Source organism: Lelliottia sp. RD5 (genome assembly GCF_056032945.1).
On record NZ_JBVYHQ010000006.1, the window covers coordinates 173015 to 230685 of the forward strand.

Consider the following 57671-nt stretch of genomic DNA (forward strand, 5'->3'; position numbering starts at 1 on the left):
GAATTTGGTGGTCCGTGGATAGATGCATTATTCACTGGAACAATCGATCCCAACGCTCATCCCTTTTTTGCTGAGATCGCGCATCTGCGCGTTTCGGCCCATTGTCTGATTCGCCGCGACGGTGAAATCGTCCAGTATGTTCCTTTTGATAAGCGCGCCTGGCACGCCGGTGTGTCGTCATATCATGGACGCGAGCGGTGCAATGATTTTTCGATTGGTATTGAGCTGGAAGGCACCGATACCACGCCTTACACCGATGCGCAGTACCAGGCACTGTGTACGCTGACGCGAGAATTGATCGCGCGCTATCCGGCAATTTCCGACAACATCACTGGGCATAGCGATATCGCACCGGTGAGAAAAACCGATCCAGGACCGGCTTTTGACTGGTCCAGGTTTCGCGCCATGCTTACCGCTTCGTCAGACAAGGAGATGACATGACGTTGTTCACCATGCTGCTGGTGATGATCGCCGAACGGTTGTTCAAACTGGGCGAACACTGGCATTTGGATCACCGGATGGAAGTGCTGTTCCGTCGGATTAAGCACTTTTCAATGTTGCGCACGATCCTGATGACGGCTGTCGTCATGGGGGTGGTTTACCTGCTATTGCGCGCGCTTTATGGGCTATTTTTCAACGTTCCGCTTTTGGTGGTGTGGATCCTGCTCGGCGTGCTGTGTATCGGTGCGGGGAAAGTGCGCTTGCACTATCACGCCTACCTGAAAGCGGCTTCCCGTGATGACAGCCATGCGCGTGGCGCGATGGCGAGCGAGCTGACGCTGATCCATGGCGTACCGCCCGATTGCAACGAACGCGATTATTTACGCGAGCTGCAAAACGCTCTGCTGTGGATCAACTTCCGTTATTATCTGGCGCCGCTGTTCTGGTTTGTGGCGGGCGGGGCGTGGGGCCCAGTATTACTGATGGGCTATGCATTTTTACGCGCCTGGCAGACATGGCTTGCCCGCTACCTGACGCCGCATGAACGTTTGCAATCCGGTATCGACGGTATTCTTCATGTGCTGGACTGGCTGCCGGTGCGTCTGGTGGGGGTAGTGTATGCGTTGATCGGTCACGGAGAGAAAGCGCTTCCGGCGTGGTTTGCGTCCCTTGCCGATCGCCATACGTCGCAATATCAGGTGCTAACCCGCCTGGCGCAATTCTCACTCGCGCGCGAACCGCATACGGATAAAGTCGAGACCCCAAAAGCGGCGGTGTCGATGGCGAAGAAAACGTCATTTGTGATTGTGGTGCTGGTGGCACTGCTGACCATCTACGGTACGCTGGTTTAACCCAGCGTACCGCGTCAATTAAAGCGTATCGGCGGGCGGGATGCCAAAATCGGGCATTCCGTTTTCGTTCCAACATACCAATTTCAGACGGGTATGACGGTTGGGATCGTACAGCGGATCGCCTTCAATTTCAGTGTAATTTCTCGCGTGATACACCAGCACATCTTCGCCGTCTGGCGTCTGCGTGAAGCTGTTATGCCCCGGCCCGTACTGGCGATTTTCATAGCTGGTGGTGAATACGGGACGCGGCGCTTTGTGCCAGTTTTGCGGGTTTTTAGGATCGGCATTCATGTCTATCCACAGCAGCCCCATGCAGTAGTTCTCATCCGTCGCACTGGCGGAATAGCTGATAAACAGTTTGTTGTCGTGCACTAAAACCGCCGGCCCTTCGTTAACCCAAAATCCACGGCATTCCCAGTCATACTCCGGTTTACTCAGCATCACGGGATCGCCTTTCAGCGTCCAGGGATTTTCCATTTCGCATAGATACAGATTGGAATTACCCGAGATATCCGGGGCTTTTTGTGCCCACAGATACCAGCGTTTGCCGTGATGAACAAAGGTGGTGGCGTCGAGCGCAAAGGTATCAAACGGGGTTTTGATTTGTCCTTTCTCGACCCACTGTGCATTAAGCGGATCGCCGCCTGTACCTTCGAGTGCAAACATCCGGTGCTGGAACATACCCAACTTATCCAGCGCTTGCGTGTGCGTCGCAGCAAAATAGATGTACCACTTTCCATCAATGTGATGCAGTTCCGGAGCCCAAATGAGCTCACTCATCGGGCCGGTGTCCGGTTTGTGCCACACCGCAATTTCTTCTGCGCTGCGCAATCCTTCCAGCGAGTCGGCGCGGCGAAGGGCCAGCCTGTCGTATTCTGGTACCGAGGCAATGAAATAATATTGCCCCTCGTGATGCAAAATATACGGGTCGGCACGTTGTTCGATAAAGGGATTTGGCCAGTTACGCATGGGGCTTCCTTATTTTGTCTCAGCCGTTTTCAGTTCCTGATAGTCGCTCAGTTCGCGATAGTTGGTGCGACGCTTCTCAAGGTCTTCCTGAATTTGCTTCATCGTTTCACGGTCCACTTTCAACAGGCGTACCACACCCGCAGTGAGCAGATAGCCGACGCCCGGAATCACGGTAAAGAGTAATACGATTCCGTTGATTGCCTCGGCGCTTTGCGCTTTTGCACCGGCGTCATAGCCGTACCAGGAGAGCAGAAAGCCCACCATCGCACCGGCAATCGCCAGCCCCAACTTCAGGAAGAAAATGTTGCCGGAGAAGCTGATCCCGGTGATGCGTTTGCCGGTTTTCCACTCGCCGTAATCGTCCACATCCGCCATGAGCGACCAGTGCAGCGGGGAAGGGATCTGATGCAGAATGTTCAGCAGGAAGTAGAGCGCGACAATCGTCGTCGTGGCTTTGGGATCGAAGAAATAAAACGCGCAGGAGAAAATTGCGAGCGCGATGTTGGTCCAGAAGAACACTTTCAGTTTACACCAGCGGTCGGTCAGGACTTTCGCCAGCATGCTTCCGAGCATCATCCCGACGACACCCAGGCTGATAAACAGCGTCGCAAAGTGGGTACTTTGCCCCATAACCCAGGTGACGTAATACATTGTCGCCGCCATGCGGATAAAGCCCGGGCAGACGTTACACAATGTCAGCAGTAAGATGCGCACCCACTGATCGTTTTTCCACGCGTCTTTCAGATCGTTTTTCAGTTCGTCGTTGGTTTGAACCGCCGGGCGAATACGCTCCCGCACGGTCGCGAAGCTGAACAGGAACATACAGGTGCCGATAAGCGCCAGCACCGTCATCGCCATCTGGTAGCCCTTGGCTTTGTTATCCCCGCCGAAGTACTCCACCATCGGCAGCAAGGTTAACGACAGCAGCAGGGTGGCAATACCTACCATCACGAAGCGATAGGACTGGCACGCCACGCGCTCTTTAGGATCGTTGGTGATCACGCTGCCTAACGAGCAGTAAGGAATATTGATGGCGGTATAGGTGAGTGACAGCAGGAAATAAGTGACAAAAGCATAGATAACTTTGCTGTTGTACGTCCACTCTGGCGTCGTAAACATCAGCACACTGAACAGCGCGTAGGGGAAGGCAATCCATAGCAGCCATGGACGAAATCGGCCATATTTACTGCGGGTACGATCCGCAATCGCGCCCATGATCGGGTCAGTAATGGCATCGATGACGCGTACCGACAGCAGTAAAACGCCGACCAGTGCCGGTGCGAGTCCAAAGATATCCGTGTAAAAATAGTTAACAAACAACATGATGGCGCCGAAGATGATGTTGCATCCCGCGTCGCCCATCCCATAGCCGATCTTTTCTTTGACTGACAGTTTATTGTTATTCATCGACAGCTCTCCGAATTGCAGTATGGAGAGAATTATTTGCTGGCAAATGAATATTTGCGTAGCAAGATAAAGGCGGTGATATGGATGAAATCGCTGTGGGTGAGAATTTGTGAGGGAGGTAACACGCTCAGTGCCCGAGGCCGGGCACTGAGTCAGACGAGATTAATGGGCTTTAACAGTTTTCGCGTTTTTCTGTTTGAACAGGTAGCCAATACCCAGAATCACGACCCAAACCGGGATCAGATAAACGGAGATTGCCATACCCGGTGTTATCAGCATGATCACCAGCACCGCCGCCATAAACGCCAGGCAAACCCAGTTACCGATAGGATAGAACAGGGCTGGGAAGCGCGTTTTCACACCCTGCAATTGCTTAGCACGACGGAACTTGATGTGCGCGAGGCTTATCATCGCCCAGTTGATGACAAGCGCAGAGACAACCAGCGCCATCAGCAGACCGAACGCTGATTCCGGGGCCAGATAGTTAATCAGTACGCAAAGGGCGGTGACCACCGCTGAAACCAGAATGGTGTTCACCGGCACGCCACGCTTGTCCAGATTCAGCAGCGCTTTTGGTGCGTTACCCTGTTGAGCCAGACCAAACAGCATGCGGCTGTTGCAGTACACGCAGCTGTTATAAACGGACAGCGCTGCAGTCAGCACCACGACGTTCAGAGCGTTTGCCACGAAGGTGTCGCCCAGCTCATGGAAGATAAGCACAAACGGGCTGGTGTCAGCGGTTACGCGCGTCCATGGCAGTAAAGAGAGCAGAACGGCCAGCGAACCCACATAGAAAATCAGAATACGGTAGATAACCTGGTTGGTGGCTTTCGGGATGCTCTGCTCCGGGTTATCGGCTTCTGCGGCGGTGATACCCACCAGCTCAAGGCCGCCAAACGAGAACATAATGATCGCCATCATCATCACCAGACCGGTCATGCCGTGAGGCAGGAAACCGCCTTGCTCCCACAGGTTGCGTACGGTGGCTTGAGGGCCGCCGTTGCCGCTGAACAGTAACCAGCCGCCGAAGAGGATCATTGCTACCACGGCGATCACTTTGATAATCGCGAACCAGAACTCCATCTCACCGAACACTTTGACGTTGGTCAGGTTGATGGCGTTGATCAGCACAAAGAAGACTGCCGCGGAAGCCCAGGTTGGGATTTCCGGATACCAGAACTGAATATATTTCCCGACGGCGGTGAGTTCTGCCATCGCGACCAAAACGTACAGCACCCAATAGTTCCAGCCTGACGCGAAGCCGGCAAAGCCGCCCCAGTATTTATAGGCAAAGTGGCTGAAGGAGCCAGCTACCGGCTCTTCAACGACCATTTCGCCTAACTGACGCATGATTAAGAACGCGATAAAACCGGCGATAGCGTAGCCGAGAATAATGCCTGGGCCTGCTGACTGAATAACGGATGCGCTGCCCAGAAACAGGCCGGTGCCGATAGCGCCACCCAAAGCAATAAGCTGAATATGGCGGTTTTTAAGGCCGCGCTTCAGCTGATCGCCATGCTGTTGACCTTCCATTATGTGAAACCTCGTGTGTGGTTGTTATGTTCACGCTATGGCGTGTGTAATTATGAAATTCCATTTCATGTATTTATTTCGTTACGGTTCAAATGACCTAAAAAACGGAAGGCATCTTCCTTAAGCGTCAGAATAGTGGTAAGCGCTCGCGAATGCACCTGCTTTATAAAGGGTCGATGACGAGTTGAATAAAAAGAAAGCAATTGTAAGTTGCTGCCGGTAACCCCTTTTATCTGGGTATAGAATAAAAATGCTTCATTAGGGGGGTAAAAATTCATTATTTGTCATGGTGAATCGGTTCAAATGGCGTATTTCGCGTTTCATTAAAGTTAAAACTGCCTCTTTATGGGTAATCAATTCATTTGTGCAAAGTTACATTTCTGAAACGTTATTTCTGTAAGGTTGTTAAAATGTGCCGGGTTTACTGATTTCAATCAAAACCACGATGGACAGAAGGTGAATACTTTGTTACTTTACCGATACGAATATTAAATTGGTAAGACCAATTGACTCCGGGCAAAAAGGCGTAAGACAGGGAATATGGCCTACAGCAAAATTCGCCAACCAAAACTATCCGATGTGATTGAGCAGCAGCTGGAGTTTTTGATCCTCGAAGGGACTCTGCGCCCCGGTGAAAAACTCCCGCCTGAACGCGAACTGGCTAAACAGTTCGATGTTTCCCGTCCCTCTCTGCGTGAGGCGATTCAACGTCTCGAAGCCAAGGGCTTGCTGCTTCGTCGCCAGGGCGGCGGAACTTTTGTTCAAAACAGCCTGTGGCAGAGCTTCAGCGATCCGTTGGTAGAGCTTCTGTCTGACCACCCAGAATCCCAGTTTGACCTGCTTGAAACCCGTCACGCGCTTGAAGGTATCGCTGCTTATTACGCGGCACTGCGCAGCAATGATGAAGACCGTGAACGTATTCGCGAGCTTCATCAGGCCATTGAACGGGCACAAGAGTCAGGCGATCTCGACGCCGAGTCCGATGCCGTCGTCCAGTACCAAATTGCCGTCACCGAAGCGGCTCACAATGTGGTACTCCTCCATCTGCTACGCTGCATGGAGCCGATGCTGGCCCAGAATGTTCGACAAAATTTTGAATTGTTGTATGCCCGCCGGGAAATGCTTCCGCTGGTCAGCAACCATCGTACTCGTGTATTCGAGGCGATAATGGCCGGGGAACCGGAGCATGCGCGTGAAGCGTCGCACCGCCACCTGGCTTTCATTGAGGAAATCTTGCTGGACCGCAGCCGTGAACAATCGCGTCGCGAACGTTCACTGCGTCGCATACAGCAAAGAAAGGATTAAGCGCCTTTTTTAGAGCGCGGCAACTAAACGCAGAACCTGTCTTATTGTGCTTTTGTCGTTCGAAATAGTTTGAGTTGTATCGCAGCGGTGAGCAAATGCCGCCAACAAAGCGACAGCCTGAAAGATGAAGAACAGAAAGCCCAATGGGACAGGTTCCAGACAAATCAACGTATTAGATAGATAAGGAATACCCCCATGTCAGAACGTCTCCAAAATGACGTGGATCCGATCGAAACTCGCGACTGGCTACAAGCGATCGAATCGGTCATCCGTGAAGAAGGTGTTGAGCGTGCTCAGTATCTGATTAATGAGTTGCTTTCAGAAGCCCGCAAAGGCGGCGTGAAAGTAGCAGCAGGTGCAGGGGCTAGCAACTACGTAAACACGATTGCCGTTGAAGACGAACCGGAATACCCGGGCAATCTGGATCTGGAACGCCGTATCCGTTCTGCAATTCGCTGGAACGCGATCATGACCGTTCTGCGCGCATCCAAGAAAGACCTGGAACTGGGCGGCCACATGGCTTCCTTCCAGTCTTCTGCGACCGTTTATGAAGTGTGCTTTAACCACTTCTTCCGCGCACGCACCGAGAAAGACGGCGGCGACCTGGTGTACTTCCAGGGCCACATCTCTCCGGGCGTCTACGCACGTGCGTTCCTGGAAGGTCGTCTGACTGAAGAGCAGATGAACAACTTCCGTCAGGAAGTTCACGGTAAAGGTCTGTCCTCTTATCCGCACCCGAAACTGATGCCAGAATTCTGGCAGTTCCCGACCGTTTCTATGGGTCTGGGTCCAATCGGTGCGATCTACCAGGCTAAATTCCTGAAATATCTGGAACACCGTGGCCTGAAAGACACCTCTCAGCAGACCGTTTACGCCTTCCTGGGCGACGGCGAAATGGATGAGCCAGAATCTAAAGGTGCGATCACTATCGCAACCCGTGAGAAGCTGGACAACCTGTGCTTCATCATCAACTGTAACCTGCAGCGTCTGGATGGTCCGGTAACCGGCAACGGCAAGATCATCAACGAACTGGAAGGCATCTTCGCGGGTGCTGGCTGGAACGTGGTTAAAGTGATGTGGGGCGGTCGTTGGGATGAGCTGCTGCGTAAAGACACCAGCGGTAAACTGATGCAGCTGATGCAGGAAACTGTTGACGGCGATTATCAGACCTTCAAATCCAAAAACGGTGCCTACGTTCGTGAGCACTTCTTCGGTAAATATCCTGAAACCGCAGCGCTGGTTGCCGACTGGTCTGACGATCAGATCTGGGCACTGAACCGTGGTGGTCACGATCCGAAGAAAGTCTACGCAGCACTGAAAAACGCACAAGACACCAAAGGCAAAGCAACTGTTATCCTGGCGCATACCGTTAAAGGTTATGGCATGGGTGACACCGCCGAAGGTAAAAACATCGCGCACCAGGTGAAGAAAATGAACATGGACGGCGTTCGTTACGTCCGCGATCGTTTCAACGTGCCAGTGACCGATGAGCAGGTAGAAAACCTGTCTTACATCACCTTCCCGGAAGGCTCTGAAGAACACACCTATCTGCACGCACAGCGTCAGAAACTGAACGGCTACCTGCCGTCCCGTCAGGTGAACTTCACTGAGACTCTGGAACTGCCTGCTCTGGAAGATTTCTCCCAGCTGCTGGAAGAGCAGAACAAAGAGATCTCTACCACTATCGCTTTCGTTCGTGCCCTGAACGTGATGCTGAAAAACAAGTCGATCAAAGATCGTCTGGTTCCAATCATCGCCGATGAAGCGCGTACTTTCGGTATGGAAGGTCTGTTCCGTCAGATTGGTATTTACAGCCCGAACGGCCAGCAGTACACCCCGCAGGACCGTGAGCAGGTTGCATACTACAAAGAAGACGAGAAAGGTCAGATTCTGCAGGAAGGTATCAACGAGCTGGGCGCAGGCGCATCCTGGCTGGCTGCTGCAACATCTTACAGCACCAACAACCTGCCGATGATTCCGTTCTACATCTACTATTCTATGTTCGGTTTCCAGCGTATCGGTGACCTGTGCTGGCAGGCTGGCGACCAACAGGCTCGCGGCTTCCTGGTCGGTGGTACTTCCGGTCGTACGACACTGAACGGCGAAGGTCTGCAGCACGAAGATGGCCACAGCCACATTCAGTCTCTGACTATCCCGAACTGTATCTCTTATGACCCGTCTTACGCGTACGAAGTGGCAGTCATCATGCATGACGGTCTGGTTCGTATGTACGGTGAAGCGCAAGAGAACGTTTACTACTACATCACCACGCTGAACGAAAACTACCACATGCCGGCGATGCCGGAAGGTGCTGAGGAAGGTATCCGTAAAGGTATCTACAAACTCGAAACCGTTGCGGGTAGCAAAGGTAAAGTTCAGCTGTTGGGCTCCGGTTCTATCCTGCGTCACGTTCGTGAAGCAGCGCAGATCCTGGCGAACGACTACGGTGTCGGTTCCGACGTGTACAGCGTGACCTCCTTCACTGAACTGGCGCGTGATGGCCAGGATTGTGAGCGCTGGAACATGCTGCACCCACTGGAAACTCCGCGCGTTCCGTACATTGCTCAGGTGATGAACGACGCGCCGGCAGTGGCATCTACTGACTATATGAAACTGTTCGCCGAGCAGGTTCGTACTTACGTACCGGCTGATGATTACCGCGTACTGGGTACCGATGGCTTCGGTCGCTCCGACAGCCGTGAAAACCTGCGTCACCACTTCGAAGTTGATGCTTCTTATGTGGTGGTTGCAGCGCTGGGCGAACTGGCTAAACGTGGCGAAATCGATAAGAAAGTGGTTGCGGAAGCAATTACCAAATTCAACATCGATGCAGATAAAGTTAACCCGCGTCTGGCGTAAGAGGTAAAAGAATAATGGCTATCGAAATCAATGTACCGGACATCGGGGCTGATGAAGTTGAAATCACCGAGATCCTGGTCAAAGTAGGCGACAAAGTTGAAGCTGAACAGTCGCTGATCACCGTAGAAGGCGACAAAGCCTCTATGGAAGTCCCGTCTCCACAGGCTGGCATCGTTAAAGAGATCAAAGTCTCCGTTGGCGATAAAACCGAGACGGGCAAACTGATCATGATTTTCGATTCCGCCGACGGTGCAGCAGCTGCTGCACCTGCGCAGGAAGAGAAGAAAGAAGCGGCAGCTCCAGCTGCGGCACCAGCAGCCGCGGCTGCAAAAGAGGTTAACGTACCGGATATCGGCGGCGACGAAGTTGAAGTCACTGAGATCATGGTTAAAGTCGGCGACACCGTTGCGGCTGAACAGTCCCTGATTACTGTAGAAGGCGACAAAGCCTCTATGGAAGTTCCGGCGCCGTTCGCAGGCGTGGTCAAAGAGATCAAAATCAATACCGGCGACAAAGTGTCTACCGGTTCTCTGATTATGGTCTTCGAAGTCGCGGGTAGCGCACCTGCTGCGGCTCCGGCTAAAGCAGAAGCGGCCCCAGCTGCGGCTGCACCAGCGGCTTCTGGCGCGAAAGACGTTAACGTGCCGGATATCGGCGGTGACGAAGTTGAAGTGACTGAAGTGATGGTGAAAGTGGGCGACAAAGTTGCCGCTGAACAGTCACTGATCACCGTAGAAGGCGACAAAGCCTCTATGGAAGTCCCGGCTCCGTTCGCAGGTACCGTGAAAGAAATTAAAATCAGCGCTGGCGACAAAGTGTCTACCGGTTCTCTGATTATGGTCTTCGAAGTGGAAGGCGCTGCGCCTGCGGCGGCTCCGGCTGCTGCGCCAGCACCTGCTGCTGCACCGGCTCAGGCTGCTAAACCTGCTGCGGCCCCTGCTGCAAAAGCAGAAGGCAAATCTGAGTTCGCTGAAAACGACGCTTACGTTCACGCCACTCCGCTGATTCGCCGTCTGGCGCGCGAGTTCGGCGTAAACCTGGCGAAAGTGAAAGGCACTGGCCGTAAAGGTCGTATCCTGCGCGAAGACGTTCAGACTTACGTAAAAGACGCGGTGAAACGTGCTGAAGCTGCACCTGCTGCTGCATCCGGCGGCGGTCTGCCAGGCATGCTGCCATGGCCGAAGATCGACTACAGCAAGTTTGGCGAAATCGAAGAAGTTGAGCTGGGCCGTATCCAGAAAATCTCTGGCGCGAACCTGAGCCGTAACTGGGTAATGATCCCGCACGTTACGCACTTCGACAAAACCGATATCACCGATCTGGAAGCGTTCCGTAAACAGCAGAACGCAGAAGCTGAGAAGCGCCGTCTGGATGTGAAATTCACGCCAGTGGTCTTCATCATGAAAGCGGTTGCTGCGGCGCTTGAGCAGATGCCACGTTTCAACAGCTCTCTGTCTGAAGACGCGCAGCGTCTGACGCTGAAAAAATACATCAACATCGGTGTTGCGGTTGATACGCCAAATGGTCTGGTTGTTCCAGTCTTCAAAGACGTGAACAAGAAGAGCATTACTGAGCTGTCCCGTGAACTGACCGTGATTTCCAAGAAAGCGCGTGATGGTAAGCTGACTGCCGGCGAAATGCAGGGCGGTTGCTTCACTATCTCCAGCATCGGCGGCCTGGGTACAACCCACTTCGCACCGATCGTTAACGCGCCGGAAGTGGCAATCCTCGGGGTTTCCAAATCCGCGATGGAACCTGTGTGGAATGGTAAAGAGTTCGTGCCGCGTCTGATGATGCCAATCTCTCTTTCCTTCGACCACCGCGTGATCGATGGGGCTGATGGTGCGCGCTTTATCACCATCATCAACAACACCTTGAGCGACATTCGCCGCCTGGTGATGTAATCGAAAAGCCGGCCAATCGGCCGGCTTTTTGTCTTCTAATCTCATGAAGGTTGTGAGGTTACTGGCGAAAGCGATATTTCGTGAGCCGTTTGTTGTTTCAAAATTGTTAACAATTTTGTAAACTGCGGGCGGATAGAACGACCCGGTGGACGACGGGTATAAATTAAGAGGTCATGATGAGCACAGAAATCAAAACTCAGGTCGTGGTACTTGGGGCAGGCCCAGCAGGTTACTCCGCAGCATTCCGCGCAGCGGATTTAGGTCTGGAAACCGTCATCGTAGAACGTTACAGCACCCTTGGTGGTGTTTGTCTGAACGTCGGCTGTATCCCTTCAAAAGCGCTGCTGCACGTTGCAAAAGTTATCGAAGAAGCCAAAGCGCTGGCTGATCACGGTATCGTCTTCGGCGAGCCGAAAACCGATATCGACAAGATTCGTACCTGGAAAGAAAAAGTTATCACCCAACTGACCGGCGGTCTGGCTGGTATGGCGAAAGGCCGTAAAGTGAAAGTGGTTAACGGTCTGGGTAAATTCACCGGGGCAAACACCCTGGAAGTTGAAGGCGAAAACGGCAAAACCGTGATCAACTTTGACAACGCGATCATCGCGGCGGGTTCCCGTCCGATTGAACTGCCGTTCATTCCACATGAAGATCCACGCGTGTGGGATTCCACCGATGCGCTGGAGCTGAAATCCGTACCTAAGCGTTTGCTGGTTATGGGTGGCGGTATCATCGGTCTGGAAATGGCGACCGTTTATCACGCGCTGGGTTCAGAGATTGACGTGGTTGAAATGTTCGACCAGGTTATCCCGGCTGCGGACAAAGACATCGTTAAAGTCTTCACCAAACGCATCAGCAAGAAATTCAACCTGATGCTGGAAACCAAAGTGACTGCCGTTGAAGCAAAAGAAGACGGTATTTACGTTTCCATGGAAGGCAAAAAAGCCCCTGGCGAAGCGCAGCGTTACGACGCGGTGCTGGTTGCTATCGGCCGTGTGCCGAACGGTAAGAATCTCGATGCGGGCGCAGCGGGCGTAGAAGTTGACGACCGTGGCTTTATCCGTGTGGACAAACAGCTGCGCACCAACGTGCCGCACATCTTTGCAATCGGCGACATCGTCGGTCAGCCAATGCTGGCGCACAAAGGTGTTCACGAAGGCCACGTTGCCGCTGAAGTTATCGCGGGCATGAAGCACTACTTCGATCCGAAAGTGATCCCATCGATCGCGTACACCGAGCCAGAAGTTGCCTGGGTGGGTCTGACCGAGAAAGAAGCGAAAGAAAAAGGCATTAGCTACGAAACCGCCACCTTCCCGTGGGCTGCTTCTGGCCGTGCTATCGCTTCTGATTGCGCAGACGGCGTGACCAAACTGATCTTCGACAAAGAGACTCACCGTGTTATCGGCGGTGCAATTGTTGGCACCAACGGCGGCGAACTGCTAGGTGAAATCGGTCTGGCTATCGAAATGGGCTGTGACGCTGAAGACATCGCGCTGACCATCCACGCGCACCCGACTCTGCACGAGTCAGTGGGCCTGGCGGCTGAAGTGTTTGAAGGTAGCATCACCGACCTGCCGAACGCGAAAGCCAAGAAGAAATAATCTTCTTGCAGCGATGAAAACGCCTCTCCGGAGGCGTTTTTTTTTGCCTGAAAACTACCCGATTTAGTAGCTATTTCATTGATGTTTTTATTAAAAGTTTACCGTGATCTGCCGATAACTTTTTCACCATTGTGTGGCTAATGGCTGCGCGGTTATTAAGTTCTGGACTCTTTATTACACAAAAAGGAAAAAAAATGTCTTTGAAAAAAGTGGCTGTGATTGGTTTAGTCGCGGCAGCGCTGACGTTGACAGGGTGCGGCGCGATGACTACCGCTGTGAAAAAACGTAATCTGGAAGTGAAAACCCAGATGAGCGAGACCATCTGGCTTGAGCCGTCCAGTGAGAAAACTGTTTATATTCAGGTAAAAAATACCTCTGATAAAGACATGAGTAACCTGCAAACGCTGCTGGCTAACGATCTGAGCGCGAAAGGGTACAAAGTGACCAACTCCCCAGAAAGTGCTTACTACTGGGTTCAGGCAAACGTGCTTAAAGCGAATAAAATGGACCTGCGCGAGACTCAGGGCTACCTGAAAACCGGCTACGAAGGTGCTGCGGTCGGTGCTGCGCTGGGTGCAGGGATCACGGCCTACAACAGCAGTTCTTCCGGTGCTGCACTGGGTGTGGGTCTGGCCGCAGGTCTGATTGGCATGGCTGCAGATGCAATGGTTGAAGACGTGAACTATACCATGGTGACTGACCTGCAGATTTCTGAGCGTAGCAAAGCGAAGGTGACAACCGACAATATTGCCGCCCTGCGTCAAGGCACCTCTGGTGTGAAATTGCAGACCAGCTCTGAACAAGGCGATCGCGCGAAATATCAAACGCGTGTTGTTTCAAACGCGAACAAAGTGAACTTGAAGTTCGAAGAAGCGAAGCCGGTTCTGGAAGCTCAACTGGCGAAATCCGTCGCTAACATTCTGTAATCTCCGTTGCTGTTTGCCGGGACACCTTGGTTGACCCGGCAAACACAATTCCCCCCCGCGTTATCTAGGGTGTCACAAGCTGCCAGTTTTTAGCCTGAGGGTACACAACTGTCGCCTCTGCTCTTCGCTGCGTTTCCTCGCCCAGATTGGCCTGATAAACGTTGTCATCCTGGTTAATCACAAAACTCATCACCCCTGTCTGACCGTAGCTGACGGGCCAGGCGATCATCGCAAAACCGTTGTTTTTGTCAGGTAAAATGCGAAACCGATAGCCGTGATAGCCCGTGCCCGGCACCTGTGGGCTAAACGCCGGGCCAAGCGGGCTGGGGGCTTCGCCAGGGGCGGCAGGCCAGTAGAGGCCATCTTTCTTTCCTTCTGAACTGATGATTTTCTGTGCAAAGGTTTGGTTGAGCGCGTAATAGCTTTGCTGGGCATCAACGTAAGCGTGAAGCGCTTCGATAGCGGCCAGCTCGTTGCGACCAATCTCACGCGTCAGGATCTCATCGGCTGCCTTGCGCATATCAAACTGCCAGCCGGATGCCCCTTTCACGACGGGGATAGGCAATTGCCAGCTGCTCTCGCCCACCACCAGATGCGCGATATCGCCCGCAATGACCGTCGAGTGGCTCACCTTCCAGTCACGTACAAAACGGTCCACGGCGTCAGGGTCGACCCCTTCAGGCGGCAAGAAATTGCGCCAGTCATCCCCAAGCAAGTTCTTCATTTCGCCTTCATTTTGCTCGCTGATAGCTTTTGCCAATGCGTCGGTCGCCTGCTCGGGCGTGCTGAAGTGCTGTTGTGCGATCGCAAAAGTGGAAACCATCAACAGTATCATTCCACCGAGTATTTTCTTTTTCATGTCGATTCCCTTAGCGATGACGAAGTTCACGATGTTCAGTCCGGCCAGCAGGCATTTGTCTCGCCGGTTGATGGGGGCGAGAGGCCATTTGGCGGCTTTGCGATCCGCGCTGCTGTTGCGACTGCCAGTTCCCTGAGCGACTATCGTTTCCACTTAAGGCATTCGCGCGAGGTTGCGTGTTTCGCTGCTGGAGGGTTGGCGAAACACGTTTTTCCTGACGCTGAGAAGTTGTCTGACGATTCTCACGCTGCGCTTTATTGGCCGCTCTTTGCGTGGTCTGGGGTTTGGTGTTGTCGTACCCGCGATAATTATTGCGCTGTGAAATCTGTTTGAGCTGAGCGCTCGACGCCTGACGCTGCGCATCTTTTGTCGCAGGGCGCTGCGTTTGAGATAGCGTTTTGCCCGTCGATTTTTGTACCTGGGCCAGCGCCGCCTGCCGTTGGCTATCGCGATTTACTGGTTTTTGCTGTGTGCCGCTCAACCCTGTCGCCGTGTTGGTGGGATGAAAACGGTTATTGAGCGGGGTGGTCGGATAGGGCACACCGTCACGATAGGCCGGGTTATGCTGCCAGCTGCGATGGGCGTCTGTTAAACGATCCCCGCTGATTTTATTGAAGTTATCGACGTTGATATTGATGTTGTTATTGCCGTTACGGTTATAACCGCCGTTTCGGTCGTAATCGTTATCGTGGTGGTGATGATCCCAGTCATCGTCGTCATCCCAGTCGATATTGCTGAAAATCGCGTAGGTTGTTGCTACTCCCAGGCTGAAGCCCAGGCCTTTCACCAGGCTATCCGTAAATTGCTCACCGGGTGAGGGCGGCAGGTAGACCGGCGGATAGCTGGCGTTGGGCCAGGTCCCGTAGACCGTGGCGGGATTATACGTCGGGACGTACACCACCTGTGGATCGGCGGATTCGATCTTGATCACCGTGGGATTGGTTGCCGTCACGGTCGCGTTTGAAGTGGCATTGGCAGTCTGAGCAGGTTCCTTTTTCTTTTCGGTCGTCACCGTTTGCTGCGGCGTCGATTGCAGCGCACCTGTCTGCTGCGCCAGCAAACGTAAGCGTTGCACAGAATCCATCACGTCTTTGGGCTGTGCGAGGAATGCGTCGCCGAGATTCTGGACCCATGGCGGGTTTTCACCCATCAGCGACATCAGCTGTGGAAAGGCGACCAGCGATTTGACGCTCGGATCCCACGGTTGACCACTCACCGCCTGAATAGCCGCATCACCCTGCATTTTGGGATTATCCTGCGACCACTGTGCGGCCTGGATGACGTTCGCCGGATACGTGGATGCCATAAGGATTTGCGACAGCAGCGCGTCAGGATACAGCGCGATAGGGGCAGTCCACTGATCGATTTGCGCGGCGGTGTAGGTTGGTGCAACGACTGCTACGGGGGGCTGGGCCGCGGGTTGTGGCGCTGCGGGTGGCGTTGCTACTGACGGCGTGGATACGCTCTCCGGCGCGCGGCTTTTCACAAACATGACGCCGGACGCGGCTAACAGCCCGGCACTGCATAACAGCACAATCAGGTGTGGCTTAAAGGGCAACTTCATAGTGTGACTCCAGCGTAAGCAGTGTCGATTGGCGTTCTTGTTGCCGCGAGTATATTCACCCGTGTTTTTACGTTTTGACGAATCTTGGGAAACCACCCGAAGTGTACGGATAAAGAGTGTGAGCATTTATTACACAAATTATACGTGATAGCTAAACGGCGTTTGAATTTCAAAAGGCAAGTTTTACCTCTGAAAGTTGTCCTCTCTCCCCGCTATACCATCCTTAACGATTCAGCAAACTATTTAATGTTGCTTTTTTGTAAACACATTAACACTGTGCAGAAATCCTGCTATGCTGCCCGACGCGGTATCGGGCATTTACCCTACAAACTGCTGTCTCACAGGAGCGTGAAGATAAGCCTGGATACACAACGTGTATGCCGCATTATGATAATGAGAGCGAGGAGAACCGTCGTGCTAGAAGAATACCGTAAGCACGTAGCAGAACGTGCCGCCGAGGGAATTGTACCGAAACCTTTAGATGCAACCCAAATGGCCGCGCTCGTCGAGCTGCTGAAGAATCCGCCTGCGGGCGAAGAAGAATTCCTGTTAGATTTGCTGATCAACCGTGTACCGCCTGGCGTAGATGAAGCAGCCTACGTGAAAGCCGGTTTTCTTGCTGCGATTGCGAAAAGCGAAGCAACCTCCCCACTGGTCACCCCTGAAAAAGCGATTGAACTGCTCGGCACCATGCAGGGCGGCTATAACATTCATCCGCTGATTGACGCGCTGGAAAGTGAAACGCTGGCACCGATTGCCGCCAAAGCGCTTTCCCAAACGTTGCTGATGTTCGACAACTTCTACGACGTTGAAGAAAAAGCGAAAGCGGGTAACCGCTACGCAAAACAGGTTATGCAGTCATGGGCTGATGCTGAATGGTTCCTGAACCGTCCAGCGCTGGCAGAAAAAATGACCGTCACCGTATTCAAAGTGACTGGCGAAACGAACACTGATGATCTGTCTCCAGCACCGGATGCCTGGTCTCGCCCGGATATCCCTCTGCACGCCCTGGCAATGCTGAAAAATGCCCGCGAAGGGATTGTGCCGGATCAGCCTGGTGCGGTTGGGCCGATCACGCAAATTGAAGAGTTAGCCAAAAAAGGTTTCCCGCTGGCCTATGTCGGTGACGTCGTCGGAACCGGCTCTTCACGTAAATCTGCGACCAACTCCGTGCTGTGGTTCATGGGCGATGATATCCCTCATGTCCCGAACAAGCGCGGCGGCGGCCTGTGCCTCGGCGGCAAAATTGCCCCTATCTTCTTTAACACCATGGAAGATGCAGGCGCACTGCCAATCGAGGTAGACGTTAATAACCTGAACATGGGCGACGTGATTGACGTTTACCCGTTCAAAGGCGAAGTACGTAACCACGAAACCAACGAGCTGCTGGCAACGTTTGAACTGAAAACCGACGTTCTGGTCGATGAAGTTCGTGCAGGTGGTCGTATTCCGCTGATTATCGGCCGTGGCTTGACGACCAAAGCGCGCGAAGCCTTGGGTCTGCCGCACAGCGACATTTTCCGTCAGGCGAAAGACGTGGCGGAAAGCGATCGCGGCTATTCTCTGGCGCAAAAAATGGTGGGTCGCGCCTGTGGCGTGACGGGCGTGCGTCCTGGTGCTTACTGCGAGCCGAAGATGACGTCTGTGGGTTCTCAGGACACCACCGGCCCGATGACCCGTGATGAGCTGAAAGATCTGGCGTGCCTGGGCTTCTCTTCCGATCTGGTCATGCAGTCGTTCTGTCATACGGCTGCGTATCCAAAACCGGTCGATGTGACCACGCACCACACGCTGCCTGACTTCATCATGAACCGTGGCGGCGTCTCACTGCGCCCTGGCGATGGTGTTATCCACTCGTGGCTGAACCGTATGCTGCTGCCGGATACCGTCGGCACCGGCGGTGACTCCCATACCCGTTTCCCGATTGGCATCTCCTTCCCGGCGGGTTCTGGTCTGGTGGCGTTTGCGGCCGCAACGGGCGTGATGCCGTTGGATATGCCGGAATCCGTTCTGGTGCGCTTTAAAGGCAAAATGCAGCCGGGCATTACGCTGCGCGATCTGGTGCATGCGATCCCGCTGTATGCGATCAAACAGGGTCTGTTGACCGTTGAGAAGAAAGGCAAAATCAATATCTTCTCTGGCCGTATCCTTGAGATTGAAGGCCTGCCAGATCTGAAAGTGGAGCAGGCGTTCGAACTGACCGATGCTTCCGCTGAGCGTTCTGCTGCGGGCTGTACCATCAAGCTCAATCAGGAACCGATTATTGAGTATCTCACCTCAAATATCGTGCTGCTGAAGTGGATGATCGCAGAAGGCTACGGCGATCGTCGTACGCTGGAGCGTCGCGTCCAGGGCATGGAAAAATGGCTGGCGGATCCGCAGCTGCTCGAAGCCGATGCTGATGCAGAATATGCTGCAGTGATCGACATCGATCTGGCGGATATCAAAGAACCAATCCTGTGCGCACCAAACGATCCTGATGACGCGCGTCCGCTGTCTGCCGTGCAGGGCGAAAAGATCGACGAAGTGTTTATCGGTTCCTGCATGACCAACATCGGCCACTTCCGCGCTGCTGGCAAGCTGTTGGATACGCATAAAGGCCAGCTGCCAACGCGTCTGTGGGTGGCTCCGCCAACCCGTATGGATGCCGCACAGCTGACCGAAGAAGGTTACTACAGCGTGTTTGGTAAGAGCGGTGCGCGTATCGAAATCCCTGGCTGCTCTCTGTGTATGGGCAACCAGGCGCGTGTAGCTGACGGTGCGACGGTGGTTTCTACGTCGACCCGTAACTTCCCGAACCGTTTAGGGACGGGCGCGAACGTCTTCCTGGCCTCTGCGGAACTGGCGGCGGTTGCGGCGCTGATTGGCAAACTGCCAACGCCGGAAGAGTACCAAACCTTCGTGGCGCAGGTAGATAAGACGGCGGTGGATACCTACCGTTATCTGAACTTCGATAAGCTCTCTCAGTACACCGAGAAAGCGGACGGCGTGATTTTCCAGACGGCAGTATAAACAGCAAAACCGTCCCTTCGCAGACGGTTTAAATGTTTGAACCCTCTCCCATGAGAGAGGGCAGAGGTGAGGGCATCAGACCGCAACGTCGTGCTCTCACCTTTTTATTTTCATTCCTCCCGCGCGTTCCGCTTTTTTTCTTCCTCTCTGCTGCGATAATTACGCTATTGGCTTTGCAGAGGAAAATACAATGGATTACGAATTCTTACGCGATATCACCGGTGTGGTGAAAGTGCGTATGTCGATGGGCCACGAAGTGGTCGGGCACTGGTTTAACGAAGAGGTCAAAGAAAACCTCGCGTTGCTCGATGAAGTGGAACAAGCGGCACGCACGATAAAAGGCAGCGAACGGTCCTGGCAACGTATTGGACATGAATACACGTTATGGATGGACGGTGAAGAAGTCATGGTGCGCGCCAACCAGATGGAAATCTCGGGCGACGAAATGGAAGAGGGTATGAGCTATTACGATGAGGAGAGTTTCTCGCTGTGCGGCGTTGAGGACTTTTTACAGGTCGTGAAAGCCTACCGTGAGTTTATGCAACAGAAGTGATCCACCGGAGCATCCTTGCTCCTGGCGTGTTTTACACGGCCGGAATATTGCGGCCGTAGTAGATTTCGCGCATCTCTTTCCAGAGCAGGTCGGTGATGACCTTTCGCTCTTCTTCGCTTAAGTCTTCTGGCTGGGTATGGAACATGTAGTGCTTAAGGTCGAACTCCTTAAGCAACATCTTGGTGTGGAAGATATTTTCCTGATACACGTTCACGTCCATCATGTCGTACAGCCCCTTCATGTCCTCAGACATAAAGTTCTGAATCGAGTTAATTTCATGATCGATAAAATACTTCATGCCATTGATATCACGGGTAAAACCGCGCACGCGATAATCAATCGTCACGATATCGGATTCAAGCTGGTGGATAAGATAATTCAGCGCATTGAGTGGTGAAATCACGCCGCAGGTCGACACTTCGATATCGGCGCGGAAAGTGCACAGCCCGGCTTCCGGATGGCTCTCCGGATAGGTATGCACGCAGATGTGGCTTTTATCGAGATGGGCCACCACCGCTTCTGGCAGAGGACCTGGATGTTCGGTCGGATCGATAAGCTGTGGATCCACAGGCTCTTCGCTCACCAGAATCGTGACGCTCGCGCCCTGCGGCTCATAATCCTGACGCGCAATGTTCAGAATATTGGCTCCGATGATGGAGCAGGTTTCTGACAGAATTTCGGTCAGACGGTTGGCATTGTAGAGTTCATCGATATAGGCGATATAACCATCGCGCTCTTCTGCGGTTTTAACGTAGCAGATATCGTAAATACAAAAACTCAGGCTTTTCGTCAGATTGTTAAAGCCATGCAGTTTCAGTTTTTTCAATTTAGCTCACCTCCTTAGAGGACAGTGCGTCTTGCAAATATTGCGGCAAGGCGAACGCTGCCGTGTGGACGGCCGGATTGTAGTAACGGCATTTCAGGTGGGTCTGATGAAAGCGTGCAGCAATGATCTCGGTGGAGAGATGGCGTAAAACGTCGTTATCCGTCGCCCACGCGAAGGTCATAATCCCGCCGTAATAGGTAGGAATCGCAGCCTGATAGAAACTGACATCACCGAAGTAATGGCTCAGTTTACGATGGCTGTCGATCGCTTCGTCCTGTTGCAGGAAGCAGACGCCGTTCTGGGCAACGAAAATCCCGCCAGGGTTCAGGCAGCGTTTGCAGCCTTCGTAAAATGACGAAGTGAAGAGCGTGGCGCCAGGGCCAATCGGATCGGTGCAATCGGAGATGATCACGTCAAACGTTTGATCGGTCTGATTCACAAAGTTGACGCCGTCGTCGATCACCAGCGTAAAGCGCGGATCGTCATAGCTGCCTGCATTGTGACTGGGCAGGTACTGGCGGCAGAACGAGACGACACCCGCGTCGATTTCCACCATCGTGATCGTTTCGATAGATTTATGGCGAGACACTTCGCGCAGCATTGCGCCGTCGCCACCGCCGATAATCAGCACATGTTTTGCGTGTCCGTGCGCCAGTAACGGCACATGGGTCATCATTTCATGATAAATAAACTCATCACGTTCGGTCGTTTGCACTACGCCATCCAGCGCCATCACGCGGCCAAATGCAGCGTTCTCGAAAATGATCAAATCCTGATGATCGGTTTTCTCATGATAGAGCACGTTATCCACGGCAAAGTACTGACCAAACTGGTCATGCAGCGTTTCGTGCCACACTGTTTTATCGGTCATGAGCTGAACCCTCCTTTGTTAATATCTATTACACCCACGCAATATGGGCGCAACATCATAGCGAACAAGAACCGCGCAAGCACGGCCATTATTTCAACAAAGGGGCGTCGGGAAGATTATTTGACGTAGGCGAGCAGGCTGAGCGAATCGCGGGCCAGCGCTTTGCATTTTTTCGCGACAGGAATGCCAATGCCGCTTAAATCGCGGTAACTGTCTTCACCGAGCGCCTTCATGTCAAAGCTATCGTAGTTGCTGAGATCCCATTGATTCTGCTGGGCAAAAAAGACCAGTGCGCGACGAATCTGCCCATTGGGTAAATTCTGGTAACCGCAATCGTTTTTCAGGAAAACAAAAACCGCCGTTAAATCGGCCATATCTTCCGCTTCATTTTCACTTAGCGCATAACTGTTCGCACACATAGCCATCAGGCTGCCGAACAAAATTGTCCTGAAAAACGTCTTCATTGCTTCTACCACTGCATCACGGAAATTTAACGTTAGCATATTTGCGACCAGCGAGACGACCTTTATTATTGCCACTTTACTTGACCTTCCGGTTAGGGGAGGGTTTAAGCTCAAAATATCGCCTGCAGGAAAAAAGGAATGAACATGCAACGTCGTGATTTTTTGAAATATTCAGCTGTGTTGGGGGCTGCCAGCGCATTACCGCTCTGGAGTCGCGCTGCTTTTGCCGTCGACAGACCCGCATTACCGATCCCTGATTTATTGGTCGCAGATGCGCGCAGCCGCATTCAGCTCGTCGTTCAGTCAGGAAAATCTGCCTTTGGCCCCCATAACGCCACCACATGGGGATATAACGGCAATTTGCTTGGGCCTGCCCTTCAATTGCGCAGAGGCAAAGAGGTCACGGTTAATATTCATAACACGCTTGCCGAAGAGACGACGTTGCACTGGCATGGCCTTGAGGTTCCGGGCGACGTTGACGGTGGGCCGCAGGGCATTATCAAACCGGGCGGCCAGCGCACGGTGACGTTTACGCCTGACCAGCGCGCAGCGACCTGTTGGTTCCATCCGCATCAGCACGGTAAAACCGGCCATCAGGTGGCGATGGGGCTGGCGGGGCTGGTATTGATTGAGGATGACGAAAGCCGCTTGTTGCGCCTGCCAAAACAGTGGGGCATCGACGATGTGCCGGTCATCGTGCAGGACAAAAAATTCAGTGCTGACGGGCAAATCGATTATCAACTGGATGTGATGACGGCGGCGGTGGGCTGGTTTGGCGACACGCTTCTGACCAACGGCGCGATTTATCCGCAACACGCCGCCCCGAAAGGCTGGCTACGGCTGCGATTGCTTAACGGGTGTAACGCGCGTTCACTCAATTTTGCCACCAGCGATCGGCGTCCGATGTACGTGATAGCCAGCGATGGTGGGCTGTTGGCCGAGCCGGTGAAGGTCAGTGAACTGCCGATGCTGATGGGCGAGCGTTTTGAAGTGCTGGTGGATATCAGCGATGGCAAGCCGTTTGATCTCCTCACGCTGCCCGTAAGCCAGATGGGCATGGCCGTCGCACCGTTCGATAAACCGCATCCCGTTTTGCGCATTCAGCCACTGCTGATCACGGCTTCTGGCGAAATGCCAGACACGCTCGCCGCCATGCCTGCGCTGCCGTCCCTGGAGGGATTAACGCAGCGTAAACTCCAGCTCTCTATGGATCCGATGCTCGACATGATGGGCATGCAGGCGCTGATGAATAAATACGGCGACCAGGCGATGGCCGGGATGCAGCACGGACAAATGATGGGCCATATGAATATGGACCACGGCAAGATGGACCATGGGAAGATAGGCGGGATGAATCACGGCGATCATAAATTTGATTTCCACAACGCTAACCGCATTAACGGCAAGGCCTTTGATATGGATACGCCGATGTTTGCTGCCGCGAAAGGGCAGTATGAGCGCTGGGTGATATCGGGTGAAGGCGACATGATGCTGCATCCGTTCCACATTCACGGTACGCAGTTCCGCATTTTATCAGAGAACGGTAAAGCGCCAGCGGTCCATCGTACGGGCTGGAAAGATACGGTTCGCGTGGAAGGTGGCGTGAGTGAGGTACTGGTGAAATTCGAGCACGACGCGCCGAAGGAATTCGCCTATATGGCGCACTGCCATCTACTGGAGCATGAAGATACGGGAATGATGCTCGGGTTTACGGTGTAGACCCGCGTCGCCTGATGCCCTCACCCTGGCCCTCTCCCGCGGGAGAGGGAACAGACATTAAAAAAGGCAACCGAAGTTGCCTTTTTGCTTTTATTTCACATCGTCAGGCAGAGCGTACGCGACAATGTAGTCGCCCATCTTAGTACCAAACGAACCGTGACCGCCCGCAGAGATAACAACATACTGCTTGCCATCCACTTCATAGGTCATCGGCGTCGCTTGTCCACCCGCAGGCAGACGGCCTTGCCACAGTTTTTCACCGTTGCTCATGTTGTATGCACGCAGGTAGTTATCTGCGGTCGCCGCGATGAACAGGACGTTACCCGCGGTGGAAATCGGGCCACCCAGCATCGGCATACCCATATTGAACGGCACTGGAATCGGCATCGGGAACGGCATGCTGTCCTGTGGCGTACCAATACGTTTTTTCCACACAACCTGATTGGTTTTCAGATCCAGCGCGGAAATATAACCCCATGCAGGCTGTTTACACGGCAGGCCAAACGGTGACAGGAACGGGTTCAGCGTCACGCCAAACGGTACGCCGTACTGCGGCTGAATACCCGCTTCTGTACCGCTACCTTTCGCGTCTTTCGGCTGTTCCATCGGATTACCCGGACCGCGTGGGATCAGCTTAGAGACGAACGGCAACGCCATCGGGTTAGCGATCGCTACCTGACGGTTAGGATCAACTGAAATACCGCCCCATTCGAACATCCCCAGGTTCCCCGGGAACACTAGCGTGCCCTGCTCAGACGGCGGCGTGAAGATGCCTTCATAGCGCAGCTGATGGAACATCACGCGGCACACCAGCTGGTCGAACATGGTGGCGCCCCACATATCGGCACCAGTCAGGTCTTTCTTCGGACGGAAGCTCAGATCCGAGAAAGGCTGCGTTTTAGTGACGTAATCGCCTTTGGCTGCACCTTGCGGAACCGGTTTTTCCGGCGCCGGAACCACCAGTTTGCCGTTGGTACGGTCAAGCACAAAGATGTTGCCGGTTTTCGCCGGGGCATAAATCACCGGAACGGTTTTGCCGTTAACGGTGATATCTGCAAGCGTCGGCTGGGACGGCATATCCATATCCCACAGGTCGTGGTGTACGGTCTGATAGCTCCAGGCCAGTTTCCCGGTCGTTGCATTCAGCGCCACGATGGCGCTGGCGTAACGTTCCTGCTCTGGGGTACGGTTACCGCCCCAGATATCCGGGGTGGTCACACCCATCGGCAGATACACCAGGTCCAGCTTCGCGTCATACGCCGCAGGTGCCCAGGAGTTCGGCGAGTTGAAGGTGAACGTGTGTTCATCCGCCGGAATCGCGTTAGGATCTTTCGCGCCCGGATCGAAGGCCCACAGCAGTTTGCCCGTGTTAACGTCGAAACCACGGATCACACCGGACGTTTCGCGAGTCGAGAAGTTATCCGTGACCGAACCGGCGATCACAATCGTTTTATCGGTGATAATCGGCGGGGAGGTCGGTTCATACAGACCCGGCGTGGTATCCGGCATATTGGTCTGCAGATTCAGAATGCCTTTGTTGCCAAAGGTTTCGCACAGCTTGCCGGTTTCGGCGTTAATGGCGAACAGTCGGCCATCGTTGACCGGCAGCATGATGCGACGCGGGCAATCGGCCACCACTTCCGGGCTGGCATTATCCGCACGGGCTTCGTGATAGGACACGCCACGGCAGGTAATGTGCTGGAACGACGGATTAGAATTAAGCTGCGGGTCGAAGTGCCATTTCTCTTTACCGGTAGCGGCATCAAGCGCGAACAGACGCTGGTGCGCGGTACACAGGTAAAGCATGTTGCCCACTTTGATCGGCGTCACTTCGTTGGTCAGTTCGCCCGGATCGTTTGGCTGCTTCAGGTCGCCGGTGCGGAACACCCAGGCTTCCTTCAGGTTTTTAACGTTATCGGCGTTGATTTGCTTCAGCGGAGAATAACGTTGGCCTTCCTGGTTGCGGCCATAAGCCGGCCAGTCACCGTCTGCAACGTCAGAGATTGCCGCCGCGGGTGTGGAATCTGCGCTCAGCGTGCCTTTCACTTCCTGCGGATCGTTAAATCCAGCCCAGGTTAGCATGCCGCCCGTAATCAGCAGGGACACCACCAGCGCGGTAACCGCACCGCTGGAAGGAACCCTCAGGCGACGCCAGACGAACGGCAGGATCAGCCAAATCCCAAAGAAGACCAGGATGTCGCTGCGCGGTGTCAGCGCCCAGAAGTCGAAGCCAACTTCCCAGACTCCCCAAATCATTGTGACAAGAAGCAGTGCAGCATAGAGCCACAGTGCGGATCGTTTACCCTTTAAGAGCAGAACGGTTACGCCAACCATAACCAGGCCCGCAATCGGGTAATACCAGGAGCCGCCTAATGCGACCAGCCAGACGCCACCGATTAACAGATAGAGTGCGCAAAACGCTGCGAACGCTGCTGTTAATGTCACCAGTAGACGCGACTGTTGAACTTTTGTTTCAGCCATAGAAAAGTACTCTTCAGTTTTGTTAAAATTTTGATAGCAATTAATTATAGGTATTAACAAGTGTGATCGGAATCACAAATTGAGCTTTTAACAACTCATGCGCCAGGCCAATCCATTTGCTGGTATACTGCAGGGCTTGTGAATCAATGCCGGACGCCAGGGCATCCCCATTGATAGATTGGTTTTAAAATCATACGGTTAGTAAAATGAAACATACTGTTGAAGTGATGATCCCGGAAGCGGAGATCAAAGCGCGTATCGCTGAACTGGGTCGTCAAATCACCGAGCGTTATCAGGACAGCGGCAGCGAAATGGTGCTGGTGGGTCTGCTGCGCGGCTCCTTCATGTTCATGGCAGACCTGTGCCGCGAAGTGCAGGTGTCCCACGAAGTCGATTTTATGACCGCCTCCAGCTACGGCAGCGGCATGTCTACCACGCGTGATGTGAAAATCCTGAAAGACCTGGATGAAGATATTCGTGGCAAAGATGTGTTAATCGTTGAGGACATCATCGACTCCGGTAACACCCTGTCTAAAGTGCGCGAAATCCTGAGCCTGCGTGGGCCAAAATCGCTGGCGATTTGCACCCTGCTGGATAAACCCTCGCGTCGTGAAGTCGACGTTCCGGTGGAATTTATCGGCTTCTCGATTCCGGATGAGTTCGTGGTGGGTTACGGCATTGATTATGCGCAGCGCTATCGCCATCTGCCGTATGTCGGCAAAGTCGTGTTGCTGGACGAGTAAACGAAGAAAAGTAAAAGCCGGGTCACGCCCGGTTTTTGCACACTTATTTATGATTGACGTGTTTTTTTGTCAGGTTAGACACACCCTGACGATAGCGTTGTTCAAGCGTTTCGCGGTTAGTCGCGGTGACTTCCAGATTGCGCAGCAACCCGTCATGAATACCGTATGCCCAGCCATGAACTGACACCTTCTGCCCGCGCTTCCACGCTGAACGCATAATGGTCGAGTGTCCTAAGTTGTACACTTGTTCCATCACGTTAAGTTCACATAGCGTGTCCAGACGACGTTCCTGCGGCATTTCGCCCAGCAGTGAACTATGTTTGAACCAGATATCGCGAATGTGCAGTAGCCAGTTATCGATCAAACCCAGTTCCGGATTTTCGATTGCTGCCTGTACGCCACCGCAGCCGTAGTGGCCGCAAATAATAATATGTTCAACTTCCAGAACGTCCACGGCGTACTGAACAACGGACAGGCAGTTGAGATCGGTGTGAATCACCAGGTTTGCAACGTTACGGTGAACGAACAGTTCGCCGGGTTCAAGACCTGTCAGGCGTTCTGCCGGGACGCGGCTGTCGGAACATCCAATCCATAGAAAGCGCGGATTCTGCGCTTGCGCCAGTTTTTCGAAAAATCCCGGATCCTCTTCTATCAGCATTTTTGACCATAGTGCATTGTTGCTGATGAGTGTATCTATGTCATTCATAGAGGTTAACGACCTGTAACCGAGTAATAGCGTTGCGCTAATATAGGGTAACTCGACTTTTATTGAAACCACACAACGTGTGTCAGAACTATAGGTAAGCTTATTTCATGACAATTGCACTGGAGCTTGAGCAGCTTAAAAAAGTCTATCCGGGCGGCGTCCAGGCGCTACGCGGGATCGATCTGAAAGTGGAGGCCGGGGATTTTTATGCCCTGCTGGGGCCGAACGGCGCGGGGAAATCCACCACCATCGGTATTATCAGCTCGCTGGTAAACAAATCTTCCGGCAAAGTCGCGGTGTTTGGGTATGACCTGGAAAAAGACGTGGTCAACGCCAAACGCCAACTGGGGCTGGTGCCGCAGGAGTTTAACTTCAACCCCTTTGAAACCGTGCAGCAGATTGTGGTTAATCAGGCGGGGTACTACGGCGTTGAGCGCCATGACGCGGTCGCGCGTAGCGAAAAGTATCTAAAACAGCTCGATCTGTGGGAAAAACGCGACGAACGTGCGCGCATGTTATCCGGCGGGATGAAGCGTCGTTTGATGATCGCTCGTGCGCTGATGCACGAACCCAAGCTGCTGATCCTTGATGAGCCAACTGCGGGCGTGGATATCGAACTTCGCCGCTCAATGTGGGGATTTTTGAAGGATTTAAACGACAAAGGCACCACGATCATTCTGACAACGCACTACCTTGAAGAAGCCGAAATGCTCTGTCGTAACATCGGTATCATCCAGCACGGTGAACTGGTGGAAAATACCTCGATGAAGAATCTGCTCTCCAAGCTGAAGTCGGAAACCTTCATCCTCGATCTGGCATCGAAAAGCCCGCTGCCAACGCTGGAAGGCTACCAGTATCGTCTGGTGGATACGTCGACGCTGGAAGTGGAAGTTCTGCGTGAGCAGGGTATTAACAGCGTGTTTTCACAGTTGAGCGCGCAAGGCGTGCAGGTATTGAGTATGCGAAACAAAGCCAACCGACTGGAAGAACTGTTCGTCTCGCTGGTCCATGATAAAAGAGGAGAGCAGGCATGACGCATCTTTACTGGGTGGCGCTGAAAAGTATCTGGGCGAAAGAAATTAACCGCTTTATGCGCATCTGGATCCAGACGCTGGTCCCGCCCGTGATCACCATGACGCTGTATTTCATCATCTTCGGTAATCTGATTGGTTCCCGTATTGGCGAAATGCATGGTTTCACCTACATGCAATTCATTGTCCCAGGTTTAATCATGATGGCGGTGATCACCAACGCGTACGCGAACGTGGCGTCGTCGTTCTTTAGCGCCAAATTCCAGCGAAACATTGAAGAGTTGCTGGTCGCGCCGGTTCCTACGCACGTGATTATCGCCGGATATGTCGGCGGTGGTGTGGCGCGTGGCCTGTGTGTTGGCATTCTGGTGACGGCCATTTCACTGTTCTTTGTGCCGTTCCAGGTACATTCGTGGTTGTTCGTTGCGTTAACGTTGCTGATGACGGCGATTCTGTTCTCGTTAGCGGGTCTCTTGAATGCCGTATTTGCGACCACGTTTGATGATATCAGCCTGATCCCCACCTTCGTGTTAACGCCGCTGACCTATCTCGGCGGGGTGTTCTATTCGCTGACGCTGCTGCCGCCATTCTGGCAGGCCCTGTCGCACCTGAACCCGATTGTTTACATGATCAGCGGCTTCCGCTTTGGTTTCCTCGGTATCACGGACGTGCCGCTGTTCACTACTGTCGCGGTGCTGGGCGTGTTTATTATCGCTTTCTACATTTTGTGTTGGTATCTGATCCAGCGTGGGCGCGGTCTGCGCAGCTAAGCTCACTATCCCGGCAGTACTGAGTCTGCCGGGACATTTTCTTGACTGTTATCACCGTAAACTCATCGTCACTCCGCTAAACTACTCGCCTGCTAAGGAGAGACGCTATGCTGGGTTGGGTGATTACCTGTCATGATGACAACGCTCAGGCTATTCTCGAACGCCTGGAGAAGAATTTTGGTCCGCTGCCAAAATGTCTGGCGGTCAACTACTGGCCTGGGCTGAGCACTAATATGCTCAGTCGTATGATGTGTGATGCTCAGCATCAAACGGATACGGGCGAGGGCGTGATTTTCCTCACCGACAAATCCGGTGCGGCGCCCTATCGTGCGGCCGCATTGTTGAGCCATAAGCATGAAAATTGCGAAGTCATTTCCGGCATTAATTATGAGCTACTCGAAATGATGTATCCGCTACGGGAAACGCTTAGCAGCGGTGAATTTCGCGATATGATTGTCGGACAGGAGATCCCCGGTGTAAGCAGCCTGTGGCATCAGCAACAGAAAAACCCGCCTTTTGTCCTGCTGCACGACCTGTATAAGAATTAAACATTGGTATTGATGCCGCTTTTGTTACAATAACGCCAGTTTTCCGCTTCGACACAAACCTCATGCTCACGCGTATCATTTTCCTGCTTTTGCTGCTGGTATCCGGCGGCGTTTCTGCCAGTTTATTAAGCCAGCAAGGCTTACCCGCTCAGTACATGCAAACCACCGAAGATGCGGCCATCTGGGCGCAGGTGGGGAATAATGTCGTTAACGTCGGCAACGTTCGTGCAGGACAGATTATTGCCGTGGTCCCGACCAATGCTGATTACTACGAATTTCGTTTTGGCTTTGGGACCGGATTTATCGATAAAGGCCATCTCGAAAACGTGCAGGGCAAACAGCGCGTTGAAGATAGCCTCGGCGATCTGAATAAGCCCCTGAGCAATCAGAATTTAATCACCTGGAAAGACACTCCGGTGTATAACGCCCCAAACAACGGCAGTGCGCCTTTCGGGACGCTCAGTGACAATCTGCGCTACCCCATTCTGAATAAACTTAAAGACCGCCTGAACCAAACCTGGTTTCAAATCCGCATCGGCAATCGGCTGGCGTGGGTGAGCAGTCTGGATGCGCAGGAAGACAGCGGCATTCCGGTTATCACGTATCACCATATTTTGCATGATGAAGAGAATACCCGCTTTCGCCACACCTCAACCACCACCAGCGTGCGTGCATTCAATAACCAGATGACCTGGCTGCGCGATCAGGGCTATACCACGTTGACGATGTACCAGCTCGAAGGTTATGTGCGTAACAAAATGAACCTCCCGGCACGTGCGGTGGTGATTACGTTCGACGATGGTCTGAAGTCGGTCAGCCGCTACGCCTGGCCGATCCTGAAGGAGTACGGCTTCAAGGCGACGGCATTTATTATTTCATCGCGCATTAAAGGCCATCCCCAGAAATGGGACCCGAAATCGCTGCAGTTCATGAGCGTATCGGAACTGAAAGAGATTCAGGATGTGTTTGATATTCAGTCTCACACCCATTTCTTACATCGTGTAGATGCCAATAAACACCCAATTTTATTGAGCCGCAGCTACCACGTCATTTTGTTCGATTTTGAACGCTCACGACGCGCGCTGGCACAGTTCAACCCTCGCGTTCTGTATCTCTCGTATCCGTTCGGCGGCTATGATGATAAAGCGGTGAAAGCGGCTAACGATGCGGGTTTTCATTTGGCGGTGACGACGGTGAAAGGGAAGGTGAAACCGGGAGATAATCCGTTCTTACTGAAACGTTTATATATTCTGAGGACGGATTCGTTAGAGACCATGTCGCGGCTGATCAGTAATCAGCCGCAAGGGTAAATCAGGCAACCTGAACGGGAATGGCTTTTGCCGTACGTTTCATTTCATTGTCGCCTTCGAAATAGGCCACTTTCGGCTGCCAGCGACGCGCTTCTTCGTCAGACATCATGACAAAGCTGGCGATGATCACAATGTCACCCACGGACGCGCAGTGTGCGGCCGCACCGTTGACAGAGATAATTTTGGAGCCGCGCTCGCCTGCAATCGCATAGGTTGAGAAGCGGTTGCCGTTAGTGACGTTCCAGATATCAATCGCTTCGTTTTCAAGAATTCCGGCTGCGTCGAGAAAATCCTGGTCAATCGCACAAGAGCCTTCATAGTGCAGATCGGCCTGAGTGACTTTTACGCGGTGAAGCTTACCTTGCAGCATTTTGCGAATCATTACGTCTACCTTTAATCATCATGCTTTACCCTTTCAAGGTCGAGAGGGCAGGGTGAAGGGATATTTCCCAGGCAAATATCGGCGCAGTATTGCCCGATTTTTAGTCGGTGTCTACTGCGTCAGCTCAACCACTTTATTGTCGATCAGGCGCGCCTGACCGAGCCATGCTGCGACCAGAATCACCGCGCGTTTGCTGGTGTCTGAAAGCTCCAGCAGCGTATCGGCGTCACGGATTTGGATATCGTCGGCGCGCAAACCTTTGTCGTTCAACTCTTGCTCGGCCAGCGCGACAATCTCTTCTGTTGATAGCTCTTTAGCCTTCAGCTGTTCCGCCATCGCGTTCATCACTTTGCACAGACCCGGCGCGATTTTACGCTGGTCGGCAGTCAGATAACCATTACGCGAGCTGAGCGCCAGCCCGTCTTTGGCGCGAACAATCGGCACGCCCACGATCTCAATGTCGTAGCCCATATCGGCCACCATTTTGCGGATCAGCGCCAGCTGCTGAAAATCTTTCTCGCCGAAGCAGGCGATATCCGGCTGGACCAGGTTGAACAGCTTGCTGACAATCGTTGATACGCCACGGAAATGCCCCGGGCGGCTGGCGCCCTCAAGCATGGTCGAAATCCCCGGAACGTCGACATAGGTTGCGCCCTCTGTCCCCTGCGGGTAGATATCCGAAGGCGCAGGGGAGAAGACGAAATCAACGTGGCGTTTTTTGAGCTTTTCGCAATCTTCCTGCAGCGTGCGCGGATAGCGCGCCAGATCGTCGGCACGGTCGAACTGCATCGGGTTGACGAAAATACTGACCACGACCACATCAGCACGGGCTCTTGCTTCGTCGACCAGTTTCATATGGCCGTCGTGGAGATTGCCCATGGTTGGCACCAGGGCGATGCGTTTACCTTCCTGACGCAGGCGACGAATGTGCTGGCGCAACAGCGGCAGGGTTTCAATGATTAGCACAACGAGACTCCTTAATGGAAACTGTGTTCTTCACCCGGGTAAACACCGGATTCGACGTCGGCAATATACTGCCTGACTGCGGCGCGCATGTCGCCCGCTTCACTGAGGAAATTCTTCGCGAATTTGGGAATGTGGCCGCCGGTAATGCCAAAGGCATCATGCATCACCAGAATCTGCCCGTCGGTGACGTTACCTGCACCAATCCCGATGACCGGGATCGTGAGCGCGTCGGTCACGCGTTTTGCCAGCTCAACGGGCACGCATTCCAGCACTAACAGCTGAATACCCGCGGCTTCCAGCGCCAGGGCATCATCAAGCAGGATCTGTCCCGCATCACCGCGGCCCTGAACTTTGTAGCCACCAAAGATATTCACCGACTGCGGCGTGAGCCCCAGATGTCCGCACACGGGCACGGCGCGTTCGGTCAGCATTTTGACGGTATCAACCAGCCACGCACCGCCTTCAATTTTGACCATGTTAGCACCCGCGCGCATCACGGTAGCAGCATTTTCAAATGCCTGCTCTGGCGTGGCGTAACCCATAAACGGCAAATCAGACAGCAGCAGGCAGTGAGGTGCCCCGCGACGAACGGCGCGAGTGTGATAAGCAATGTCGTCTACCGTCACTGGCAGAGTGGAATCATGTCCTTGTACCGTCATCCCTAACGAATCGCCGACCAGCATGACGTTTATCCCTTCTTCAGCAAACAGTTTTGCAAAACTGAAGTCGTAGGCCGTGATCGTGGCGAAGCGTTTTTTTTCCTGTTTGCATTTCTGCAGTAAGGAGATGGTGGTTGGTTTCATAATGTTTCCTGATGGCCCAAAGCGATTCTTTGCGCATTCTAACAGTAACATTCGGGGGAACAATGATTTTAGGCAACCGATTAATCACAAATCAGGGAGAGAAAATCGGCAGAAAAGAGGATTACCAGAGCGCGGGTTTTTTGGCGTTAAGCTGCTGCAATACGGCCTGTAACGAGGTGCCATCGGGGAAGGTGAGGGCGGGGGCGACTTCAAGCAGCGGCCAGAGCATAAAACCACGATTTTTCATGTCGTAATGCGGAACGGTCAGGCGTTCGGTCTGGATGATCTCATCGCCAAAAAGCATGATGTCGAGATCCAGCGTGCGCGGTCCCCAGCGTTCATCTTTACGGACACGCCCCTGTTGTAGCTCAATGCGCTGGGTATTATCCAGCAGCGTTTCGGCGTCAAGCGCGGTGTCCAGCACCACGGCGGCGTTCAGATAATCGGGTTGATCCTGTGGGCCCAGCGGCGGCGTGCGGTAATACGCAGAAACCGCCATCACGCGGCTCTGTTTGATATCAGCCAGCGCCTGAACGGCAGCATTCACCTGATCCAATGGAGAGGCCAGATTGCTGCCGATGGCGATGTAAGCGAGGGTCATGCACTGCCCTGGCGCGGTGCGCGCTTGCGTGGGCGGCGATGACGACGGCGCGGTTCGGGCTCTTCGTCGAGATTCGTGAGCATCCCTTTTTGTTCCGGCGGTGCTGAGACCTGGAACTCGCCCCACCACTGCACCAGACTTTGCAGCTCTTTATTGTTTTCAATCTCAGCACGCAGCGCCAGCAGATCGTACGCCGCGCGGAATTTTGGATGCTCCATCAGCTTCCAGGCGCGCTTGCCCTGACGGCGAGACATACGCAACTGCAACTGCCAGATATCACGAACCAGCGTAGTGATGCGTTTCGGGATCGCCAGAGTACGGCAGGCCTCGTCGAGCACATCATTCGCGGCAAGCGCAAAGGCATCGTAATAGGCCAGCCCGCTTTCCTGGGCAATTTTCTGCGCGGTTTCCAGTAGTGGATACCAGAACATCGCCGCAAACAGGAATGCCGGATTGACGCGCATATCATTGTGAATGCGGGTGTCTGTGTTTTTCAGCACCTGAGCAATGATGCGCTCCATCGGGCTATCACCGCTTTCGGTAAAGTAGCGAACGATGGACGGAAACAGCGGCTGGAACAGGCTATTTTCACGCAGCAGTTTATAGGTTTCGTAACCATAACCCGCCTGCAGTAATTTCAGCACTTCTTCAAACAGACGCGCAGGAGGCACATCGTTGATGAGCGTCGCCAGTCGCGGGATCGGCTCTGCCGTTTCGGCGCTGATCTGCATGTTCAGCTTGGCGGCGAAACGCACGGCGCGCAGCATGCGCACCGGATCTTCGCGGTAGCGCGTTTCAGGATTACCAATCAGACGAATCACGCCCTCTTTCAGATCCTTTACGCCGCCCACGAAATCACGCACCGAAAAATCGGCCACGCTGTAGTAAAGGCTGTTGATGGTGAAATCGCGACGCTGGGCGTCTTCTTCGATAGAACCAAAAATGTTGTCGCGCAGCAGCATGCCGTTCTGGCCGCGCTGCGAGGTGGTACGATCCGCTGGCGCGCCCGCTTCGTGATGACCACGGAACGTCGCCACCTCGATGATTTCTGGGCCAAACATGACGTGAGCGAGACGGAATCGACGGCCCACCAGGCGACAGTTACGGAATAACTTGCGCACCTGTTCAGGCGTGGCGCTGGTCGTCACGTCAAAATCTTTCGGTTTTTGGCCGAGCAGTAAATCGCGAACCCCACCGCCCACGAGATAGGCCTCATAGCCTGCTTTATTCAGACGATAGAGCACCTTGAGGGCATTTTCACTGATATCTTTGCGGGAAATAGTGTGCTGCTCACGCGGAATAACCGACATATGGGATTGAGCAATAGCGTCATTCGCTACGCTTTCATCGCGGCTTAGCACCTTACGGCAAAAATTAGCAACTCGAGTAAAAATAGTACACCTCGTAGTGTGTTTTGTTATGAAAAAAGCGGCTAATCATAGCTCAGCAAGATGCGTTTGAGAATGCTGGATTTTAGGCACCGCCGATAGCACCCAATTATCAATGGATATTTTCAGTAATTCATCAAGACGTAAATCCTGCCATTCGCTTGTGACATTCTGATTCAGAAATCGCAGCGCGTCGATCAAAACAGGTCGTGGATCGCCATTTGGCAACGCAGGTGCGTGGTTCTGTTTCGAGAGTTTATTCCCTTGCGCATTTAACGCCAGCGGCAAATGGATATAACCCGGAACGCTCCAGCCGAAGAGTTTATACAGTGAAATTTGACGCACCGTCGGCTCAATCAGATCGGCGCCGCGCACAATTTCCGTCACGCCCTGGAAATGGTCATCCACTACCACGGCGAGGTTATACGCAAATAAACCATCACGTCGGTGAATAATAAAATCTTCATTCGCCAGGCGTTTATCGGCGTGAATCTCGCCGAGCAGCAAATCGTTAAAATGGGTCACGGGTGAATGTTGCAGTAAACGGACGGCGGCGTTTTCGGGACCGTGATTCAGGTGTCGGCAATGACCATCGTACACGCCGCCAGCGCTCTGAATACGTGCGCGGGTACAGGTGCAGTAATATGACAAACCTTTTGAGTGCAGCCACGCCAGGTGTTCGCGATAAGCGTCATGTCGCTGGGATTGCCAGAGAACGTCGCCGTCCCAGTTCAGGCCATAATGTTCCAGCTGATGCAGAATGGTTTTTGCAGCACCGGGAACTTCACGCGGAGGATCAATATCTTCGATGCGAACGCGCCAGATGCCGTTATTCGCCCGCGCTTGCAGGTAACTGCCCAGTGCGGCAATAAGCGATCCGAAGTGCAATTCACCGGAGGGGGATGGCGCAAAGCGCCCGATATAGTCTGATTGAGGCATATTCACGGCAGACAAAAAGTAACAAGGCGGGAGAGACTCCCGCCTTTATGATCGTGATAACAGGGCTGGAATTAACCGGCCATTTGCTTTTCGCGGATTTCAGCCAGCGTTTTGCAGTCGATGCACAGATCGGCAGTCGGACGCGCTTCAAGGCGACGAATACCAATTTCTACACCGCAGGATTCGCAGAAGCCGAAATCTTCGTCTTCAACCTTCTTCAGCGTCTTCTCAATCTTCTTGATCAGCTTGCGCTCGCGGTCACGGTTACGCAGTTCGAGGCTGAACTCTTCTTCCTGAGCGGCACGGTCAACCGGGTCCGGGAAGTTTGCTGCTTCGTCCTGCATGTGGGTAACGGTGCGATCGACTTCATCCCTAAGTTGATTACGCCATGCTTCAAGAATACGCTTGAAGTGAGACAGCTGGGCTTCGTTCATATACTCTTCGCCCGGCTTCTCTTGATATGGCTCCACCCCAGCGATGGCGAGAATACTCAGGGACGATGTTTTACGGTTTTGCCCTTCTTGCATGTTGCTTCTCCTTAACACGCACTATCGATCCCCGTGTGGGGGAAAAATCAGGTCGCTATAAATAGCAGATGCTTTTCCGTAAGGCAATTATCTAAACGTAACACTTGACAAGCCTGTGAGGAAAAGCGTATTTGCGCACGCGGCCAGAACACCAAATCGCCATCTTCTAACCCCTTATAACACAACGGGGAGAGTGGACTTCAGAGTCATATTATCGGCAGAAAGTTCAGCTTTATAAGCTAAAATTTCTACCCCCTGCTTTTGTGCCTCATTCAACAATTGTGCGTACTTCGGGTCAATATGACGGGCCGGGGAAAATCGTTCAATGGCTGAATGCAAAACCGCAAACAACAATACGGCGCGCTTCCCCGTCGCCGCAACAGTCATTAACTCTCGCAGATGCTTTTGGCCGCGTAGCGTCACCGCATCCGGAAAGTAGCCATTATCCCTGTCTGCTAACGTCACTGATTTGACTTCAATATAGCACTCAGGGCGATCGTCCGCCTGCAACATAAAATCAATTCTGCTGCCTTCCTCGCCATATTTCACTTCGCCTTTAAGGGAAGCGTAGCCAGTTAACGCCGGGATCGTATTGGTGGTGATGGCTTCTTTAACCAGTTGATTCGCGCGTTGGGTATTCACACAAATAAACGCCCCTTGCTGGGTCTCGGTGATTTCCCAGGTGTGCGCATATTTGCGTTTCAGATTTTCTGACGTGGAGTACCACACCGTATCGCCGGGGGTTGCGCACCCGGTCATCGCCCCAGTATTCGGGCAGTGTAGCGTCAAATGTTCACCCGCAGGCGTCACGACATCCGCCAGAAAACGTTTATAGCGCTGGATAAGCGTGGCGGATTGCAGGGCGGGGCTAAACTTCATCGGAAATCCTTGGTTGTTCGCTTAACGCAAAGCGCTGAAGCGGCGTATATCGGGTGCGTCCGTTTGAGAAAACTGATTCGTAAAGGACGAATTCTGTGACCGAAAACGTCCAGTGAAAGCCCGGTGGCGGGATGGCGACGGCATGGCGGGTGTTTCGCAACAGGGTGATATGAGGATGAAACGGCTGCGGGCTTTGATAGCACCCGCTGCGCGCGGCTTGCGCTCGCAAAAGATTGGCCAACTGCAGTAATCCACGCGGCGGCTGACGCGTTCCCAGCCACACGACGCGGGAACGCAACCACTGACCGGCGTCATCGAGATTCAGGGTAAAACCCGGCTGAAGGATACGTCCGGCCAGTTTAGCCAGCGCCTGTTGTTTATCCGCGCTGACGTCACCCAAAAAAGCCAGCGTGAGATGTAAATTCGCCGCGGCAACCGGATGTCCGGCGTCCGGCTGGAAATGTTCAGCGCGCCAGCGAACGATTTGCCGCTGTATTTTGGCGGGCGGTTCAATAGCGAAAAACAGGCGTTTCGACTCAGACATACGGGGGACTCGGTAATGATATGCGCCGATGCTACAATGTACGCCGACGAATGTTAACCCTCTGGAGCAGTTAGTGTCCTCATTGCCGGTCGCCGCCGTACTTCCCGAGCTTCTTGCCGCCTTACGCCATGCCCCTCACGTCCTGCTGAACGCGCCTACCGGGGCGGGTAAATCGACGTGGCTGCCGCTACAGATCCTCAAAGAGGGCGATATTTCCGGGAAAATCATTCTGCTGGAACCGCGCAGGCTGGCGGCGCGCAATGTGGCGCAACGCCTGGCCGAACTGCTCGGTGAAAAGCCCGGCGAAACCGTGGGTTATCGTATGCGCGCGGAAACCTGCGTCGGTGCGACGACGCGGCTGGAAGTGGTGACGGAAGGGATCCTGACCCGGATGCTGCAAAACGATCCCGAGCTGAACGGTGTGGGGCTGGTGATCCTTGATGAATTTCATGAGCGCAGCCTGCAAGCCGATCTGGCGCTGGCGCTGCTGCTCGACGTGCAGCAAGGGCTGCGTGAGGATCTCAAGCTGCTGATCATGTCCGCCACGCTCGACAACGAACGGCTGCGACAGATCCTGCCCGATGCGCCGGTCATTTCCTCTGAAGGGCGTGCGTTTCCGGTTGAACGTCGCTATCAAACGTTGCCCGCCCATCAGCGCTTCGATGAAGCGGTTGCTATCGCGACGGCTGAGCTGTTGCGCCACGAATCCGGATCATTACTGCTGTTTTTACCCGGCGTGGGCGAAATCCAGCGCGTTCAGGAGAAACTGACTGCGCGCGTGGGCAGCGATGTTGTGCTGTGTCCGCTGTACGGCGCACTTTCTCTGAATGAACAGCGCAAGGCGATACTTCCGCCGTTCGTCGGCCAGCGAAAAGTGGTGCTGGCGACCAATATCGCCGAGACCAGCTTAACCATTGAAGGCATCCGTCTGGTGGTCGATACGGCGCAGGAGCGGGTGGCAAGTTTTGATCCGCGCACCGGACTGACCAAACTGGTGACGCAGCGTATCAGCCAGGCTTCCATGACGCAGCGTGCGGGTCGCGCCGGGCGTCTGGAGGCGGGGATCTGTCTGCATCTCACCAGCGCGGAACAGGCCGAGCGCGCCGCCGCGCAAAGTACGCCAGAAATTTTGCAAAGCGATCTTTCAGGATTGCTCATGGAACTGTTGCAGTGGGGATGCCCCGATCCGGCGCAGCTCTGCTGGCTCGATCGGCCGCCGGTGGTGAATCTGACGGCGGCGCGGCAATTGTTAACGCAACTGGGTGCTCTGGACGGCGATCGGTTAACGCCAGCAGGCCAGAAAATGGCTGCACTGGGTAACGATCCGCGCCTGGCGGCGATGCTGATTGTCGCGAACGGCGATGATGAGATTGCCACGGCAGCAAAACTTGCCGCCATTCTGGAGGAGCCGCCGCGCGGGGCGAGCAGCGATCTGGCTTCGGCGTTCTCCCGTCATCAGCCGAACTGGCAGCAGCGCGCGCAGCGGCTTTGTCAGCGGCTTAACAGCCGGGGCGGGACGCTGGACAGCGATAAAATCACCGAACTGCTGGCGCAGGCTTTTCCCGACAGGATTGCCCGTCGGCGCGGCCTGGACGGGCGCTATCAGCTTGCAAATGGAATGGGTGCGATGCTGGACAGCGACGATGCGCTGACGCGGCATGAGTGGCTCATCGCGCCGCTGCTGTTGCAGGGCAGTCAGTCGCCCGATGCGCGTATTTTGCAGGCGGTGGCAGTGGATATTGATGCGTTAACGCGCCGTTGCCCGCAACTTTTGCAGCAGTCTGATACCGTTGAGTGGGATGACGCGCAGGGCACCTTAAAGGCGTTTCGCCGCAGCCAGATTGGTCGACTCACGGTAAGTGTTAAACCGCTGGCAAAGCCGTCAGAAGACGAATTGCACCAGGCGATGCTGAACGGTATTCGTGATAAAGGCCTGAACGTCCTGAGCTGGACGCCGGAGGCTGAACAGTATCGACTGCGTTTACACTGCGCGGCGCAGTGGTTGCCGGAAGATGACTGGCCTGCGGTTGATGATGAAACGCTGCTGGCCTCACTGGAGACGTGGTTATTGCCCGAAATGCGCGGTGTGCATTCGCTCAAAGCGCTTAAATCTCTGGATGTTAAGACAGCGTTACAGAATTTACTCGACTGGTCATTGCGCCAACGTCTGGATAGAGAGCTTCCTGGGCATTACACTGTGCCGACCGGAAGCCGGATAGCCATTCGTTATCATCAAGATAATTCACCGGCGCTGGCCGTGCGGATGCAGGAGATGTTTGGTGAGTCCGCCACGCCATCCATTGCAGAAGGGCGTGTTCCGCTGGTACTTGAGCTATTATCACCTGCGCATCGTCCGCTGCAAATTACGCGTGATTTAAGCGCGTTCTGGGCCGGAAGCTATCGCGAAGTGCAAAAAGAGATGAAAGGGCGGTACCCAAAGCATGTCTGGCCGGACGATCCGGCAAACACAGCACCGACGAGACGGACGAAAAAATATTCGTAACCGAAGTGGGGAGTGCAGTGTGAAACCCTCACCCCGGCCCTCTTCCTCAGGGAGAGGGGGAAAACACGCAAGACTTTTGCCATTGAAAAGTTTAGGTGTTTATTTTTGAGAGATTTCTTCTTTCACCGCCTGGTGGAAGAAAAGAGAATCGGGCCTTTGCGCCTGACAGTTGCGGAGAAAAAGCATGGCGGGGAATGACCGCGAGCCAATTGGACGTAAGGGTAAACCTGCGCGTCCGGCGAAGGAAAAAGTGAGCCGTCGTCGCCTCAGTGATGAGGATTATGACGATGACTATGAAGACGATGATGAGGATCAAGAACCCATGCCGCGTAAAGGTAAAGGCAAAGGGCGGAAGCCTCGTGGACGACGCGGCTGGTTCTGGCTGCTGCTGAAGCTGTTTATTGTATTTGTTGCCCTGATGGCGATTTACGGTGTGTACCTGGATCAAAAGATCCGCAGCCGTATCGACGGTAAAGTCTGGCAGTTACCGGCGGCGGTATATGGCCGCATGGTGAACCTTGAGCCAGATATGTCCATCAGCAAGAACGAAATGGTCAAACTGCTGGAAGCGACACAGTATCGTCAGGTGACGAAGATGACGCGTCCCGGCGAGTTTACCGTGCAGGCGAAAAGCATCGAGATGATCCGTCGTCCGTTTGATTTCCCGGACAGTAAAGAAGGGCAGGTGCGTGCGCGTCTGACCTTTGACGGCGATCGTCTCGAAACAATCGAGAACCTGGAAAGCAACCGCCAGTTCGGTTTCTTCCGTCTCGATCCGCGCCTGATCACCATGCTCTCTTCACCAAACGGCGAGCAGCGCCTGTTTGTGGCGCGTAACGGCTTCCCGGATCTGCTGGTCGATACGCTGCTGGCGACGGAAGACCGTCATTTCTACGAACACGACGGCGTGAGTTTGTACTCCATCGGTCGTGCGGTGCTGGCGAACCTGACGGCCGGACGCACGGTGCAGGGGGCGAGTACCCTGACGCAGCAGCTGGTTAAAAACCTGTTCCTCTCCAGCGAGCGCTCTTACTGGCGCAAGGCCAACGAAGCGTACATGGCCGTGCTGATGGATGCCCGCTACAGCAAAGATCGTATTCTTGAGCTGTATATGAACGAGGTGTATCTCGGTCAGAGCGGTGATAACGAGATCCGCGGCTTCCCGCTGGCGAGCCTGTATTACTTTGGTCGTCCGGTAGAGGAACTGAGCCTCGATCAGCAAGCGTTGCTGGTGGGCATGGTGAAAGGCGCGTCAATCTATAACCCGTGGCGCAACCCGAAGCTGGCGCTTGAGCGTCGTAATCTGGTCCTGCGTTTGCTGCAACAGCAGCAGGTTATCGATCAGGAACTTTACGAGATGCTGAGTGCGCGTCCGCTGGGCGTTCAGCCGCGCGGTGGGGTGATCTCTCCGCAGCCTGCGTTTATGCAGATGGTGCGTCAGGAGCTGCAAACCAAGCTTGGCGATAAGGTGAAAGATCTCTCCGGCGTGAAGATCTTTACCACGTTCGACTCGGTCGCGCAGGACGCCGCTGAGAAAGCCGCAGTTGACGGCATTCCGGTGCTGAAAAAGCAGCGTAAGCTGAGCGATCTGGAAACCGCGATGGTGGTGGTCGATCGTAATTCCGGTGAAGTTCGTGCGATGGTCGGCGGTGCTGAACCGCAATACGCGGGCTACAACCGTGCGATGCAGGCGCGTCGTTCAATTGGTTCTCTGGCAAAACCAGCGACCTATCTGACCGCGCTGAGCCAGCCGAATCAGTATCGACTGAACACCTGGATTGCCGATGCACCGATTGCCCTGCGCCAGCCTAACGGCCAGGTGTGGTCGCCGCAGAACGATGATAAACAGTTCAGCGGTCAGGTGATGCTGGTGGATGCGCTAACCCGTTCCATGAACGTGCCGACGGTTAACCTCGGTATGGCGCTGGGTCTGCCTGCGATTACGGACACCTGGCAGAAGCTGGGGGTAGCGAAAGATCAGCTGCATCCGGTGCCGGCGATGATCCTGGGCGCGTTGAACCTAACGCCAATCGAAGTGGCGCAGGCATTCCAGACGATCGCCAGCGGCGGTAACCGCGCTCAGCTCTCTTCTCTGCGTTCGGTTATCGCTGAAGACGGCTCGGTGCTGTATCAGAGCTTCCCGCAGGCGGAGCGCGCGGTGCCTGCGCAGGCCGCGTATATGACGCTGTGGACGATGCAGCAGGTTGTGCAGCGCGGTACGGGTCGCCAGCTTGGCGCGAAATATCCGGGTCTGCATCTGGCGGGTAAAACCGGGACCACCAACAACAACGTCGATACCTGGTTTGCAGGGATTGACGGGCGTGAAGTGGTGATCACCTGGGTTGGCCGCGATAACAACCAGCCGACCAAGCTGTACGGTGCCAGCGGGGCGATGTCAATTTATCAGCGCTATCTGGCTAATCAGTCTCCGGTTCCGCTGAACCTGACGGCGCCAGAAGATATCGTCGATATGGGCGTGGATGATTCCGGTAACTTCGTTTGTGGCGGCGGGGTGCGTACCTTGCCTGTCTGGACGACCGATCCGGATTCGCTGTGCCAGCAAAACCCAACGCAGCAACCGACGGGCAATCCGTTTGAACAGTCTTCTCAACCTCAGCAGCAGCCGCAGCAACAACAGCCGCCGCAGCAGAATGAGAAGAAAGACAGCGACGGCGTCGCAGGCTGGATCAAAGATATGTTCGGCAGCAACTAGTCTCCTTCATCCCCCTCCGCAGTGAGGGGGATTTTTCACTTCCGTCATACATTCTTCTAACCTGGTTTTCATCTCAGTTTAACCCCGCGTTTCTACTTGTTTAATTCTTAAACCCTCAATTCTTGTAGGGGCGCATATTGCTTGCTATGCCGCCAGCGTTTCGCCTATTATTCTGCGGTCATAATAATAATTCTCGTTTACGTTATCATTCACTCTTTCATCAGAGATATACCAATGGCGCTTAAAACTGCTCAGCCAATGAATGCTTCGCTGCGTAAAATCGCAGTCGTTGTAGCCACAGCGGTTGCCGGCATGTCTGCATACGCTCATGCGGCTGAAACCCCAAAAAAAGAAGAAACCATTACCGTCACGGCCGCTCCGGCTGCACAGGAGAGCCCGTGGGGGCCTGCGCCGACGATTGCGGCAAAACGCACGGCAACGGCGACGAAAACCGATACGCCTATTGAGAAAACCCCGCAGTCTATTTCCGTGGTCACGCGTGAAGAAATGGACATGAAACAGCCGGGTACGGTTAAGCAGGCCCTGGCCTATACGCCAAGCGTCTTTGCCACTCGCGGTGCATCCACGACGTACGACGTGGTGTCTATTCGTGGCTTCACAACCTCCAGCACTGTGAATACCAACCAGTATCTGGATGGGATGAAGCTGCAAGGTGATAACTACTCTGAAGCGTCCATGGACCCGTATTTCCTTGAACGTGTTGAACTGCTGCGTGGCCCAACGTCCGTCCTGTACGGAAAAAGCCATCCGGGCGGCGTCGTCAGCATGGTCAGCAAGCGCCCGACCACCGAGCCGCTGAAAGAAATTCAGTTCAAGATGGGCACCGATAACCTGTGGCAAACCGGGTTTGATTTCAGCGATGCGATTGACGATGACGGCGTGTGGTCATACCGCCTGACCGGTCTGGGCCGAAGTGAAAATGCGCAGCAGGAGATGGTCAAATCCACCCGCTATGCCATTGCGCCTTCCTTTAGCTGGCGTCCTGACGATAAAACCGATTTCACTTTCCTGAGCAACTTCCAAAGCGACCCGGATGCGGGCTATTACGGCTGGCTGCCGCGGGAAGGTACCGTTGTGCCTTACTATGACGCCAACGGAAAAGCGCACAAGCTGCCGACCGATTTTAACGAAGGCGAGGAAGACAATAAGATCTCCCGTCGCCAGAAGATGGTGGGCTACAGCTTCGCGCATGAATTTGACGACACCTTTACCGTGCGTCAAAACCTGCGTTACGCCAAAATTAACACCCTTTACCGCTCGGTCTACGGTAATGGCTATATCGCCCCGGCACAGATCAGCCGTGCCTACGTGCGTTCTGATGAAGATCTGAACTCATTCACAGTGGATACCCAGCTGCAGTCTAAATTTGCGACCGGTGCCGTCGATCATACCCTGTTAACGGGGGTTGATTATCTGCGTATGCGCAATGACATTAATGCAGACTATGGCACTGCCGATCCGATCAGTATGACCAAGCCTGCGTATGGTAATCCGAATGTTGACGTTTACTACCTGTACAAAGTGCTTAATCGTCAGGAGCAAACTGGCCTGTATGCGCAAGACCAGGCAGAATGGGATAAGTGGGTGCTCACAATGGGTGGTCGCTATGATTTCGCCAAAACCTCCGCGCTGACCCGTACCTCCGGCACTACCGCAGAAATTAACGATCGGGCATTCACCTGGCGCGGCGGTATTAACTACCTGTTCGATAACGGCATCACGCCGTACTTTAACTACAGCGAGTCATTCGAACCGATCTCGGGTACCACCCAAGGCGGTAAACCGTTCGATCCGGCGCGCGGCAAGCAGTACGAAGCGGGCGTGAAATATGTACCTAAAGATCTGCCTGTTGTTGTCACGGCGGCGGTCTACCAGCTTACCAAAAACAACAACCTGACTGCCGATCCGGCGAACCCGACCAGCGGCTTTAGCGTGCAGGGCGGTGAAATTCGCTCACGTGGCTTTGAACTGGAAGCCAAAGCAGCGGTGAATGCCAATGTCAACGTGACGGCATCCTATAGCTACACTGATGCAGAATATACGCACGATACCTGGTATGAAGGCCGTCGTCCGGCGGAAGTGCCACGTAACATGGCCTCATTGTGGGCGGATTACACCTTCCACGAAACGGCGCTGAGCGGTCTGACCGTGGGTGCAGGGACCCGTTACATTGGTAACACGGTTTCTTACTATTCAGCCGCCTCTCCAAAAGCGTACCAGTCATTTAACGTGGCGGGCTATGCGCTGGCGGATGCGACCGTGAAATACGATCTGGCGCGCTTTGGACTGCCTGGTTCTTCGGTCGGCGTTAACGTGAACAACATCTTTGACCGTGAGTATGTCTCCAGTTGCTACAGCGAATACGCATGCTACTGGGGTGCAGGACGTCAGGTTGTCGCCACTGCGACCTTCCGCTTCTAATCTCCTTTTGGGCACGGTTCGCCGTGCCCTTTTTATTTAAGTTGGCCACCATGCAGGATAAAAACTCGCAATCCGATACCACCTTTACGCTCGATAACACCTCCTTCCGCGTGCCCGGACGCACCTTGCTGCATCCGCTCTCCCTGACGTTCCCTGTTGGCAAAGTGACCGGCCTTATCGGCCACAACGGTTCGGGTAAATCCACATTGCTCAAAATGCTGGGTCGCCATCAGCCGCCATCAGAAGGGGATATCCTGCTTGATGGACAGCCGCTCGACAGCTGGAACAGCAAGGCGTTTGCCCGCAAAGTTGCCTATCTACCGCAGCAACTGCCGCAGGCTGAAGGGATGACCGTGCGCGAGCTGGTGGCGATAGGGCGTTATCCGTGGCACGGTGCGCTCGGGCGTTTTGGCGTGGCCGACAGAGAAAAAGTGGACGAGGCGATCGCGCTGGTCGGCTTAAAACCGCTCGCGCATCGCCTGGTCGATAGTTTGTCCGGCGGTGAGCGTCAGCGGGCGTGGATCGCAATGCTGGTGGCGCAGGACAGCGACTGTCTGCTGCTCGATGAACCGACCTCCGCGCTGGATATCGCGCACCAGGTGGATGTCCTGGCGTTAATCCATCGTCTCAGCCAGCAAAAAGGGCTGACGGTGATTGCCGTTCTGCATGACATCAACATGGCCGCGCGCTACTGCGACTATCTTGTGGCGCTGCGCGGCGGGGAAATGATCGCCCAGGGCACACCATCTGAGCTGATGCGCAGCGAAACGCTGGAGCTGATTTACGGCATTCCGATGGGCATTCTGCCGCATCCGGCCGGCGCTGCACCGGTGAGCTTTGTCTACTGATGCGGGATTCTATGATTAGTCGCCGTCGCTTACTGACGGCCATGGCGCTTTCGCCACTGCTGCTAAAAATGGGCACCGCCCGCGCCGCCGCCATCAACCCGCACCGAATTGTGGCGCTGGAGTGGCTGCCGGTTGAGCTGATGTTGGCGCTGGGTATCACGCCCTACGGTGTGGCGGATATTCCCAACTATAACCTGTGGGTCAACGAGCCAAAAATCCCGGACTCGGTGATTGATATTGGTTTGCGCACCGAACCCAATCTTGAGTTACTGACCCAGATGAAGCCGTCCTATTTAGTCTGGTCTGCGGGCTACGGCCCGTCTGCGGAGACGCTGGCGCGCATCGCGCCGGGCCGCGGTTTCTCGTTCAGCGACGGTAAAAAACCGCTGACCATGGCGCGTCACTCCCTCTCTGAAATGGCGCAGCTTCTGGATGTAGAGGCGGTGGCAAAAGAGCATCTCGATCATTTCGACAAGGTTATCGACGCCTTAAAACCGCGCTTTGCGCATCGTGGCGATCGGCCGTTGCTGATGGTCACGCTACTGGACGCGCGGCATATGCTGGTGTTTGGCAAAAACTGCCTGTTCCAGGAAGTGCTCGATCGTTACGGGATTCCGAATGCCTGGGAAGGCGAGATGACGTTCTGGGGCAGTACTGCGATCGGTATCGATCGTCTTGCGCAGTTCCGCGATGTTGACGTGCTCTGTTTTGATCATGGTAATGAGCGTGAAATGCAAACCCTGATGGCGACGCCGCTGTGGCAGGCCATGCCGTTTGTACGTGAACAGCGTTTCCAGCGTGTGCCAGCGGTGTGGTTCTACGGCGCGACGCTCTCTGCGATGCACTTCGCCCGCGTGCTTGACGGTGCGATCGGAGGCAAAGCATGAAATCACGTTTCGCGCTTTTCCCGGCGCTCCTGCTCGGCGTCGTTTTCATTGCCGCGCTGCTTCTGACGGGGGTAAATCTGTCGATTGCGCTGCCGCGTGGGCAGTGGGGTCAGGCGATTTCCGTTCCGGATATCGACAATATCCAGCAGATGATTTTCCACTACAGTCTGCTGCCGCGGCTGGCGATTTCGCTGCTGGTTGGCGCAGGTCTGGGTCTTGTCGGCGTGCTTTTCCAGCAGGTCTTGCGTAATCCGCTGGCGGAGCCAACCACGCTTGGCGTCGCCACCGGCGCGCAGCTTGGGATCACGATCACCACGCTCTGGGCGCTGCCTGGCGCGTTAACCAGCCAGTTTGCCGCGCTGGCGGGCGCATGCATCGTGGGGGCGCTGGTGTTTGGCGTCGCCTGGGGTAAACGCCTCTCTCCGGTCACGCTGATTTTGGCGGGCCTGGTGGTCAGTCTGTACTGCGGGGCGATCAATCAGCTGCTGGTGCTGTTTCATCACGATCAGCTGCAAAGCATGTTCCTCTGGAGCACTGGAACGCTGACGCAAACCGACTGGAGCATCGTGCAGCGCCTGTGGCCGCAGTTGCTCGGCGGCGTGCTGCTGACCTTGCTGCTGCTGCGTCCGTTGACGCTGATGGGGCTGGATGACGGCGTGGCGCGCAATCTCGGCCTGGCGCTGTCGCTGGCACGTCTGGGGGCTTTGACGCTGGCGATCGTGCTCAGCGCGCTGCTGGTCAATGCTGTGGGGATTATCGGCTTTATCGGGCTGTTTGCGCCTCTGCTGGCGAAAATGCTCGGTGCGCGCCGATTGCTGGCGCGCCTGATATTGGCTCCTCTGATTGGGGCGCTGATCCTCTGGCTTTCCGACCAAATTATTCTCTGGCTGGCGCGCGTCTGGATGGAAGTTTCGACCGGGTCCGTCACGGCGCTGATTGGCGCGCCGCTTCTGCTCTGGCTGCTGCCGCGTCTTCGCAGCATGAGTGCGCCGGCGATGGATGCCGGGGACAAAGTGTATGCCGAGCGCCAGCACATCCTGTGGTTTTCCCTGGCGGGTGTCGGCGTGCTGGTTCTCATCTGCTGGCTGGCGCTGTCTCTGGGACGCGATGCCAGCGGCTGGCATTGGGCAAGCGGAACACTCCTCAACGACCTGGCGCAGTGGCGCTGGCCGCGAATCTCCTCCGCTCTGATTGCGGGCGTCATGCTGGCTGTGGCGGGCTGTATTATTCAGCGCTTAACCGGCAACCCGATGGCGAGCCCGGAAGTGCTGGGGATCAGCTCCGGCGCGGCGTTTGGCGTGGTGTTGATGCTGTTCTTTGTACCGGGCGATGCCTTTGGCTGGCTGATGCCGGCGGGCAGTCTCGGCGCGGCGGCCACGCTTTTCATTATCATGATCGCGGCGGGGCGCGGCGGTTTCTCGCCGCATCGCATGCTGCTGGCGGGGATGGCGCTGAGTACCGCGTTTACCATGCTGCTGATGATGCTGCAGGCCAGCGGCGATCCGCGCATGGCGCAGATCCTGACGTGGATTTCAGGTTCAACATATAACGCCACGGGCGCTCAGGTGATGCATTCCGGCATCGCGATGCTGTTGCTGCTGGCGGTGACGCCGCTGTGTCGTCGCTGGATGACCATTTTGCCGCTGGGCGGTGAAACCGCGCGTGCCGTGGGCGTCGCGCTGACGCCGTCGCGCGTGGGACTGCTGTTGCTGGCGGCTTGTCTGACGGCGGTCGCGACCATGACAATCGGTCCGTTGAGTTTTATTGGCCTGATGGCACCGCATATTGCGCGCATGATGGGCTTCCGTCGCACGATGCCGTTTATCGTGATGTCGGCGCTAACGGGTGGGATGATACTGGTCATCGCGGACTGGCTGGGCAGAATGGTGCTGTTCCCATATCAGATCCCGGCAGGACTGCTATCGACCTTTATCGGCGCGCCGTACTTTATTTATCTGTTGAGAAAGCAGAGTCGGTAATAAATGCAAAAAGGCAACCTCGGTTGCCTTTTTTAGTGTTTTCGCCCTCTCCTGTGGGAGAGGGCATCAGGTCGCACGCATCAAAGCTTCGCAAACACCTTACGCGCTGCGTCGATGGTTTTATTGATATCTTCCACGCTGTGCGCGACGGACATAAAGCCCGCTTCGAACGCTGATGGCGCCAGATACACACCTTCTTCCAGCATCAGATGGAAGAAACGCTTGAAGCGCTCAACGTCGCATTTCAACACGTCCTGATAGCAGGTCACGGTTTTCGCATCGGTGAAGAAGATCCCGAACATGCCGCCAACGTGGTTCACCACCAGCGGAACGCCCGTTTCTTCCGCCGCTTCCAGCAGGCCGTTAGCCAGTTGCGTGGTCAGATCGGTCAGGGTTTCGTGAATGCCAGGCTGCGCGACTTCGGTCAGACAGGCAAAACCAGCGGCCATGGCGATAGGGTTACCGGACAGCGTACCGGCCTGGTAAACCGGACCGGTTGGTGCCAGGGCTTCCATCACATCTTTGCGCCCACCAAATGCGCCCACCGGCATACCGCCGCCGATAATTTTGCCAAGGCAGGTCAGGTCAGGCACTACATCGTAATAAGATTGCGCGCCCGCCAGCGCGACGCGGAAACCGGTCATCACTTCGTCGATAATCAGCAGCGCGCCGAATTCGTCACACAGCGCGCGCAGGCCCGGCAGAAACTCTGGTTGCGGTGGAATACAGTTCATGTTGCCCGCGACAGGCTCAACGATGATGCAGGCAACCTCTTGCGGATACTGCTCAAACGCCGCGCGAACGGTGTCGAGGTCGTTATAAGTGCAGGTGAGCGTGTGCTTAGCGAAATCTGCCGGTACGCCCGGCGAGTTCGGCTGGCCGAGCGTCAGTGCGCCAGAACCGGCTTTGACCAGCAGACAGTCAGCGTGGCCGTGATAGCAGCCTTCAAATTTGATGATTTTGTCGCGTCCGGTAAAACCACGCGCCAGACGGATGGCGCTCATGGTCGCCTCCGTGCCGGAGTTCACCATACGCACCATATCCATCGTCGGGACCAGTTCCGTCACCAGTTCCGCCATCTTGACTTCCATTTCGGTAGGCGCGCCGAAACTTAACCCGCGCTGTGCGGCTTCAATGACTGCGTTGCGGATGGTGGGGTGGTTGTGCCCGAGCACCATTGGACCCCAGGAACCGACATAATCGATATAGGCTTTGCCATCGACATCGTACAGAAACGCACCGTCTGCACGTTCAATAAACAGCGGCGTTCCACCGACGCCGGTAAAGGCGCGAACGGGAGAGTTTACGCCGCCCGGGATAAGCTCACGTGCAGCGCTGTACAGGTTTTCAGACTTGCTCATAGCGTGTTCCTGGTTCGTAGAAAAAGGGTAAGCCAGCTATTCTAAGTGATTCGCGGATGGTTATAAAATTTTTGCCCAAATGATACAGAACAAAGGTTAAGGATTTTTCAGGCGACGCGCGGTGTCAGGCGCATTAAAATCCCCTTAAATATTTGTATGATCAATATAAGAATTGGTGATGACTGCAAACAATTCCTCATTTGAAGAACAACAATTGGCGCGCGCGCGCCGCCGGATAAGCGTTCGACGCCTGCTCAATCGTGATAAAACGCCGCTGATGATCCTGATTATGGCGGCGGTCGTCGGTACGCTCGCAGGACTGGTGGGTATTGCATTCGAAAAAGCCGTTAATGCGATACTCAACTGGCGTATCGGCACGTTGGCAGCGACGGCAGAAAACCCGTGGCTTGTGTGGCCGCTGGCGTTTGGGCTGTCGGCGTTGCTGGCGATGGTAGGCTATTTTCTGGTGCGTAAATTCGCGCCGGAAGCGGGCGGTTCCGGAATACCGGAAATCGAAGGCGCGCTGGAAGAGTTGCGCCCGGTTCGCTGGTGGCGTGTTATCCCGGTCAAATTCCTTGGCGGGATGGGTACGCTCGGCGCGGGAATGGTGTTAGGACGCGAAGGCCCAACGGTGCAGCTGGGCGGGAATATCGGGCGTATGGTGGCGGATATTTTCCGTATGCGCAGCGGCGAAGCGCAGCACACGCTGCTCGCGACGGGGGCTGCCGCAGGTTTGTCCGCCGCGTTTAACGCGCCGCTGGCGGGGATCTTGTTTATTATCGAAGAGATGCGCCCGCAGTTTCGCTACAACCTTATTTCGATCAAAGCGGTCTTCACGGGCGTGATCATGTCGAGCATCGTGTTTCGCATTTTCAACGGCGAAGGCGCAGTGATTGAGGTGGGGAAATTCACCAATGCGCCGGTTAATACGCTCTGGCTGTATCTGATTCTGGGCATGATTTTTGGCGTTATCGGACCGCTATTTAACACGCTGATACTGCGCACTCAGGATCTGTTCCAGCGTATTCACGGCGGCAATATGACAAAGTGGGTGCTGGTGGGCGGGTTGCTCGGCGGGATGTGCGGCGTGTTGGGGGTCATCGAACCCGAGACCTCCGGCGGCGGATTCAGCCTGATTCCCATCGCGGCGGCGGGGAATTTCAGCATCGGGATGCTGCTGTTTCTCTTTTTCACTCGCGTGATCACCACGCTGCTGTGCTTTTCTTCCGGTGCCCCGGGCGGGATTTTTGCGCCTATGCTGGCGCTAGGGACGCTGCTCGGTACGGCGTTTGGCATGGCGGCGGCGGTGGGTTTCCCGGCTTATCACCTTGAAGCCGGTACGTTTGCCATCGCCGGAATGGGGGCGCTGCTGGCCGCGTCTTTGCGGGCACCGTTGACCGGCATTTTGCTGGTTCTGGAAATGACGGACAATTATCAGCTCATTTTGCCAATGATCATTACCTGCCTCGGCGCGACACTATTAGCCCAATTCCTGGGCGGAAAGCCGCTATACTCCACGATTCTTGCCCGCACCCTGGCGAAGCAGGAGGCTGAGCTTGCCGTGAAGCAGAATACTTGAATGAATTACCAGGGTATTAGATAATGAAAATATGAATTGGGTGATTTTTACTCAATAGCAGTATTCATGGGAGCAAAAAATGAGTGATGACGTAGCGCTGCCGTTGCAATTTACTGAAGCAGCAGCCAAAAAAGTGAAAGTCCTGATTGCCGATGAAAATAATCCGGAGCTGAAACTGCGAGTTTATATTACAGGCGGCGGTTGCAGCGGCTTCCAGTACGGTTTTACCTTCGACGATAAAATCAACGATGGGGATATGACCATCGAGAAGCAGGGCGTTGCGCTGGTCGTTGATCCGATGAGCCTGCAATATCTGGTGGGCGGCGCGGTGGATTACACCGAAGGTCTGGAAGGTTCGCGCTTTGTCGTGACGAACCCGAACGCGAAAAGCACCTGCGGCTGCGGTTCTTCCTTCAGCATCTAATGGTTTAAAGGGCAGGGCTTTCTGATGTCCTGATCCCAGCGCTCTCCCGCACGGCGGGGGGCAAAGACTAAAACGGCAACCCTTAGGTTGCCGTTTGCTTTTACGACGTGCGGTCTGATGCCCTCACCCTGGCTCTCTCCCACGGAGAGCGGGAGAAAACATTAAAAAACGGCAACGGGGTTGCCGTTTGCTTTACCTTCCATTTTCATCAAGCGCAAACGTCGGCAATTTTAAGTGCCAGCGTATCGCCGCCAGACGAATCGCCAGCGTCACCACCATGCCGATCATCGCTGCGGTTTCCAGCTCTACGCCAAAAGTATAAAACGCTGTGGCGTGAACGATTCCGCCGATAATGCAGGCGGTGGCGTAGATTTCGGTACGCAATATCATTGGCACTTCACGCGCAAGAATATCGCGGATAATACCGCCGCCGACGCCCGTCAATACGCCCATGCAGATTGCGACCATCGGACCCGTGCCCGCCATAAACGCCTTGTTAACGCCGATCCCGACAAACACCGCCAATCCGACGGCATCCAGCACCGGGAGGATCCACTTGGGTAAACGGCGAGGCTGACGTACCAGCACGATGGTTAGCAGGCAGGTGACCATCGCCACCACCAGATCGGTGGGATCTCTCACCCAAAACACCGGACCGTGATCGAGCGCCATATCGCGGATCGTCCCGCCGCCCACCGCAGTCACCACACCGAGCACCAGCACGCCAAACGGGTCCATGCGCAGTTTGCCTGCGAGCAGCACGCCAGAGATGGCAAAGACGGCGGTTCCCAGGATATCCAGCCAATAAACGAGCATCGTCGAGTCCTAAAATGACCAGGGGCTATATTAATGGCTCTGCGACAACGCAGAGCAGAGTTGTTTTGCGGCGAGGATAATACGCGGGCTTGCGCGTTCAAACCAGTCACTGTGCAGGGCGATAACCGGAATTTTTAGCTGGCTTTGCCAGAATTGTTCAATTTTAGGGATCTCGCTCGCATTGCCTGCCACGACGATGGCCTGCGGCTGACGCGCCAGCACCTGTTCACGGCTCACCTGCGGCCAGGGAACGCGGCTCGCCGCAAAGATATTTTCGCCGCCGCAGACTTCCAGCACCTGGTTTTGAATCGAGCCCTTTCCGGTGGTAAACAGTGGCTGATTGCCAAACTGAAGGAACACGCGTTTTTTGACGGGTGTGTCATAGCGGGCTTTCAGATCCGCGTAGTCTTTCAGCAACTGTTGCGCGGCCTGTCTGGCTTTTTGAGGCGTCGGGCTGTAAGGCGCAAGATCCTGTAGCGCCTGAGCGACCTGCTCAATACTGATGGCATCAATCCACAGCACGTTTATGCCGAGTGACGTGAGTTGATTGACCTGCCGCTCTGCGTTTCCGCCGCGCCACGCGAGGACCAAATCCGGCTTCAGCGCGACGATGCGTTCAAGGTTCATACCTTGCCAGGTCGAGATCTGCTCGAGTTTTTTTGCTTCGGGAGGATAGTCAGAAAAACTGCTGACTGCGACGGGCGTGATCCCCGCGGCAAAGGCCAGCTCAGTATTGGCAGGGGAGAGGGTAATCACACGCGGCGCAGCCAGAAGCCACGCCGGTGAGAGCAGACACAGGGCGACCAGCGCCCCTAAAAACTTAGCCACGCGCCAGTTTCTGCACCAGGGTTTCCACCATAATCGTGGACTGCTTAGCGGCAACGGTCAGGAACTCGTCAAAGCTCAGATGGGACTGCTGATCGGCCACGTCAGAGATGGCGCGAACGACGACGAACGGCACGCTAAAGTTATGGCACACGTGCGCAATAGCCGTCGCTTCCATTTCAACAGCAATGGCATTCGGGAAGTTGTGACGGATTTTTGCCAGGCCTACGGAACCGTTGATGAAAGCGTCGCCGCTGACAATCAGGCCGCGTACGGCGTTGAGGTTCAGTTCCGCGATGCAGCTTTCAGCGGCAGCAATCAATTTGTCGTCGGCTTTAAAACCGGCCGGGCAGCCCGGAAGCTGGCCGTATTCGTAGCCAAATGCGGTCACATCGGCGTCGTGATAGCGTGCTTCATCAGAAACGACGATGTCGCCCACTTTCAGGGTTGGCGCCAGACCGCCCGCAGAACCGGTGTTGATGATCACGTCAGGTTTGCAGCGCTCCAGCAGTAGCGTCGCGCCCAGCGCGGCAGCGACTTTACCGATGCCTGATTTCAGCAGAGCCACGTCAGTCCCGTTCAACTGGCCGGTATAGATTTCACAGCCGCCCAGAGACAGAGTCTGACAGTTCTCAATTTTGTCACGCAGCAGCGTAACTTCTTCTTCCATTGCACCAATAATGCCGATTTTCATAGATTTACTCGCGATGTGCCTTGTTAAGATGCATAGTCTATCATGCGCTTAAGGGGAAACGCATTCTCACGCGGGGGAGCACATGGCACCAATCGATTTTCGCAACAAAATTAACTGGCATCGTCGATTCCGATCCCCACAGGGGAGCAAGAGCGAGCATGAGATCCTGCGGATCTTCGAAAGCGATCGTGGGCGCATCATTAACTCTCCTGCCATCCGCCGCTTACAGCAAAAAACCCAGGTGTTCCCGCTCGAGCGTAACGCTGCCGTCCGCACGCGTCTGACCCATTCGATGGAAGTTCAGCAGGTGGGACGCTACATCGCCAAAGAAATTTTAAGTCGCCTTAAAGAGCAGCGTCTGCTGGAAACGTACGGTCTGGATGAGTTGACCGGCCCGTTCGAGAGCATCGTTGAGATGGCGTGTCTGATGCACGACATCGGCAATCCGCCGTTTGGTCATTTTGGTGAGGCGGCGATTAACGACTGGTTTAAACAGCGCTTGTTCCCGTTGGACGCTGCCAGCCAACCGCAAAGCGACGATCGCTGCATCGTACGGGATTTACGGTTGCGCGAAGGCGAAGAACCATTAAACGTTCTGCGGCGCAAAGTGCGTCAGGATCTGTGTCAGTTTGAAGGCAATGCGCAAGGAATCAGGCTGGTGCACTCCCTGATGCGGATGAATTTGACCTGGGCGCAGGTGGGTTGCATCCTGAAATACACCCGTCCGGCATGGTGGATGGGCGAGCCGCCTGCGTCCCACAGTTATTTAATGAAAAAGCCCGGCTATTATTTGTCTGAAGAGGCCTATATTGAACGACTGCGTAAGGAACTGTCACTGACGCCTCACGGCCGTTTTCCATTGACCTGGATTATGGAAGCTGCCGATGACATTTCCTATTGCGTGGCCGATCTGGAAGACGCCGTTGAGAAAAGAATATTCAGCGTCGAGGAACTTTATCAGCATCTTTATGATGCCTGGGGCACCCACGAAAAAGGCTCATTATTTTCTCAGGTTGTGGAAAATGCCTGGGATAAATCGCGCTCGAATACCCTCAGTCGCAGCACTGAAGATCAGTTTTTTATGTATTTGCGCGTCAACACGTTAAATAAACTGGTACCGTATTCCGCTGCGCGTTTTATCGATAACTTGCCCGCAATTTTCTCCGGTGAGTTTAATCATGCGTTGCTTGAGGACGACAGCAGTTTCAGTCAACTTCTTGAGTTATATAAAAATGTCGCTATTCGTCATGTCTTTAGCCACCCAGATGTCGAACAGCTGGAATTACAAGGCTACCGCGTGATCAGCGGTCTGCTGGATATTTATCAGCCGCTGCTGAAATTATCCGTAGAGGAATTTACTGAACTTGTAGAAACAGATCGCGTGAAACGCCTGCCGATTGAAACACGACTATTACATAAACTCTCGACCCGTCATCGTCTTGCCTATGTCGAAGCCGTGAGTAAAATTGATCGCACCTCTGCACAGTGGCCAGTGATGGAATATTATTATCGCTGTCGGCTTATTCAGGACTATATCAGCGGGATGACAGATTTGTATGCATGGGATGAATACCGTCGTCTGATGGCTGTGGAATAACTGATGAGTTTTGTAAAGACGGCCAATAAATTTTTACTTTTTCCAGAAACTTAATCCCGGAACTTAGGCGCTGAAAACGAATCTGATGTACACAGCAATTTTGCGTAATCTGTTAATCGAGATTGAGAACATGAAAAAAACAACATTAGCAATGAGTGCACTCGCTTTGAGTTTAGGTTTAGCGTTGTCTCCCCTTTCTGCAAGCGCAGCCGAGACCGCGTCTTCGGCCACAACCGCGCAGCAGATGCCAAGCCTGGCCCCGATGCTTGAAAAAGTGATGCCATCGGTGGTGAGTATTAACGTTGAGGGGAGCACAACCGTTAATACGCCGCGCATGCCGCGTAACTTCCAGCAGTTCTTTGGCGATAATTCTCCGTTCTGTCAGGACGGTTCGCCATTCCAGAGTTCACCGTTCTGTCAGGGCGGTGGCGCGGGCGATGACAGCCCTGGCGGCAATGGCGGCGGTCAGCAGCAAAAATTCATGGCGCTGGGATCGGGCGTGATCATTGACGCGGCGAAAGGCTATGTCGTCACCAATAACCACGTTGTGGACAATGCCAGCACCATCAAAGTACAGCTGAGCGATGGCCGTAAATTTGATGCCAAAGTGGTGGGTAAAGACCCGCGCTCTGATATCGCTCTGATTCAGATTCAGGATCCAAAAAACCTGACGGCCATTAAGCTGGCTGATTCCGATGCCCTGCGCGTCGGCGATTACACC

General features: G+C 54.4%; 48 protein-coding genes (2 of these 48 running past the window's edge). 25 read left to right on the top strand and 23 right to left on the bottom strand.

Going from position 1 to position 57671, the window contains the following annotated elements:
- Window positions 1-441, top strand: partial view of a 1,6-anhydro-N-acetylmuramyl-L-alanine amidase AmpD gene (gene ampD, locus AC0LWE_RS17965; RefSeq protein WP_059180109.1) — the 3' portion only. The gene continues 123 nt to the left of window position 1, outside the view; the window shows 441 of its 564 coding nt (coding positions 124-564); its start codon lies off the left edge, out of view; it ends in the stop codon at window positions 439-441.
- On the top strand, window positions 438-1292 hold the full coding sequence (gene ampE / locus AC0LWE_RS17970) for a beta-lactamase regulator AmpE (RefSeq protein WP_059180108.1): 855 nt from the start codon (window positions 438-440) through the stop codon (window positions 1290-1292). Before ampD ends, ampE begins: the two co-directional genes overlap by 4 nt.
- 18 nt (window positions 1293-1310) lie before the next feature.
- Here the strand turns inward: ampE and AC0LWE_RS17975 are convergent, their stop codons facing one another.
- From AC0LWE_RS17975 to aroP, 3 genes are all read right to left on the bottom strand, one after another.
- A complete protein-coding gene (locus AC0LWE_RS17975; protein ID WP_059180107.1) occupies window positions 1311-2261 on the bottom strand; it encodes a glycoside hydrolase family 43 protein in 951 nt (316 codons plus the stop codon).
- Window positions 2262-2270: 9 nt separating this feature from the next.
- The gene (locus AC0LWE_RS17980) at window positions 2271-3668 is read right to left on the bottom strand and encodes a glycoside-pentoside-hexuronide (GPH):cation symporter (protein WP_059180106.1); all 1398 of its coding nucleotides are present in this window, start codon (window positions 3666-3668) and stop codon (window positions 2271-2273) included.
- A 162-nt stretch (window positions 3669-3830) separates the two neighbouring features.
- Entirely contained in the window at window positions 3831-5204 is a 1374-nt protein-coding gene (aroP, locus tag AC0LWE_RS17985) for an aromatic amino acid transporter AroP (protein ID WP_165500927.1), read from the bottom strand.
- A 537-nt stretch (window positions 5205-5741) separates the two neighbouring features.
- Between aroP and pdhR the strand changes: the two genes are divergently transcribed.
- From pdhR to traT, 5 genes are all read left to right on the top strand, one after another.
- Window positions 5742-6506: a pyruvate dehydrogenase complex transcriptional repressor PdhR gene (gene pdhR, locus AC0LWE_RS17990; protein ID WP_012016067.1), complete on the top strand. Its 765-nt coding sequence runs from the start codon at window positions 5742-5744 to the stop codon at window positions 6504-6506.
- A gap of 195 nt (window positions 6507-6701) precedes the next feature.
- Window positions 6702-9365 (top strand): pyruvate dehydrogenase (acetyl-transferring), homodimeric type, encoded by a 2664-nt coding sequence (gene aceE, locus AC0LWE_RS17995; RefSeq protein ID WP_059180104.1) that lies wholly within the window; start codon window positions 6702-6704, stop codon window positions 9363-9365.
- A gap of 14 nt (window positions 9366-9379) precedes the next feature.
- Window positions 9380-11269: a pyruvate dehydrogenase complex dihydrolipoyllysine-residue acetyltransferase gene (aceF, locus tag AC0LWE_RS18000; RefSeq protein WP_059180103.1), complete on the top strand. Its 1890-nt coding sequence runs from the start codon at window positions 9380-9382 to the stop codon at window positions 11267-11269.
- A 176-nt stretch (window positions 11270-11445) separates the two neighbouring features.
- Window positions 11446-12870 carry a dihydrolipoyl dehydrogenase gene (lpdA, locus tag AC0LWE_RS18005; RefSeq protein ID WP_012016070.1) on the top strand — a complete coding sequence of 475 codons (1425 nt, stop codon included), beginning with the start codon at window positions 11446-11448 and terminating at the stop codon, window positions 12868-12870.
- A 194-nt stretch (window positions 12871-13064) separates the two neighbouring features.
- Window positions 13065-13796, top strand: coding sequence for a complement resistance protein TraT (traT, locus tag AC0LWE_RS18010; RefSeq protein ID WP_059180102.1), 732 nt, complete (start codon window positions 13065-13067; stop codon window positions 13794-13796).
- A 64-nt stretch (window positions 13797-13860) separates the two neighbouring features.
- On the opposite strand, the gene AC0LWE_RS18015 is transcribed toward traT, so the two are convergent.
- Both AC0LWE_RS18015 and AC0LWE_RS18020 read right to left on the bottom strand, forming a co-directional pair.
- Entirely contained in the window at window positions 13861-14655 is a 795-nt protein-coding gene (locus AC0LWE_RS18015) for a DUF2950 family protein (RefSeq protein ID WP_219347058.1), read from the bottom strand.
- A 10-nt stretch (window positions 14656-14665) separates the two neighbouring features.
- Complete coding sequence (locus tag AC0LWE_RS18020) at window positions 14666-16219, bottom strand: DUF3300 domain-containing protein (protein ID WP_219347057.1); 1554 nt, start codon at window positions 16217-16219, stop codon at window positions 14666-14668.
- 414 nt (window positions 16220-16633) lie between these two features.
- Between AC0LWE_RS18020 and acnB the strand changes: the two genes are divergently transcribed.
- Window positions 16634-19231 (top strand): bifunctional aconitate hydratase 2/2-methylisocitrate dehydratase, encoded by a 2598-nt coding sequence (acnB, locus tag AC0LWE_RS18025; protein WP_174342558.1) that lies wholly within the window; start codon window positions 16634-16636, stop codon window positions 19229-19231.
- Window positions 19232-19421: 190 nt separating this feature from the next.
- The gene (gene yacL / locus AC0LWE_RS18030; RefSeq protein WP_059180098.1) at window positions 19422-19784 is read left to right on the top strand and encodes a protein YacL; all 363 of its coding nucleotides are present in this window, start codon (window positions 19422-19424) and stop codon (window positions 19782-19784) included.
- 31 nt (window positions 19785-19815) lie between these two features.
- Here yacL and speD read toward each other — a convergent pair whose 3' ends face one another.
- From speD to AC0LWE_RS18045, 3 genes are all read right to left on the bottom strand, one after another.
- Window positions 19816-20610, bottom strand: coding sequence for an adenosylmethionine decarboxylase (gene speD, locus AC0LWE_RS18035; RefSeq protein WP_012016076.1), 795 nt, complete (start codon window positions 20608-20610; stop codon window positions 19816-19818).
- A gap of 1 nt (window position 20611) precedes the next feature.
- A complete protein-coding gene (gene speE / locus AC0LWE_RS18040; RefSeq protein ID WP_216980482.1) occupies window positions 20612-21481 on the bottom strand; it encodes a polyamine aminopropyltransferase in 870 nt (289 codons plus the stop codon).
- A 116-nt stretch (window positions 21482-21597) separates the two neighbouring features.
- The gene (locus AC0LWE_RS18045) at window positions 21598-21945 is read right to left on the bottom strand and encodes a YacC family pilotin-like protein (RefSeq protein WP_041689592.1); all 348 of its coding nucleotides are present in this window, start codon (window positions 21943-21945) and stop codon (window positions 21598-21600) included.
- 144 nt (window positions 21946-22089) lie between these two features.
- Between AC0LWE_RS18045 and cueO the strand changes: the two genes are divergently transcribed.
- Window positions 22090-23664 (top strand): multicopper oxidase CueO, encoded by a 1575-nt coding sequence (gene cueO, locus AC0LWE_RS18050; protein ID WP_202668221.1) that lies wholly within the window; start codon window positions 22090-22092, stop codon window positions 23662-23664.
- A gap of 90 nt (window positions 23665-23754) precedes the next feature.
- On the opposite strand, the gene AC0LWE_RS18055 is transcribed toward cueO, so the two are convergent.
- Window positions 23755-26145: a glucose/quinate/shikimate family membrane-bound PQQ-dependent dehydrogenase gene (locus AC0LWE_RS18055; protein WP_219347056.1), complete on the bottom strand. Its 2391-nt coding sequence runs from the start codon at window positions 26143-26145 to the stop codon at window positions 23755-23757.
- 206 nt (window positions 26146-26351) lie between these two features.
- Between AC0LWE_RS18055 and hpt the strand changes: the two genes are divergently transcribed.
- The gene (hpt, locus tag AC0LWE_RS18060; protein WP_012016081.1) at window positions 26352-26888 is read left to right on the top strand and encodes a hypoxanthine phosphoribosyltransferase; all 537 of its coding nucleotides are present in this window, start codon (window positions 26352-26354) and stop codon (window positions 26886-26888) included.
- 43 nt (window positions 26889-26931) lie between these two features.
- Here the strand turns inward: hpt and can are convergent, their stop codons facing one another.
- Entirely contained in the window at window positions 26932-27594 is a 663-nt protein-coding gene (gene can / locus AC0LWE_RS18065; RefSeq protein ID WP_059180095.1) for a carbonate dehydratase, read from the bottom strand.
- A gap of 107 nt (window positions 27595-27701) precedes the next feature.
- On the opposite strand from can, the gene AC0LWE_RS18070 reads away from it, so the two are divergent.
- From AC0LWE_RS18070 to AC0LWE_RS18085, 4 genes are all read left to right on the top strand, one after another.
- Window positions 27702-28628, top strand: coding sequence for an ABC transporter ATP-binding protein (locus tag AC0LWE_RS18070; protein WP_059180094.1), 927 nt, complete (start codon window positions 27702-27704; stop codon window positions 28626-28628).
- Window positions 28625-29395: an ABC transporter permease gene (locus AC0LWE_RS18075; RefSeq protein WP_059180093.1), complete on the top strand. Its 771-nt coding sequence runs from the start codon at window positions 28625-28627 to the stop codon at window positions 29393-29395. Before AC0LWE_RS18070 ends, AC0LWE_RS18075 begins: the two co-directional genes overlap by 4 nt.
- A 107-nt stretch (window positions 29396-29502) precedes the next feature.
- The gene (locus AC0LWE_RS18080) at window positions 29503-29943 is read left to right on the top strand and encodes a PTS sugar transporter subunit IIA (RefSeq protein WP_219347055.1); all 441 of its coding nucleotides are present in this window, start codon (window positions 29503-29505) and stop codon (window positions 29941-29943) included.
- A 62-nt stretch (window positions 29944-30005) separates the two neighbouring features.
- Complete coding sequence (locus AC0LWE_RS18085; protein ID WP_059180091.1) at window positions 30006-31253, top strand: polysaccharide deacetylase family protein; 1248 nt, start codon at window positions 30006-30008, stop codon at window positions 31251-31253.
- A gap of 1 nt (window position 31254) precedes the next feature.
- Here AC0LWE_RS18085 and panD read toward each other — a convergent pair whose 3' ends face one another.
- The 9 genes from panD to thpR form a co-directional block, all read right to left on the bottom strand.
- Window positions 31255-31635: an aspartate 1-decarboxylase gene (gene panD / locus AC0LWE_RS18090; RefSeq protein WP_012016087.1), complete on the bottom strand. Its 381-nt coding sequence runs from the start codon at window positions 31633-31635 to the stop codon at window positions 31255-31257.
- A 111-nt stretch (window positions 31636-31746) separates the two neighbouring features.
- Window positions 31747-32601, bottom strand: a complete 855-nt coding sequence (gene panC / locus AC0LWE_RS18095; RefSeq protein WP_219347054.1) for a pantoate--beta-alanine ligase — start codon at window positions 32599-32601, stop codon at window positions 31747-31749.
- 11 nt (window positions 32602-32612) lie between these two features.
- Window positions 32613-33404 carry a 3-methyl-2-oxobutanoate hydroxymethyltransferase gene (gene panB, locus AC0LWE_RS18100; protein ID WP_219347053.1) on the bottom strand — a complete coding sequence of 264 codons (792 nt, stop codon included), beginning with the start codon at window positions 33402-33404 and terminating at the stop codon, window positions 32613-32615.
- A 121-nt stretch (window positions 33405-33525) separates the two neighbouring features.
- Entirely contained in the window at window positions 33526-34005 is a 480-nt protein-coding gene (folK, locus tag AC0LWE_RS18105) for a 2-amino-4-hydroxy-6-hydroxymethyldihydropteridine diphosphokinase (RefSeq protein ID WP_059180088.1), read from the bottom strand.
- Complete coding sequence (gene pcnB, locus AC0LWE_RS18110; protein ID WP_072241936.1) at window positions 34002-35399, bottom strand: polynucleotide adenylyltransferase PcnB; 1398 nt, start codon at window positions 35397-35399, stop codon at window positions 34002-34004. The genes folK and pcnB overlap by 4 nt, the downstream gene beginning before the upstream one ends.
- Window positions 35400-35441: 42 nt before the next feature.
- Window positions 35442-36332 carry a tRNA glutamyl-Q(34) synthetase GluQRS gene (gluQRS, locus tag AC0LWE_RS18115; RefSeq protein WP_219347052.1) on the bottom strand — a complete coding sequence of 297 codons (891 nt, stop codon included), beginning with the start codon at window positions 36330-36332 and terminating at the stop codon, window positions 35442-35444.
- A gap of 71 nt (window positions 36333-36403) precedes the next feature.
- Complete coding sequence (dksA, locus tag AC0LWE_RS18120) at window positions 36404-36859, bottom strand: RNA polymerase-binding protein DksA (protein WP_012016093.1); 456 nt, start codon at window positions 36857-36859, stop codon at window positions 36404-36406.
- Window positions 36860-37033: 174 nt separating this feature from the next.
- The gene (gene sfsA / locus AC0LWE_RS18125) at window positions 37034-37738 is read right to left on the bottom strand and encodes a DNA/RNA nuclease SfsA (protein ID WP_131487518.1); all 705 of its coding nucleotides are present in this window, start codon (window positions 37736-37738) and stop codon (window positions 37034-37036) included.
- Window positions 37728-38282 carry an RNA 2',3'-cyclic phosphodiesterase gene (gene thpR, locus AC0LWE_RS18130; protein ID WP_219347051.1) on the bottom strand — a complete coding sequence of 185 codons (555 nt, stop codon included), beginning with the start codon at window positions 38280-38282 and terminating at the stop codon, window positions 37728-37730. The genes sfsA and thpR overlap by 11 nt, the downstream gene beginning before the upstream one ends.
- A 73-nt stretch (window positions 38283-38355) precedes the next feature.
- Here thpR and hrpB point away from each other — a divergent pair, with 73 nt between their 5' ends.
- From hrpB to fhuB, 6 genes are all read left to right on the top strand, one after another.
- Entirely contained in the window at window positions 38356-40785 is a 2430-nt protein-coding gene (hrpB, locus tag AC0LWE_RS18135; RefSeq protein WP_219347050.1) for an ATP-dependent helicase HrpB, read from the top strand.
- 184 nt (window positions 40786-40969) lie between these two features.
- A complete protein-coding gene (gene mrcB, locus AC0LWE_RS18140) occupies window positions 40970-43498 on the top strand; it encodes a bifunctional glycosyl transferase/transpeptidase (protein WP_219347049.1) in 2529 nt (842 codons plus the stop codon).
- Window positions 43499-43732: 234 nt separating this feature from the next.
- Window positions 43733-45940 carry a ferrichrome porin FhuA gene (gene fhuA / locus AC0LWE_RS18145; RefSeq protein ID WP_216980475.1) on the top strand — a complete coding sequence of 736 codons (2208 nt, stop codon included), beginning with the start codon at window positions 43733-43735 and terminating at the stop codon, window positions 45938-45940.
- A gap of 50 nt (window positions 45941-45990) precedes the next feature.
- Complete coding sequence (fhuC, locus tag AC0LWE_RS18150; RefSeq protein WP_059180080.1) at window positions 45991-46788, top strand: Fe3+-hydroxamate ABC transporter ATP-binding protein FhuC; 798 nt, start codon at window positions 45991-45993, stop codon at window positions 46786-46788.
- Entirely contained in the window at window positions 46788-47675 is an 888-nt protein-coding gene (fhuD, locus tag AC0LWE_RS18155; protein WP_059180079.1) for a Fe(3+)-hydroxamate ABC transporter substrate-binding protein FhuD, read from the top strand. Before fhuC ends, fhuD begins: the two co-directional genes overlap by 1 nt.
- Window positions 47672-49654, top strand: coding sequence for a Fe(3+)-hydroxamate ABC transporter permease FhuB (gene fhuB, locus AC0LWE_RS18160; RefSeq protein ID WP_131487512.1), 1983 nt, complete (start codon window positions 47672-47674; stop codon window positions 49652-49654). The genes fhuD and fhuB overlap by 4 nt, the downstream gene beginning before the upstream one ends.
- Window positions 49655-49734: 80 nt before the next feature.
- Here the strand turns inward: fhuB and hemL are convergent, their stop codons facing one another.
- Window positions 49735-51015 (bottom strand): glutamate-1-semialdehyde 2,1-aminomutase, encoded by a 1281-nt coding sequence (hemL, locus tag AC0LWE_RS18165; protein ID WP_219347048.1) that lies wholly within the window; start codon window positions 51013-51015, stop codon window positions 49735-49737.
- Window positions 51016-51193: 178 nt separating this feature from the next.
- Here hemL and clcA point away from each other — a divergent pair, with 178 nt between their 5' ends.
- Entirely contained in the window at window positions 51194-52594 is a 1401-nt protein-coding gene (gene clcA, locus AC0LWE_RS18170) for a H(+)/Cl(-) exchange transporter ClcA (protein WP_131487511.1), read from the top strand.
- Window positions 52595-52673: 79 nt separating this feature from the next.
- The gene (erpA, locus tag AC0LWE_RS18175) at window positions 52674-53018 is read left to right on the top strand and encodes an iron-sulfur cluster insertion protein ErpA (protein ID WP_059180075.1); all 345 of its coding nucleotides are present in this window, start codon (window positions 52674-52676) and stop codon (window positions 53016-53018) included.
- Between the two features lie 192 nt (window positions 53019-53210).
- Here erpA and AC0LWE_RS18180 read toward each other — a convergent pair whose 3' ends face one another.
- The 3 genes from AC0LWE_RS18180 to mtnN are packed head-to-tail and all read right to left on the bottom strand — an operon-like array spanning window position 53211 to window position 55353.
- Window positions 53211-53834: a TRIC cation channel family protein gene (locus AC0LWE_RS18180; RefSeq protein WP_012016105.1), complete on the bottom strand. Its 624-nt coding sequence runs from the start codon at window positions 53832-53834 to the stop codon at window positions 53211-53213.
- Between the two features lie 30 nt (window positions 53835-53864).
- The gene (gene btuF / locus AC0LWE_RS18185) at window positions 53865-54662 is read right to left on the bottom strand and encodes a vitamin B12 ABC transporter substrate-binding protein BtuF (RefSeq protein ID WP_059180074.1); all 798 of its coding nucleotides are present in this window, start codon (window positions 54660-54662) and stop codon (window positions 53865-53867) included.
- The gene (mtnN, locus tag AC0LWE_RS18190; RefSeq protein ID WP_059180073.1) at window positions 54655-55353 is read right to left on the bottom strand and encodes a 5'-methylthioadenosine/S-adenosylhomocysteine nucleosidase; all 699 of its coding nucleotides are present in this window, start codon (window positions 55351-55353) and stop codon (window positions 54655-54657) included. Before mtnN ends, btuF begins: the two co-directional genes overlap by 8 nt.
- Window positions 55354-55435: 82 nt before the next feature.
- On the opposite strand from mtnN, the gene dgt reads away from it, so the two are divergent.
- Window positions 55436-56950, top strand: coding sequence for a dGTPase (gene dgt, locus AC0LWE_RS18195; protein WP_216980474.1), 1515 nt, complete (start codon window positions 55436-55438; stop codon window positions 56948-56950).
- Between the two features lie 130 nt (window positions 56951-57080).
- Window positions 57081-57671, top strand: the 5' portion of a protein-coding gene (gene degP / locus AC0LWE_RS18200) for a serine endoprotease DegP (protein WP_131487509.1). The gene runs 855 nt beyond the window's last position; 591 of the gene's 1446 nt are visible here — the first part of the coding sequence; its start codon is at window positions 57081-57083; its stop codon lies off the right edge, out of view.

Bases quoted from the DNA above. Each gene is read 5' to 3' on its own strand.
- AC0LWE_RS17975 (WP_059180107.1), bottom strand. From the start codon at position 2,261: ATGCGTAACTGGCCAAATCCCTTTATCGAACAACGTGCCGACCCGTAT.
- pdhR (WP_012016067.1), top strand. From the start codon at position 5,742: ATGGCCTACAGCAAAATTCGCCAACCAAAACTATCCGATGTGATTGAG.
- sfsA (WP_131487518.1), bottom strand. From the start codon at position 37,738: ATGAAGTTTAGCCCCGCCCTGCAATCCGCCACGCTTATCCAGCGCTAT.
- clcA (WP_131487511.1), top strand. From the start codon at position 51,194: ATGACTGCAAACAATTCCTCATTTGAAGAACAACAATTGGCGCGCGCG.
- AC0LWE_RS18075 (WP_059180093.1), top strand. From the start codon at position 28,625: ATGACGCATCTTTACTGGGTGGCGCTGAAAAGTATCTGGGCGAAAGAA.
- fhuC (WP_059180080.1), top strand. From the start codon at position 45,991: ATGCAGGATAAAAACTCGCAATCCGATACCACCTTTACGCTCGATAAC.
- aceE (WP_059180104.1), top strand. From the start codon at position 6,702: ATGTCAGAACGTCTCCAAAATGACGTGGATCCGATCGAAACTCGCGAC.
- dgt (WP_216980474.1), top strand. From the start codon at position 55,436: ATGGCACCAATCGATTTTCGCAACAAAATTAACTGGCATCGTCGATTC.
- panD (WP_012016087.1), bottom strand. From the start codon at position 31,635: ATGATTCGCAAAATGCTGCAAGGTAAGCTTCACCGCGTAAAAGTCACT.
- fhuB (WP_131487512.1), top strand. From the start codon at position 47,672: ATGAAATCACGTTTCGCGCTTTTCCCGGCGCTCCTGCTCGGCGTCGTT.
- yacL (WP_059180098.1), top strand. From the start codon at position 19,422: ATGGATTACGAATTCTTACGCGATATCACCGGTGTGGTGAAAGTGCGT.
- AC0LWE_RS18070 (WP_059180094.1), top strand. From the start codon at position 27,702: ATGACAATTGCACTGGAGCTTGAGCAGCTTAAAAAAGTCTATCCGGGC.
- AC0LWE_RS17980 (WP_059180106.1), bottom strand. From the start codon at position 3,668: ATGAATAACAATAAACTGTCAGTCAAAGAAAAGATCGGCTATGGGATG.
- speE (WP_216980482.1), bottom strand. From the start codon at position 21,481: ATGACCGATAAAACAGTGTGGCACGAAACGCTGCATGACCAGTTTGGT.
- dksA (WP_012016093.1), bottom strand. From the start codon at position 36,859: ATGCAAGAAGGGCAAAACCGTAAAACATCGTCCCTGAGTATTCTCGCC.
- ampE (WP_059180108.1), top strand. From the start codon at position 438: ATGACGTTGTTCACCATGCTGCTGGTGATGATCGCCGAACGGTTGTTC.
- traT (WP_059180102.1), top strand. From the start codon at position 13,065: ATGTCTTTGAAAAAAGTGGCTGTGATTGGTTTAGTCGCGGCAGCGCTG.
- aceF (WP_059180103.1), top strand. From the start codon at position 9,380: ATGGCTATCGAAATCAATGTACCGGACATCGGGGCTGATGAAGTTGAA.
- erpA (WP_059180075.1), top strand. From the start codon at position 52,674: ATGAGTGATGACGTAGCGCTGCCGTTGCAATTTACTGAAGCAGCAGCC.
- folK (WP_059180088.1), bottom strand. From the start codon at position 34,005: ATGACCCTCGCTTACATCGCCATCGGCAGCAATCTGGCCTCTCCATTG.
- hemL (WP_219347048.1), bottom strand. From the start codon at position 51,015: ATGAGCAAGTCTGAAAACCTGTACAGCGCTGCACGTGAGCTTATCCCG.
- hpt (WP_012016081.1), top strand. From the start codon at position 26,352: ATGAAACATACTGTTGAAGTGATGATCCCGGAAGCGGAGATCAAAGCG.
- panB (WP_219347053.1), bottom strand. From the start codon at position 33,404: ATGAAACCAACCACCATCTCCTTACTGCAGAAATGCAAACAGGAAAAA.
- AC0LWE_RS18055 (WP_219347056.1), bottom strand. From the start codon at position 26,145: ATGGCTGAAACAAAAGTTCAACAGTCGCGTCTACTGGTGACATTAACA.
- lpdA (WP_012016070.1), top strand. From the start codon at position 11,446: ATGAGCACAGAAATCAAAACTCAGGTCGTGGTACTTGGGGCAGGCCCA.
- fhuA (WP_216980475.1), top strand. From the start codon at position 43,733: ATGGCGCTTAAAACTGCTCAGCCAATGAATGCTTCGCTGCGTAAAATC.
- can (WP_059180095.1), bottom strand. From the start codon at position 27,594: ATGAATGACATAGATACACTCATCAGCAACAATGCACTATGGTCAAAA.
- AC0LWE_RS18080 (WP_219347055.1), top strand. From the start codon at position 29,503: ATGCTGGGTTGGGTGATTACCTGTCATGATGACAACGCTCAGGCTATT.
- cueO (WP_202668221.1), top strand. From the start codon at position 22,090: ATGCAACGTCGTGATTTTTTGAAATATTCAGCTGTGTTGGGGGCTGCC.
- AC0LWE_RS18015 (WP_219347058.1), bottom strand. From the start codon at position 14,655: ATGAAAAAGAAAATACTCGGTGGAATGATACTGTTGATGGTTTCCACT.
- thpR (WP_219347051.1), bottom strand. From the start codon at position 38,282: ATGTCTGAGTCGAAACGCCTGTTTTTCGCTATTGAACCGCCCGCCAAA.
- fhuD (WP_059180079.1), top strand. From the start codon at position 46,788: ATGCGGGATTCTATGATTAGTCGCCGTCGCTTACTGACGGCCATGGCG.
- AC0LWE_RS18085 (WP_059180091.1), top strand. From the start codon at position 30,006: ATGCTCACGCGTATCATTTTCCTGCTTTTGCTGCTGGTATCCGGCGGC.
- AC0LWE_RS18180 (WP_012016105.1), bottom strand. From the start codon at position 53,834: ATGCTCGTTTATTGGCTGGATATCCTGGGAACCGCCGTCTTTGCCATC.
- AC0LWE_RS18045 (WP_041689592.1), bottom strand. From the start codon at position 21,945: ATGAAGACGTTTTTCAGGACAATTTTGTTCGGCAGCCTGATGGCTATG.
- mtnN (WP_059180073.1), bottom strand. From the start codon at position 55,353: ATGAAAATCGGCATTATTGGTGCAATGGAAGAAGAAGTTACGCTGCTG.
- AC0LWE_RS18020 (WP_219347057.1), bottom strand. From the start codon at position 16,219: ATGAAGTTGCCCTTTAAGCCACACCTGATTGTGCTGTTATGCAGTGCC.
- mrcB (WP_219347049.1), top strand. From the start codon at position 40,970: ATGGCGGGGAATGACCGCGAGCCAATTGGACGTAAGGGTAAACCTGCG.
- gluQRS (WP_219347052.1), bottom strand. From the start codon at position 36,332: ATGCCTCAATCAGACTATATCGGGCGCTTTGCGCCATCCCCCTCCGGT.